Raw genomic sequence first — 57,671 nt, 5'->3', positions numbered from 1 at the left:
CGTTATTATCCATTTTGCCAAAAATTTGCCCAAGGATTTAAATGAAACTTTTAAAGCCGTTGTAGATGCCAAACAGCGTTACAGAACCGAGTGCAATCATACGGCTACACACTTATTGCACCAAGCTTTAAGAGAGGTTTTGGGCGAGCATGTCGAGCAAAAAGGTAGTGCTGTACATTCAAAGTATTTGCGATTCGATTTTTCTCATTTTTCAAAGTTGAGCGTGGAGCAATTACGCGATGTCGAAAATTTTGTGAATAGCCGAATTGAAGGGAAATTGCCGCTAATTGAAAAGCGAAATATCGCTAAGGAAGAAGCCCTTGCGGAAGGAGCGATGAGTTTGTTTGGCGAAAAATATGGCGATACCGTGCGTTCCGTTCGATTTGGGCAATCCATTGAGCTTTGTGGCGGAACACATGTAAAAAACACAGCGGATATATGGCATTTTAAAATCATATCGGAAGGTGCTGTGGCGGCCGGAATACGACGTATTGAAGCCATTACCAACGATGCCGTTAAAGATTATTATTCTGAAAATAATCGGGCTTATTTTGAAATGAAAGATTTGCTTAACAATGCCAAAGAACCCGTAAAAGCACTGCAGAATTTACAAGATGAAAATGCGAGCCTTAAAAAGCAAATTGAAGGGTTGTTAAAAGATAAGGCGAAAAATATAAAGGGCGAACTTAAAAACGAATTACAAGAAATAAATGGTATTCGGTTTTTAGCTAAAAAGCTGGATTTGGATGCAGCCGGTTTAAAAGATGTGGCTTTCGAGTTGGGGAGTCAGTTTGATAATCTGTTCTTATTGTTTGCCACCGAACAAAACGGAAAAGCATTATTATCCTGTTATATTTCAAAGGAATTGGTAGCCAGTAAAGGTTTAAATGCAGGACAAGTAGTAAGGGAATTGGGTAAATTTATTCAAGGCGGCGGCGGCGGTCAACCGTTTTTCGCTACAGCTGGTGGAAAGAAACCAGATGGCATTGATGAGTCTTTAGCTGAAGCTAAGAAGTTTATAGAATAAAAGTTATAACGCAGAGCTTCACAGAGTAAAAAAAACACAGAGATTCTCAGAGAATTTTAAAGATAAAGTTTCTCTGTGAGTCTTTGTGATACTCTGCGAACCTCCGTGTAATAGTTGCGAGTTTATGAAACTACAAACCAAAATAACACTTCAACCACAGCAACATAATCAAATAGATTATAAATCTAATGTCTTGTTATTGGGTTCGTGTTTTGTTGAGAATATTGGTAACAAATTAAACTATTTTAAGTTTCAGAACCTTCAAAATCCCTTTGGTATTTTATTTCAACCTTTGGCCATTGAGAAGTTAATAACCAATGCTATAAATGAAAAAGAATATTCAGGAAACGACATTTTTTTTCACAACGAGCAATGGTATTGTTTTGATGCACACTCTAAGTTAAGTAACGCTTCAAAAGAAGACTTGTTAACTGATTTAAACAAAAGAATCAAATACACAAATCAACAAATTAACGAATCCACACACATCATAATTACGTTGGGAACCGCTTGGGTTTACAGATATGTTGAAACAGATACTATCGTAGCCAATTGCCATAAAGTACCACAGAAAAAATTTTTAAAAGAATTGCTTTCGGTTGATGAAATTTCAAAATCTTTGCAGTCCATTGAGGAGCTAATTAGAAGCGTTAACAAAAAGGCATCTATTCTATTTACCGTATCTCCAGTGCGTCATTTAAAAGATGGTTTTATTGAAAACACGCAAAGCAAAGCACATTTAATTACAGCAATTCACCAAGTGGTTGGGCCAAGAAACAATCTACACTACTTTCCTTCTTTCGAAATCATGATGGACGAGCTGCGCGATTATCGTTTTTATAATGAAGATATGTTGCATCCCAACCAAACGGCCATCAATTATATTTGGGAGAAATTTCAAAGTGTTTGGATATCTAATGAAGCTTCAAAAACCATGGAAGCGGTTGATGGTATTCAAAAAGGTTTGCAACATAAACCCTTCAACCCTAATTCAGAAGCACATCTTCAGTTTCTTCAAAATTTGGAACTAAAAATAAAAGAGATTCAATCTGCACACCCAAAAATTTCATTTTAATTTAAATTCTTTTTTCAGTATTGATTCTTGTTTCTAAAAGCGAAGCGATCTAACCTCTTTTTATAAAATATACGCAATTCATCGTATTGACTTCACACTCATTTAATTGCAATTTTGGTCGTACAATTTTAAACAAACTAACCAATGAAAAACTTAAAACAATACATTCTATTATTAACAAAACCATTTGTACTTGCAATCATAATAAATACATATTGTTGTCGAGATTTAGTGATTATATGTAATGGATTACATTATTGCGCTTAATCTTTTTTTATAACATTTGGTCGAAAAATTAACTAACATATCACTTTAAGTTGTAGATTTAAACTGCTATTAATCAGTTCATATCAAAAAACATCGATTGCTATAATCATTTTAAATGGTTTGCAGTTGATGTTTTTTTTGTAAATGAGTTTCTCGGTTAACGAAGCAATATAGATTGAAAGAGTCGTTGTCGCAAAGTCGGGAACCTTAATCCAATAATGTGTTTGCTTTTAGTTAAAGTTTCTTTCCTCTTAAAAAATATTTCTAAATTAGTGCATGCGAAAAATTCTATTTGGTGTCATCATTACATTGGTCGTTTTATTCACTTTTAAATATTGTGATAAAAAAAAGGAGGACAAAATCGTGCTTCACGAAAGTTCGGCACTCATTCAAAAGCAAATCAAAAATGTGGGTAAATTAATTGTTACCGAAGGCCATTTTAGCGAAGTTTTCAACTATAAAAATTCCAAAGAGATTTTTGGCGAGTACTTTACTTCGGACAAAAAAGCATTGGTTGTTGTTAATGCCGAAGTAACCATTGCATACGATTTAAGTAAAATTGAATTTAAAATTGACGAAGCCACCAAAACACTTCAAATAATAAGTATCCCAAAAGAAGAAGTGAAAATAAATCCAGATTTGGAATATTACGATATGCAATCCGATTTTTTAAATCCGTTTGAAGCCAAAGATTATAACGCTATTAAAAATACCGTTAAAGCATCGTTGACTAAAAAAATAGAAGCATCTGATTTAAAAGCAAATGCTAAAAATAGACTGATTAGCGAGTTGTCAAAATTCTATATTTTAACCAATTCCCTGGGTTGGACATTAACGTACAATGACACGCCAATGGAATCGTTGGACAACTTTCAAAACTTAAAACTGTAATTGCCCGTTATGGATAAAGCGACTTTACAAAACGTCCACAATCGTATAAAACCGTACATTCATAAAACGCCGGTGCTAACCTCAAAATTAATAGATGACATATGTGGTGCCCATGTATTTTTTAAATGTGAAAACTTCCAAAAAATGGGTGCCTTTAAAATGCGAGGAGCCGCTAATGCTATTTTAAATTTAACCGAAGCACAGAAAATTAAAGGCGTTGTAACCCATTCGTCGGGTAATTTTGCGCAGGCCTTATCCTTGACAGCAAAACAAATAGGTGTTAAGGCTTATATTGTCATGCCCAAAAATGCACCGCAAGTAAAAAAAGATGCGGTAAAAACCTATGAAGGGATTATTTTAGAATGCGATTCAAACATCAAAGCGCGAGAAGATGAAGCTCATAGGGTTGTAATTGAAAAAGGCGCAACTTTTATTCATCCATCAAATAATGATGATGTGATTTACGGCCAAGGTACTGCGGCCATGGAATTGCTTGAAGATTACCCCGATTTGGATTATATGTTTACACCCGTTGGCGGGGGTGGTTTATTGGCAGGCACGCTTTTGGCAGCAACATATTTTTCTAAAAATTGCAAAGTAATTGCTGGCGAACCTAAAAACGTTGATGATGCTTACAGATCGTTAATATCTGGAAATATTGAAAAAAACGATACCACAAATACCATTGCAGATGGATTGAGAACCCATTTGGGCGATAGGAATTTCCCAATCATTAAAAAACATGTTGAAAAAATAATACGTGTTGAAGAAGATGAGATTATTCACTCCATGAAACTCATTTGGGAACGCATGAAAATAGTTATCGAACCATCAAGCGCCGTAGCTTTTGCCGCCGTTTTAAAACAAAAAGATGCGTTTAGAAACAAGAAAATAGGCGTTATACTTTCAGGTGGAAACGTAGATTTAAACAACCTTTCTTTTGCGCTACAGCGCTAATTTGCTATTCAGACTATACCAGCCACCGCCATTTATCGCTTCAATACCGTTGCTTTTTAAAATGGTTGCAGCACTCGCCGAACGCATACCACTTGCACAACAAGTTATTACTGGTTTATTTTGTTTTTTTATCTCTTTAATTTTAGAATTGATGCTTTGTAACGGTATGTTTTTAGACCCAGGAATAGCGCCTTGAATATACTCGCCATGTGTTCTAACATCAATAACAATAGCGCCTCTAGTTTTGAAGTCTTCAATTTTTTTCTGTTTTTTGTTGCCAAAAAGAAAGCTAAATAATCCCATGTTGTAATTTTTATTTGTACAAATATCCAATTAATTTTAAAGAAGAATGTAACATGTGTTACCAATAATTTTATATATTCAGCCAAAAGAATTTAATAATGCAACCATACGTTACTTTAACTGTAGAAGGCCAAATTGGAGTGATTGAGTTTTTCCATCCAGAACACAATGCCATGCCTAGCGATAATCTTAAAAAACTGCAAAACACTATTGTTAAAGCTGGTAACAACGATGCCGTTAAAGTTATTGTTTTAAAAAGTGGTGGCGACCGAACTTTTTGTGCCGGTGCCAGTTTTAAAGAGCTAATTGCCATTGATGATGCCAAATCCGGAAAGCAGTTTTTTTTAGGTTTTGCCAATGTTATTAACGCTATGCGAAAATGCCCAAAGTTAATTATTGGTCGTGTGCAAGGTAAAGCAGTTGGCGGCGGCGTTGGTTTGGCGGCAGCAACCGATTATTGTTTGGCAACCCAATATGCCGCCATAAAACTCAGCGAATTGAGCATTGGCATTGGGCCTTTTGTTATCGAACCAGCGGTGTCTCGAAAAATGGGGCAGACAGCTATGTCTCAAATGACGATTAATGCAGAGCAATTTTATACTGCAGAATTTGCAAAAGAAAAAGGCTTGTACGCCGATGTTTTTGATAGTGTTGAAACTTTAGACGAAGCTGTAAAAACCTTGGCCGAAAAATTGGTAGGCTATAACCCCGAAGCTTTAAAAGCAATGAAAGACGTGTTTTGGAAAGACACATCGCATTGGGACAACCTTTTGGAAGAACGTGCCAAAATGAGCGGAACACTGGTGTTAAGCGCCTTTACTAAAGAAACTTTGAAACGGTTTAAGTAAGTTGAGCATTGTTGTGTCATTCTGAACTTGTTTCAGGATCACATTAAGTTTTTAGGATATTTTTTAATTATGCGACCCTGAAATAAATTCAGGGTGACGATAAAAGTTTATCTTTTCGTCATTCCGAGGAGCACCAAAAAGTGCGACGTGGGAATCTGTTTGTCCAATAAATTGTTTTGTTGAAATCGTATTTTTAATCTAAGATATTGTTACGCCCTTCCTCCTCATAATGACCTAGGTTTTCAACAATCCCCAACCCGTCATCAATCAAATGCCCGATTTCGGGCTTGTTTTGTTTAATGGTTTCTAAATGATTTATAATGCTTTTGCACAATTTACTTTCATTTCCTATAAAAGCAAGTTCGTAAAGTTCAACAGGCAATAACCAATCGTTTGGATGGTTTTCAATAAGTTCCTCCAAAACCTTGGTTCTGGAAATGGTTTTGTTTGTGCCATTTCGGTAATCTCTCACTTGGTGATAAAGTGCTTCGAGATTGAGTAATTCTTTAGACTTTTTTACACGAATGGTTTGTGAAGAAGGCACATGGGTAATTAAATCGAAACTGTTATTATCCGCTGGTCCCGAAAATGCCGAAACAATGTCTTTGCCAACAGCCATATCGTAAATGCCCCATTCCGGTTTAAACAAAATCGTGTCGTTATGTGTAACCGTGCAGTTATTAAAACTAATCAATATGATTTTGCCTTGAAGGTTTCGTTTTCCGGTAATAATTTCACCAGAAACTTTAATGCCGCCTTCAAATTCCAGCGTAACAAGCTGTTCTTCATAAATATTGTAAGCGCTTAAATCGCGCGGACTCATATCTTCAATAGCGAGATTAATGCCTTTCAGTTTCCCAATGGGTGATCCAAAGCCTTTTAAATGTGTTTCCGTACCATGGCCAACCAACTCTTTTTCCCTGTAAGCCAAAGCGGTTTTGCCCGTGGTTTGTATGTAAATGGGCTTGCCATCGTGAGCAATAACATTACTAAACACGCCAGAAATTTGTATGCCCGTGCTCAATTCGATGGTACCCAGTGCTTGGGAATGAATGAGTTTATTAACCCCAGAAAGCCCGCCTTTACGCAGCGACATTGTGTTGGCGAATTCTTCTAAAATTAAACTTAAATGCGCAAAATCCGGTGTAACAAAAAGTTGGGGTTGCGGTTTTGTAATGTCGAAATCCTTAAAGGTGGCATCAATATTATAGGGTAGTTTTTTGACTTCATCAGTCATGCACCACGCGCTTTCGCCAATAGACGATAACAAGCCTGCACCGTAAATTTTTGGGTTTTCCAAGGTGCCGATTAAACCATATTCAACCGTCCACCAATGCAGGTTTCGTATCAGAGCCATTTCACTGGGTTCACCCATGTTTTTTTGTAAATCTTCTACTTTTTTTTCCGCGGAAGCGATATCGGATTCTTTAGAATTTGGTGCTTCTTTGATGATAGAAAGATGTCTTACGGCTTCGTACAATTCATAATCCTTTGCCGACGAAATGGCTTTACAACCAATCTCTCCAAAGCGTCGTAAATATTCGGCATATTCTGGGTTGGCGATAATGGGAGCGTGTCCTGCTCCCTCGTGAATAATATCGGGAGCCGGTGTGTATTCAATATGTTCCAATTGCCTAATATCACTGGCAATAACCAGCACGTTGTAGGCTTGAAATTCCATAAAGGCATTGGGTGGGATAAAGCCATCAACCGCTACGGCTGCCCAACCAATATCTTTTAAAATGCGGTTCATCCCGTACATATTGGGGATGCTATCAATAGAAATCCCCGTTTGTTTTAAACCGTCTAAATACGATTTGTGCGCCACTTGAGTTAAAAAATCGACATTCTTTCGCATCACATAACGCCAAACCGCTTGATTGATAGCCGAATAATCATCGTAGTTTTGCGGTTTTATAAACTGTTTTAAATGCTCCGGCAAACGATTTAAAATAGGATTTGATGTATATGAATTGGACATGGTTTCGAATTAGGTAACTTTATGTAAAAATACGAACTCTTAATAAATGGGACGCTTCTTGGTTATTAAATTTAAGGATTCTTATAGTTTTAATGGTTTAAAATGGGTTTTAGGATGAACCGTTATTAAAATGAATTTGTATCTTTCAATAAAATAAGAAAATATGTATACATACAGAGCGAAAATAATTGATGTTTACGATGGCGATACCGTAACGGCCGTGGTGGATTTGGGGTTTCTTCATTCTCAAGAAATGAAATTACGGCTTTATGGCATAGATACTCCCGAAATGAGAGGGCCGGAAAAAATTGAAGGTAAAAAGGTGCGGGATATTGTACGTGAGATGATTCTTGATAAAGAAGTTACCATCCGTACCTACAAAGATAAACAGGGTAAATACGGGCGCTATTTGGCTAATATTGTTTTGGAAGACGGGCTGGAAGTTAACCAATGGTTGGTTGATAACGGACATGCAAAACCTTATTTGCCGTAAATAAAAAAGCAACCCGTTAAAGTTGCTTTTTATTGGAATTTGGAATTTTATTTTTTTTGTCCTGATAGTTATCGGGATTAATACCTCGTGCATTTGCTCCGAAGTAGTTTATTGTTGCATTCCCGGAGGATATTTTTCCAGAATTTTAGCAACAAACTCTTTTATACGGTCGTCTTTTTTCTCCATGTTTTGCGATAAATAGCCGGTTCCCATACCTTGCCATACCAATTCTTTTTTATTGGCATCAATTAAATCTACATATAAAACACCTTCTGTTGAACGCGAAACCGAACTGGTATTATAAGTATTCCAATACCAAGGATGCCATCCCCAACCGTAGCCGTAAGGGCCAAAACCGTTATTGTAAATGTTTATTTTTTCGCGGGATTTTGTAAACAGACTCACCAATAAATCTGGGTTTTCAGATTTAGTAAAGCCTTTTGCCAAAAGTTCGGTTTCAATAGCACGAAGGATTCGGCGCTTGTCTAAATCGCTAATTTCAGCCTTATCGATACCGGTTTTGTAAAAAGCAAAGGTTTTGTAAGCGTTAAAGTTTGCATTTTTATCGTAATCGGTTGCCACTCTCACCGAGCTGCAAGAGGATACTAAAAGTAACAATGCTAAAAGTGGTAATGTTTTAAAAAGTTTTTTCATAGCCTTAATATTTAGTTTTCTTTTTTATTTCTAAAATACAAAAATTCATTTACAAATTTTGATTTTTAGGTAATATTAACATCAATAATCGTACCAAGGAAATTAAAACAAAACTGTTATGTCCATTGTTTTTTTTCTGTTTTTTAATGGCGTTTTTTTATTTCCCTGTTCTGTGCTCAGTTGATGGATTGTAACCGTATGGGCAATGTCTGCAACCGCTTTCGCAACAATAGCCACGTTTTAAATGGTATTGCTCGGTAAAACAGCGGTAGCCTTCTGGCGTTAAGTAGTAATCGCCTTCTTCAATGGGGATGATTTTCTTCATTATATGGCAAATATAGCATATATTGGAAAACCATTCCTTGAATATTCAATCAAGGTTTTTATTTATTGGTCATGTTCACGAAAGTGGAAATTGGATTGATTTTTGAGTGTAGTTGTTTATGATTTTTATTTCGAAATACTTAGTGCCAAAAGGATACACGGGATTAACCATTTTTCCTTTTGTATTTTTAAAATCGATTCGGTTTAAAACGGATTATGTTTTAATTAACCACGAGAAAATTCATTTAAAACAGCAATTGGAAATGCTTTTGATTCCGTTTTATTTGGTTTATGGATTGGAATTTTTGTTTCGATTAATTCAATATAAAAATTGGAATGTTGCTTACCGTAATATTTCTTTTGAACGCGAAGCTTACACCAACGAATTGGATTTAGATTACCTAAAACAACGTCCGTTTTGGGGATTTTTAAAGTATCTTCGCGTCAATGATTTTTAAGCTTGAACATAGTGTCAATCAACCCGTGATTTTACCACAAAACAAAGGTGTTGCGTTGTTTGTAAAACGCGAGGACAGCATACATCCTTTCGTTTCGGGCAATAAATACAGAAAGCTAAAATACAATTTTATTGAAGCCAAAAACAGAGGCCTTAAAACACTGCTCACTTTTGGTGGCGCGTATTCAAATCATATTGCCGCGGTCGCCGCAGCTGGACAAAATCAAGGCTTTAAAACTATAGGCGTTATTAGAGGCGATGAGTTGTTTAATAACATCGAAAACAACCCAACCCTAAGTTTTGCAAAACAATGCGGCATGCGGTTTAAGTTTGTATCGCGTGAAGATTATCGCAATAAAACCTCTCAAGCGTTTATCGATAATTTAAAAAAAGAATTTTCGGCGTTTTATTTAATTCCGGAAGGTGGCACCAATCCTTTGGCCATTAAAGGTTGCGAAGAAATATTAACTAAAGATGACGCAAATTTCGATTTTATATGCACATCGGTTGGAACGGGGGGCACGATTTCAGGGCTTATAAATAGTTCGGCAGCCAATCAGCAAGTTTTGGGTTTTTCGGCTTTAAAAGGTGATTTTTTAAAAGAAGATATTAGTAAATTTGTAACCAAAACCAATTGGAAACTCGTAACCGATTATCATTTTGGAGGCTATGCTAAAATAAATGAGGCGTTAATCAGTTTTATTAATGATTTTAAAAAAGATTATCAAATACCCTTAGACCCTGTTTATACAGGGAAAATGATGTTTGGAATTTACGATTTAATCGAAAAAGGGTATTTTCCAAAAGGGTCAAAAATATTAGCCATCCACACAGGGGGTTTGCAGGGCATTGCTGGAATAAATGCGATTTTAAAAAAGAAGAATTTACAAATTATTGAATAAAAAATGAAGCGGATAGTATTAATATGTTGTTTAGTAACTGTGGTTTTTAGCTGTCGTTCTAAAAAAGCGATTGTAACCAAAAAAGAAAAAAACAAAACTGAGCAGGTTGAAACTAAAGTTGAAACCACCGAAACCGAAGGTAGAGTTACGGTTACACCGCCAAAGGTTTACACCAGTAAGGTTGAAAAATATATTGATACTTATAAGGCCATTGCGCAAACCGAGATGCAATTGTACCATATTCCGGCAAGTATTACCTTGGCCCAGGGCATTTTGGAATCGGGTTCTGGTTACGGGCGACTTTCGGTGGAAGCCAACAATCATTTTGGAATAAAATGCCATGAATGGACCGGGAAAAAGATCTATCACGATGACGATAAAGAACAAGAATGTTTCCGAAAATATAAAGACGCCAAATACTCGTTTAGAGACCATTCGCTGTTTTTAACCGAGCGTAAACGCTACGCAAAACTCTTCAATCTTAAAAAAGAAGATTACAAAGGTTGGGCCAAAGGCTTAAGAGCTGCGGGTTACGCTACCGATAAAAAATATCCACAGAAATTAATCAGTTTAATTGAGCGTTACAAGTTGTACGAATACGATAAAGAAGTGTTGGGTGATGCCTATGTAAAACACGAAGAACCCATATTGAGCGATGTTGTAACCTATACCGTAACTAAAGGCGATACCCTGTATTCAATCTCAAGAAAGTATAATATTAGTGTAAAAGAACTTCAAAATATAAATGGTTTAAACGATAACACCATCAGTATTGGACAGGCATTGATTGTTAAACCATCATCAAAAAATTAATAAAACACATGAATTACAAACGTAGTAGCGCTTTGTTTGCGCAAGCTGAAACCGTTATCCCTGGAGGTGTAAATTCGCCCGTACGTGCTTTTAAAGCCGTTGGAGGAACACCCATTTTTGTAAAAGAAGCCAAAGGCGCGTATTTGTACGACGAAGACGGCAACAAGTTAATCGATTATATAAATTCGTGGGGTCCCATGATTTTAGGTCACGCCCACAAACCGGTTGTAAATGCGGTAATTGATAAAGCCAAAAAAGGAACCTCGTTTGGCATGCCAACCGAAATTGAAACCAAAATCGCCCAATTAGCGGTTTCCATGGTGCCAAATATCGATAAAATCAGGTTTGTAAATTCGGGTACCGAAGCCTGTATGAGTGCGGTGCGTTTGGCACGAGGTTATACGGGAAAAGATAAAATCATAAAATTTGCGGGCTGCTACCATGGGCATTCCGATTCGTTTTTAATCCAAGCGGGTAGTGGTGCGGTAACTTTTGGGTCGCCAAATAGTCCGGGAGTAACACAAGGCACAGCAAAAGACACGTTGTTGGCTCGTTATAACGATATTGAAAATGTAACTGAATTAATTGAAGCCAACAACAACGAAATAGCCTGTATTATTATTGAGCCCGTTGCAGGTAATATGGGCTGTATTCCACCAAAAGAAGGTTTTTTACAAGCGTTGCGTGATGTATGCGATGCTCATAATATCCTTTTGATTTTTGATGAAGTGATGACGGGTTTCCGATTGGCAAAAGGTGGCGCCCAAGAACTGTTTAATATCAATGCCGATATTGTTTGCTTCGGAAAAGTAATTGGTGGCGGATTACCCGTTGGTGCTTTTGCGGCACGAAACGAGATTATGAATCATTTGGCACCATTGGGTCCCGTGTATCAAGCGGGGACTTTAAGTGGTAACCCGTTGGCTATGGCTGCAGGATTAGCGATGTTAAATGAATTGGATAATGACGCTGAAATTTTTAACCGTTTAGCTGAAAAAACAGCGTATTTGCACGAAGGCATAGCCAAAGTTTTAAATGAAAATAACATTGTGCATACCATAAATAGAGTGGGTTCGATGATTTCGGTACACTTTGATGAGGGTGAGGTTGTAGATTTTGAAACTGCTGCGAAAGGCAATAACGATACCTTTAAAAAGTTTTTCCACGGTTTGCTTAACGAAGGGGTTTACATTGCGCCAAGTGCTTTTGAAACCTGGTTTATTACCGATGCTTTAACTTATGAGGATTTGGATTTTACTATTGCTGCGGTTAATACGGTTGCGGAAACACTGTAATTCAAATCGAGATTTAATTGGTGTTCAAAAAAACAAAACGCATTTCTGAATTCAGAAATGCGTTTTTCATCAACCAAACTATAATCAACTAACCAACCAAAAAAGTTATTGTTGTTTTTTCTTGCCGTGTCCTTTTTTACGGTATTTGTTTTTGTGCATTTTTTTTGCTTGCCCTTTTTCCCATTTAGCGTATTGCTCGTTATTTAAAATGTCTTTCATTTTTGCTTTCATCGCTATTTGATGGTCCAATTTTGCATTCATCATCGCATAACGCTCCTCTTTTGTTGGCTTTTCGGCATTACCACTTTCCTTTTTTGCTTTACGCGCTTCCATCATCGCTTTTCTTTTTGTAGCGTTCTCCAAATTAATTTTCTGGATTTTGGCTTGCTGCGATTCGTTTAAATCTAAATGCAAGGTCATTTTTTTGGTTTGCAGTGTCGCTATTTCTTCGGGAGAAAGCATTATCATTTTATCGCCTCTTTCTTTGTTGGCGTGCTCTCTTTTTTGTTCTTGCGCTGTGGCTTGCAATGCTAATAAAGCGACGGCGATTATTGCTATTTTTTTCATTTTTATTATGTTTTGAGTTATTTGTAGTTAGGACTAAAACAAAACAAAAAGGTTTAATAGGCTTCTTTTAATTAACGTGATGTTAACATATTTTGGTTGTTGATTACTTGGCTTGAGCAAAGGTTTTGGCGTATAGGCCCCGCGTTAGGGATTGTTGTCCTTCGACAAGCTCAGGATAAACTCATCCTTTTTTTGAGGGAAACAAGACGTATTTTGCTGTAAACTGGAATTTAACAGATTGCCATACTTCGACTACGCTCAGCACAGGCTAACTCGCTCCTCGCAATGACACAAAAAAAGATATAGCGGAAAGCCCGACCCGCAGTGGAACGCCCAAATAAAAAAGAATATATTATTTAAAAACAGGAATGCTTAAGCTAATGCCTGTTTGTAAATCGGGAGCATTATTTACTAAAAAGTCTTCTTTAAAAAACAATGATAATTTAAAGGTTGGGCGGCCGTAAACATAAATAAACGACCAATTGGATTGTGCTCTGTAAAGTGTAGAAATACCATGCTGCCAACCCCCGTTTATCTCTTCCCATTTGCCTAAAAGCTTGTAATAATCGGCTTCTTTTTGCTTGTTATATCGGGATTGGATTTGATAATTTACGCCAAAAGCGTGGTAGTTTCCTTTTTCGGTGTATTTTGTAAATTCGATGTGGGATTCAATGGTTGCCAGAAATTTGTTGTTTCCCAAATCCATAACGTCGTCAAAATTAATAATATTTTTACGAAGCAAATTCATTCCAACGCCCACATTAAATTCATTGTTACTTTTAAGCGTCAATTTTTTAATGGCACTTGCCGATACACCGACATCTATGGACCGATTGAATGGCGACGTATTAATCCCTAAATGATGCCCTAGGCTTATAAAAATATTTTTGGTGCTGTTTATTTTTAATGATGGATAAAAGTAGTGGCTAAACTCAATACCGGCCAAAAAGAAGTCATTATCGTGTAACTCTAGAGTCCTTCCGTTTCTATCGGTGTATTTAAAATTCACTTGATTTAATCCGTAATAACGTCTTCCGTAAGGGTCTTCGCCACCAGAAATATGGCTGTGAAACCACTCAATAGTTTCATCGCTGGTAAAAAAAGAAAAAAACGGTTTGCCTTTGGTAATTAAATAAGACCGCAATGAAATTCCTAGCTCGTGGTGTTTGTCTAAAGGGATATTAATGCCAAGTCTAAATTCTTTAATAACGGCATCAATAACAATATTCATGTAATCGGCCGGTGTTGTTTGCTGATCGATAAAATTAAAACTCCGGTCGTGCCAAATAACTTGACTGAGTCTTCTTCGGACTTCGGGGTTTTTGGGCAAGTAAGCTTCAACAAAAGGATGGAAATTGTTGCCACTTGAGGCATTTACGCGAATGGTTGTGGTTTTTGGTGGAGCTATTTTGAAGTTTTGATGAATGCGCGAACTGAATATTCCAAAATGATGTGTCGACAAAATATTGGGGTTATCAACACCATTTTTAAGTGATAAACTATCTTTTTGCTGCCCAGATAAACCAGACATGCTTAAAAATAGCGTTAAAACATAGAATAATCTTGCCATCAATACATGTATGAAAGTTTATTGTTAAATCGGTTTCACATTTTCAATTAAGGTTAAGGTCGTGTTATATAAGGGTTTGTTTTCCATTTTGCTTTTTAACCAAGCGTAGAAACTCATTACAAAAATGTCTTCGCGCTGGTTGTCAATCCACTCAAAAGATTTTTCAACTTTATCTTTAAAAGCTTTTGAAGTTATCTTTTCCGGATTTTTATAGCAATCTTCAACAAGACTTAAATAAGTTAGTACGCGTTGTTGGTTAATTCCTTTCAAATAATTGCGGTGGCTTCTTTTAAAACTCAACAACCGCGATTCAACTAAATCAATGTTTTTAAGTTCAATATGAAGCAATATTTCTATCAAATGCTTTTTGATAACCCAGTCTTTTCCGGCTTTTTCAGTGTACCAATTATCGGTATGATAAAATTTAGAAAAAAGTGTGTATGCTTTTTTCAACTCGTTTTTTTGAAAATAAAACATAATTAAACTTAACCTCATATCCAATAAAGTTTCAATGTCTGCATGTTTAATGGTTGCCAACGGTGTTAATACATCTACGGCTTCATCGGGTTTGTTGGTATAGTTTAAATTAAGGCTTAAAAGCAAATGGTATTTAAGTTTAAAGGTGTTGTAGTGCTTTTTTTGTTTCTCCTTCATGTGTTCGTGCATTAATTCCAAATACTGCATAGATGCGTTGAATTTTTTATTTCGGAACAAGGTGTTGGCTATAAAATAAAGAATTTGAATGTGGTAATACAACTGTTTTTCACGGTCTTTATGTGCAATTATAGATTGATATGTGTTGATTAAAAAAGGTTCTATTTTTAAATAATCGTTGGTAACAAATGCCGAATAACTGTTAATGGCGACCAATTGATACAACGATTTAAACGACATGGAATCGGTTAAACTAATGCGGTGCTCCTTTAATGTGTTGTTTAAAATGGTTTCAAAATCCACCACATCGCCTTTAAAAGTCATGTTATGAAGCGTTTGTCGGATTTTTGCATAAACGATATTGAGTTGGTCTTCGAGTTGATGGTTTTTTTGATTGCTTTTGAATTTTGAAATAAGCTGATTCATATCTACCGAGGGATTCGCATAAGCATATTGGATTTTGGTATGGTAAATTTCGTTTAACAACGGAAACAAATGATGCTCGTTGGCCAATATTTCGGCTTTGTCTAAAATTTTATAAGCCACTTTGTATTGTTTGTGTTGTAAACAGGTACGCGACGCCAATATGTATTTAATAATTTGCATGTCCACCGCTTTTTCATCTTGCAAGCTCGCATTGGCAATAAAATCGATGATGGATTGATACAAACGTTTTCTCAAAGCGTGATACGCCCCTTTTTTATGGTTGCCATAAAGTTTAAAACACAGGTCTTCCGAGTTTAAATCGTCATTTACCAAATACTTAAATAGCTGAACGTTTTTAGTATCGTTGCGTTTGTTCTTTTTTTCTAAATAGCTTACAAAACGCTGTTGGTCTTCATTGGAAAAGGTAGAGATAATGGTGTTTAAATCATTCATTTAATCGTCATTAAAATATTTTAGATATCAATAAATATAGTTGTTTTATAATTAATTTTAAAAAATATATCGTTAGTTTTATTCAAAAGTAGTGTTTCATACCATCTTAAAGTTTAGCAGTTTTGTACGGTAATCATTAAAACAATAATTATGAATTATGAAACAACGGTGTCTTTGGATGAGAAATCTAAAAAATCAGACACTAAAAAAGAGATTAAAATTTACGACCAGAAACCAACAGCGGCATTTATTGGTGCCTCATGGACAGCATTGTTAATAGGAATGACCTCGTATTGCATTGGCCTTTGGAATGCCGAAATGCAACTAAACGAAAAAGGCTATTATTTTACTATATTGTTGTTTGGGTTGTTCTCGGTAATTTCAGTTCAAAAAGCGGTGCGCGATAAGTTGGAGGACATTCCCGTAACCGATATTTATTACAGTATCAGTTGGTTTACAACGGTAACTTCCATCGTGTTGTTGGTTATCGGACTTTGGAATGCCGATTTGCTTTTAAGCGAAAAAGGCTTTTACGGCATGTCTTTTCTGTTGAGTTTATTTGCAGCCATTGCGGTGCAAAAAAACACACGGGATGTGCAGTATCTTGATAGAGGTTGCATTGAGGAAAAATAGACGTTGAAACAAAAAATCAAAACAAAAACACAAAGGCTTGTTTTGATGGTTGGTTAGTTAACCCAAAACCCCGTGGTTTATGGCTGCGGGGTTTTAAAACAGTTTACCATGAAAAAAAAATATAATATCGATAAAGTAATCTTTTGCGTGAGTGTAATTACTTCAGCATTTTTACTTTTTATTTATCTTAATTCAACGGTTTTTAAATTAAACTTTGTGTTAATAGGTGTTTTTCAAGAATTGCTTACAATTCCAAGTATTTTGGCTCAGCCCATACTTTTGTTTTTATCTTTAAGACGATTAATCAGAATAAAATTCAAAGTGAAATCGTATGTGTTTTGTGCATCAATTGTATCTTTAATAACCACGATATTAACTTTTGGAAGTTTCATTATAGCTAAATTACCATCAGTTTTTTAAATGAATAATTATGAATTCAAAAATCCAAAACGATATAAACGAACTTGTTGAAGCCCGGGTTATTTCAACCGAAGTGGCTGCCAACATCGAAACCTATTATAAATCCAAAAAGGGCGATACACCAAACCGGTTATTTACGGTGTTTGCGGTATTGGGCTCCACATTGGTTGGTCTCGGAATTATTTTAATTTTGGCGCATAATTGGGATCATTTTTCCAGAGGCATAAAAACCATGTTTGCCTTTGCGCCATTGCTTATCGGACAGTTTTTTGTGGGCTATTCCATTTTAAAAAAGAAAAGTGCTACATGGAAAGAGGCTTCGGGCGTATTCTTGTTTTTTGCGGTTGGGGCTAGTATGGCATTGGTAAGCCAGATTTACAACATTCCGGGGAATTTTAGCAGTTATATGCTAACTTGGATTTTGCTTTGCTCACCTCTAATTTATCTGTTAAAATCTCATGCCTTAGCTGTTTTGCATGTAGTTTTCGCAACCAATTACGCCTGTGCTTTTGGGTATTTTGATGGTAACCAAACGCCATGGATTTACCTAATATTAGTCGCTGTAGTCATGCCACATTATTATAAATTACTTAATGAAAAGAAAACGCACAATATCACTTCCATTTTTAATTGGCTTTTACCTTTAAGTGCTGTTATTGTATTGGGAGCTTTTGTTGATGGAAGCGGAGAATTCGGGTTTTTAATGTATGTTATTTTATTCGGATTGCTGTATAATATCGGGAAATTGCCATATTTCGATAATCAAATATTAAGACCAAACGGCTATCTGATTTTAGGTTCCTTGGGCACCATATACATGTTATTATTAACCAGTTTTGAGTGGTTATGGCAGGATATTTTAAGGGACGATATGGAATTGGGCACTCAAGGGTTTTATGTGTCCGTTGTCCTTTTCTTGATAACCTTGGGCGTTTTAATCTATTCATATTCAAAAAAATGGATTCAAAATTTCAATCTATTTCAATATGTATTTATCATGTTTACGGTCATCTTTTTTATGGGAATGTCCGGTAATTTCATTTCAATACTATTAATCAACCTGCTCATTCTAGCTTTAGGAATTATCGCCATAAAAATTGGCGCCGATAAACTTCATTTTGGTATTTTAAATTACGGCTTACTAATCATCACAGCGCTTATTGTATGTCGTTTTTTCGATACGAACATGAGTTTTGTTATTCGCGGCTTGCTATTTGTAAGCGTTGGCGTTGGTTTCTTTTTAACCAATTATTTGATGCTTAAAAGACAGAAATCGAAGCAAATTAAATGATGAGGTTATTGAAAAAAATATTGAAATTTATTTTATGGGTTTTGGCAATTCCTGTAATGTATCTTTTGATTTCATTGGTGTTAACTTTAATTACCGCGAATAAAAATAACGTTAGTTTAATTACAGAAAAGACGATATATTTAAGTACAAACGGTGTGCATTTGGATATTGTAATTCCTGTAAGTGATGTTGACGATGCCTTAAAAAAAGGGCTTAAAATGAAATCTGAAACATACTTGTCTTTTGGTTGGGGCGACGAAAATTTTTATTTGAATACACCAACATGGAATGATTTGACCTTTAAAACGGCTTTTAGTGCCATGTTTTTAAAAGGTAACGCATTGATGCATGTAACGCGATATTCGGGGAAGAACCCAAAATGGACGATTGTTAATTTGAACGAAAAACAATTATCTAAACTTAACAGCTATATTTTAAACGCTTTTCAATTTGATACAGATGGAAATAAAATCATTTTAGAAAATAAAGGCTATGCTTTTAACGACGATTTCTATAAAGCCAAGGGCAGTTATTCAATTATAAAAACCTGTAATACTTGGGCGAATTCGGCCCTTAAAACAAGTGGTTTAAAAAGTTGTTTTTGGACGCCGTTTGATTTTGGAATTATCAATAAATATAAAAACTAAAAACATGAAAACCATATACATTTTCATACTATTTGTAGTTGTAGCAGTGGCACAATTATTCGTTCCGGCACAAATGATTTTTAACCAAGAATCGATTATTAAAACCGGTACTGCCTATAAATTTAAAACACAGCCTGTCGACCCCAGCGACCCGTATAGGGGCAAATACATTACCCTCAATTACGAGCAAAATACATTTATAACAACCGATTCGCTTTGGGATAGACAAGATAAAGTTTATGTGTATCTCGATACCGATAGCTTGGGTTTTGCAAAAGTGGACACGGTTAGTAAAACGCCTTTAATTTCAGATAGAGATTTTATTGTGGGCGACGTCTGGTGGTACAATAAAAGAGAACAAAAACTAAATTTCAACCTGCCATTTAATAGGTATTACATGAAAGAAACCAAAGCTTATGATGCCGAGGTTGCCGTAAGAAACAATCAGCGCGATACTATTCAAAATACAACCTATGCGTTGGTGTATATTAAAAATGGCGAAGCGGTGTTAAACGATGTGGTTATCAACGATATTTCTATTAAAGATTATGTTGAAAAAGAGGACGATAAACAATAGACCGATTTATTGTATATTAGTAATCTAACGTGTTTTAAACGGATTTTTTAAATGCCATATTGGTTACATACGCTTATAATTGTCTTGGTAATTTATATTGCAATAAGTATCGCTTTGTACTATTTGCAGGATTATATGCTGTTTAAACCAGAAAAACTTCCGAAAGATTTTCAGTTTAATTACGAAAACCAGGATTTTGAAGAACACAATCTTGAAACCCGCGATGGTGCCGTAATAAATGGGATTCTTTTTAAGCCCAAAGGTAAACCCAAAGGCATTGTTTTGTACCTAAAAGGAAACTCGAAAAGTATAAAAGGTTGGGGCAAATTCGCCGTCGATTTTACACGGCATGATTACAATGTTTTAATGGTCGATTATCGCGGTTTCGGAAAGAGTACGGGCAGACGCTCACAAAAAGCCATTAAACGCGATTTACAGGAAGTGTACAATAAAATAAAGGAGCGCACAACCGAAGATAGAATTATACTTTATGGGCGTTCGTTGGGCTCGGGTTTTGCAGCAAAATTAGCCTCAATGAACAATCCTAAAATGCTCATTTTAGACGCGCCATATTACAGTTTAACCAAGGTTACGGCACGCTATGCGCCATTTATGCCCTTGAGTGTTTTAATAAAATACCCGTTGCCAACCTATAAATGGTTAAAATATGTGCAATGTCCCATTCACATAATCCATGGGACAAACGATACGTTGATTCCGTTTAAAACCAGTATAAAATTATCAAAGGTCAACCCTAAATTAACCAAGCTGCATTCGGTAATTGGCGGCGGTCATAAAAATTTAAACACTTTTGAATCGTACCATAAAATGATTCATAATATACTTAACCAAAAACCACTCGACATCGATTTATCAACCACAAGCATTCATGTTAAACACAGCTCGAAACCCACGAAAACAAAAGTTTAAAAAAGCAATTTTAATCCTACTAAGTATCTATATTATGGTTGGTTCTCTATTATATTTTTTACAAGAAAAAATGTTGTTTTTTCCAACCGTTTTAGAACAGGATTACGTGTTTGAGTTTTCGAAACCTTTTGAAGAGTTGTTTTTAAAAACGGATAACGATGTAGTTATAAACGCCATTCATTTTAAAACTGAAAACCCAAAAGGTGTTATTTTGTATTTCCATGGAAACGCAGGCGATTTATCGCGTTGGGGATGGATTGCTGAATATTTTGTTGAAAGGCAATACGATGTGTTGATAATGGATTACCGAACCTACGGAAAAAGCACCGGAAAGTTAAGCGAACCAGCATTGTACAACGATGCACGGTATTGTTATGATTATTTAAAAGCACGCTATGCGGAAAAAGACATAACACTTTACGGTAGGTCCTTAGGCACGGGAATAGCAGCGTATTTGGCATCGCAGAGCGAACCCAATCAGCTTATTTTGGAAACCCCGTATTACAGCATTACCGATGTGGCAAAAACCAGATTCCCGGTGTTGCCCGTTGAAACCTTGTTAAAATACAAGTTGCCTACACATCAATACCTTGAGGAAGTTAGTTGCCCCATTACCATATTGCACGGAACAGATGATGTAGTAGTGCCCATTTCTTCAGCTGAAAAGCTTTTAAAATTGCATAAAGAAAATTTGAATTTTATTTCGATTGACGGTGGTGAACATAATAATTTAATTGAGTTTGAGGCTTATCATCGGACCATAAACAAAGTGCTTCCTTAGTTTAATTGTTGCTAAAATAAAAGTGTAAAAGCTTGTAGATGTTTTCTTTTTTAAAGGGTTTGGATATGTAGTTATTCATGCCATTTTCCAAAGCTCTATCTATGGCTTCTTTGGTAACATTGGCCGATAATCCAAAAATGATAACATCCTTACTAAGTTTTCTTATTTCCTTGGTGGCTTCCCATCCATCCATTACGGGCATGTGAATGTCCATGAAAATAAGTTGGTATGTTTTTGTTTTAAATTTTTCCAAAGCCATTTTTCCATTTTTTGCAGCATCTGAATTTATGCCCAAATCTTCAAGGAATTTTTTTAGCACTATAATATTTAGATTATTATCGTCAACGATTAAAACATTTAAATCTGTAAAAGCTACATTTTTTAAATCGGCCGAAGTTAATTGGTAGGTTTCTTTTTGCGCGATAGGAAATGTGACATCAAATTCAAAATTGGTCCCCACATCTGGAATGCTGCTTACAGATATTTCGCCACCCATCATTGAAATAAAAATTTTGCTAATGGCCAACCCAAGGCCACTGCCTTCGAACTGTTTTTTTATGCTGTTTTCAACCTGGGTAAATCGTTCAAAAATGGTATTTATTTTGTTTTTTGGTATGCCGATGCCGGTATCTTTGATGGAAATGTTTATTTTCAGTTGGTTTGTATTAACTATGGTTTCGCTGTATGTTAGGGTTACGCCACCGGAGTTTGTAAACTTTAGTCCATTTTTAATAATATTGCCTACGGCTTGAAGTAATTTGCTTTCGTCGCCAATAACGCTGATGTTATGGGGGTTATTGAAATTTCCTTTTAGATATAATTCCTTTTTAATGAAAAGAAACTGATTTACTTCCAACAATTCTTTTATTTTTTCCGAAGGGTTAAAACATACCTTTGCCAACTCTATTTGTCCGGCTTCAATTTTTTCGAAGTCCAAAATATCATTCACGATGCTTAACAAATTGTTAGAAGACTTACCCATTAAATCGAGATATTCCTTGTCGGTTTCGTTTAATTTACTGCCCTTTAAAAGCTCAATAAAACCCAAAATAGCATGAAGCGGCGTGCGTATTTCATGGCTCATATTAGATAAAAACTCCGATTTTGCTCGTGACGCTTTTTCCGCTGTTTTCCGTGATTTAATTAGTTTTTTATTGGTTTGTGAAAGCTTAAAATTTGAGTTGAGTGCAAGTTTTGTACTTTCCCTAGCTCTTAAATAAAAATAAACGAGCAAGCTTATTAAAACACAAAATATCAAGCCAACAACAAGAGATAAATTGGTAATGAATTTTCCTTGTGCTAAAATCAGTTCTTTATTTGCCGATACATGTAAAAGCCATTTTTGGTTATCTAAAACGTCTACTAAAATGCTGTCTTTATAAGTAACGTTATCTTTGGTTTTAAAATGGTTATGCGCGTTTAGTTCATAAAAAAGCGTACTTTTATCGTCCCAAAATTTTATGGTATAGCGGTTTTCTAAATTGGCAGCCAACTTATTAAAGTTTTCTTTAAAGTCCATTCCGGCAGTAATTGTACCTTGAAAACGGTCTTGAAAATAAACTGGAATATCAACCAAAAAGGCATTGCCGCCTTGTGTTAAATTCGCCCATTGGGTTATATTAATTGAGCCGTCTAAACTATGATTAATCCATTCATCTCTGCGGTATTCAACTTTTGAAATGTCTAAATTAATCACGTTCTCATTGCCTTTTAAAGGATTGATTTTCCTTATTACCATACTGCTATCAATCCATTCCAGAAATTTATAGGATGGATTTTGCTCTATCAGCATGTTGGCGTCCTTTTCCCAGTGCTCTAGATAAGCACCGTTTGTGAATTCAATTCTGTTTTTTAGATTTTCAAGATGAACAATATCGGCTTTTACAATGCTTTTGAATTCTTTAGAAACAAGGTTTCCGGTTTGGAGTACATTTTCCTTAACTAATTTGTCATCATTTTTTTGAGCCCGATTCCATACGGCAAAAACCATTAAAGCTGTTAGTGTAAATGATGCTATGGTAAGTAGAACATTTCTGTTTTTTAGGTTTTTAAGCATTGCTTTATTAGTTTGGGGCTAATGTGAGAGCAGTTTTTAAGCCAATTTTGATGATTGTAAAAATAGAATTTTTAAAATGATTGTAACGGTTAATTTAAGGGGGCAAAACTATAAATAATATTTAAAACTATCAATTAAAGTTTTAGATTTATAAACTGTTGGAGCCGGCAATATAAGTGTTTAATGTTTTTATGGCTATTGAATGTAGAAATAATGGACATTTAATTCGCTATGAACGGATTGCTTACAAATAAAAAAAACTTCAACAAATATTTTATTGTTTAAAAACCTTGCCGTCTTTCATTACAAAAGTAACATGCATTAGAGTAGAAATATTTGTTAATGGATTTTCATCAACAGCAATAATATCTGCTATTTTTCCGGAAGAAATCGTTCCCAGTTTATCAGACATTCCCAATAATTCTGAAGCCGTAATGGTTGCCGATTTTATGGCCTCATTTTCATCCATTCCGTATTTAACCATAAGTTCAAATTCTCTGGCATTGGTTCCGTGAACACTAACGCCGGAATCTGTTCCAAAAGCAATTTTTACGTTTCCTTTTAAAGCTCTTTTAAAGGACGCCTCGACAACGGGACCGACTTGACGAATTTTATCTGCAATGGCAGGTGGGATATTTTTGTTAACCTTTAACTCTTCGGAAACCGAAACACCTGCCAACAAAGTGGGCACTAAATACGCACCTGTTTTATTGAATAATGCTACGGATTCATCATTTAAATAAGAGCCGTGTTCAATAGAGTTTACACCAGCCCTTAAAGCGGCATTAATGCCATTTGCTTCATGGGCGTGTGCTGCTACTTTTCTGCCTAAACCATTGGCGGTTTCTACAATGGCGACCAATTCCTCATCGGTAAGTTGCTGTCCAACACCAGCTGCAGTATTGCTTAAAACGCCTCCTGTAGCCGTAATTTTAATAACATCGGCACCTTGTTTTACAAGCTCTCTAACGGCTCTTCGGCAATCGTCGGCACCATCGCAAACACCAACCCGTTTTTCAAAAGCATTTAAAATTTCAGGTCTGTAACCATGCGCATCGCCGTGTCCGCCCGTAGCGGAAACCGCGCCAGTTGCAGCAATAATTCTTGGGCCATGAATGTCTCCCTTGGCTATCGACCTTTTAATGGAGTTTATAAGCTGATAATCGGCACCTAAATTTCTAACGGTTGTAAAACCGGCCATAAGCGTTTTGTTAAGAAAAGGAATAGACCGAAAGGCAAAATCCTCATCATTAAGCGTTGTCCATTCATGTGGATTGCTGTTGGGGTTTCGCTCTTGAGTAATGTGCGTATGTAAATCGATAAAACCAGGTAATACGAACTTGTTTTTTAAATCGATAATGCTCACGGTTGAATCGGGTAACTTTAAATCCGATGCGCCGATAAAACCATCTCTAACGTTTTTAATGATACCGTTTTCAACAATAATGCTTTTATTGGTTTCGGCCTTGCTTCCAGGGTTTGCCAATAGGGTACCGGCATGAATAATGGTTGTGTTTTGTGCATGGGTCAATAAAGAAAAACACAGCGATAGAGTTAAGCATAGTATGAGCTTTTTCATTGAAGTTTTATATTAGTTTCGATGGCTATTAAAAAACGAATAATTCCCCTAAAGATAGTTTTTTTATTGTTTTCACCAAAAGTTAACGACACCGCAGCTCTTAAAATTTTAACAAGTTATTTCCCAGTTCTTAAAGAAAGCATAAAACTGAAGTTTTAAGCGTTAAACATTTCTAAATAAGCATGATTTTTTAAGTTATTTGTCGTCAATTTGTGCCGAGGTTAGTTAGTAATACTTCATATTAAAAAGGTTAGTTAAGTTTAGTTAGTTAAAAAGCCCGTAATTGAAAAATCACGGGCTTTTTTTATTTTATAAAATCTTGTAAAAAGGAACGTTAAACGAGCTCAACAAACAAACCATCATCTGTTTTTTCAACTTTAGCCAGCTTGTTTTTAGTCAATTCCTTAATGGTTTTGTCCCATTTTTTATTCGATAAACCCGACTGTGTTTTTAAATCGTTTAAATCCAAAGTCTCTGCTTTTTTAAGTATTTCTAAAACAGCTTTCCCATCATCGCTCAGGGCAACCGCTTTTTTCTCCGGTCGCATTTGCGGAAAGAATAAAACCTCTTGTATCGATTGGTTATTGGTTAAAAACATAATCAGTCTATCCATGCCAATGCCCATGCCCGATGTTGGAGGCATGCCATATTCTAAAGCACGTAAAAAGTCGTGATCTATAAATTCGGTGGCTTCGTCATCGCCTTTTGCGGCAAGTTTTAATTGGTGCTCAAAGCGCTCGCGTTGGTCTATAGGGTCGTTCAGTTCTGAATAAGCATTGGCAATTTCCTTACCGCAAACCATCAGTTCAAAACGCTCTGTTAATTCAGGATTGTCGCGGTGCTCCTTACACAACGGACTCATTTCTTTTGGATAATCCGTAATAAAGGTAGGCTGTATATAATTGCCTTCGCATTTTTCGCCAAATATCTCATCAATAAGCTTGCCTTTGCCCATGGTGTCGTCAACTTCAACACCTAGGTCTTTTGCAGCTTGCCTTATCTCGCTTTCCGTTTTTCCGGTAATATCATACCCTGTGAAATGTTTTATGGAATCGGCCATCGTTACTCTGGCATACGGAGCCTTAAAATCTATTTCGTGGTTGCCAAAAGTGGCTTTTGTAGTACCGTTTACGGCAACGGCACAGTGTTCCAACAAACGCTCGCAAAAGGCCATCATCCAATTGTAGTCTTTATAAGCCACATAAATTTCCATGGCAGTAAACTCAGGGTTGTGGGTTCTGTCCATGCCTTCGTTTCTAAAGTTTTTAGAAAACTCGTAAACCCCATCAAAACCACCAACAATCAAACGTTTTAAATATAATTCGTTCGCAATTCGCATATACAAAGGCACATCCAAAGCGTTGTGGTGAGTTACAAACGGACGTGCCGCAGCACCACCGGGAATAGGCTGTAAAATAGGCGTTTCCACCTCAAAATAGCCAGCGTCGTTAAAAAAGTTACGCATGGCATTAAATAGTTTGGTGCGTTTTACAAATACGTTTTTTACATGCGGGTTCACCACTAAATCGGCATAGCGCTGTCTGTAACGTTGCTCCGGGTCGGTAAAGGCATCGTAAATTTTTCCATCTTTTTCTTTGGGTAACGGCAGGGGTTTTAAAGCTTTACTTAATAGCATAAAATCTTTAACTTTCACCGTTTTTTCGCCAACTTGTGTGGTAAACAATTCACCTTCAATGCCAACAAAATCGCCAAAATCCAAAAGCTTTTTAAACACCTCGTTGTATTTTGTTTTGTCTTCGCCTGGGCAAATTTCGTCCCTGTTAAAATACACTTGTATCTTGCCTTCAGCATCTTGTAACTGCGCAAAACTCGCTTTTCCCTGTACTTTTATAAGCATCAATCTTCCGGCAATAATTACTTTTTTGCCTTCCTCAAATTCAGCCTTTACCTGTTTTGAGGTATGGTTTACGGGATACAAATCCGCTGGAAACGGATTAATGCCCATTTCACGTAATTTTGCTAACTTTTCTCTTCGTACAAGTTCTTGCTCTGATAATTGCGACATATTATAATTGCTGTGTGTAAATTTTTAATGCGCAAAGATACTATTAAAACCGCTCTTTTAAAATTAATTTTTTGGGCGTTACCACAACCCTTCGGCTGCGCTCAGGGCAAGTGGTCGGGCTATCCGCTACAATCTTTTTGCTCGTGCCTCGCAAAAAGGATTTTCACTACTATCCCTAACGCAGAAAGCCTGCACTGAACGCAGTCGAAGTGTAACAAAAAACATATTTTTGCGTCAAATAAGTAAATCATCAATTAAAAAAAATCAAATGAGTTTCTGGAGAGTTTTACTGTCTATTATTTGTCCGCCTTTAGCCGTTTTAGATAAAGGTTGTGGCTCTATTTTAATCACTTTTTTACTATGGCTTTGTGGCTGGGTTCCGGGTGTTATTGCTGCACTGGTAATTATTAATAATCCTAAAAATTAGTATCAAGTCTGTCGTATTCAGTTTGTAATTTGTTTTCTGCTTCCGTCATCGGTCTTCTGTCGTTTTTCACATAAATTATTGTAATTTTGCAGTCTATGAACAAAACTATAGAACTGCAGGATTTAGGCCATAAAGATTATAAGCAAACTTGGGATTATCAAGAGCAATTGTTTAAAGGTATTGTAGACACGAAAATTAAAAATAGGCGCGAAGAAGCGGGTTTAAATACCCAAAACTATTTCCTTTTTGTTGAGCATCCGCATGTTTATACTTTGGGCAAAAGCGGCGATTTGTCAAATTTGCTATTAAGCGAAGCGCAACTTTCCGAAAAAGGCGCAACATTTTATAAAATTAATCGCGGTGGCGATATTACCTATCACGGCCCAGGACAAGTGGTTGGCTATCCTATTTTAGATTTGGAAAACTTTTTTACAGACATTCATAAATACCTGCGTTTTTTAGAAGAAATGATAATTTTAACCTTAGCGGAATACGGTTTAAAGGCAGAACGTAGCCCTGGCGAAACAGGTGTTTGGCTTGATGTTGGCACACCCTTTGCTCGTAAAATTTGTGCCATGGGCGTTCGGGCGAGCCGTTGGGTAACCATGCACGGGTTTGCATTGAACGTAAACGCTAATTTGGGGTATTTCGATAATATCATACCCTGTGGTATTCGCGGAAAAGCAGTAACCTCCTTAAACGTGGAGTTGGCTCAAAAAACAGTTGATGAAACCGAGGTTAAAGAAAAACTTTTAAAACATTTTTCCAATCTTTTTGAGGCTGAGTTTTATAACAAAATTTAAAGCTTAATGCTCTATGTTTTTTATTTTTTCAGCAATAAGGTGGTAGGTTTCCATTTCCTGTTCCAATTGTAATTTGCTGTCATTTTTCTTTTTAAAATCGTAATCCGTTAAAATAACATGTTCGGTTGGCTCAACATTTATACCCTTTAGGCAATGTTTGGCACATTGTAAAACACAGCCGTCTATGGCAATAATAGGTCTGTTGGATTGTGCTTTTTTAACCAAAGGCTTAACCTTTCCGCCTATGCCTGCGATACAGGACATTTCGGCTATACCATCAGCATTGGCTTTCAATGCTATGTCGTTTGCTAATTGGGCCACATTGCTACAACCTGAGCAAGAATAAATTAAGGGCTGTATTTTTTTTTGATCACTTTTTGTCATAAACCATAACCATTTATCGCGGTACTGAACTTTTTCGGCGAAATTTCACGATACAAAAATGATTATAACAAGAGTGATATAAAATGATAAATGTCATAATATAAACCTGTAAACGATTAAATTGAAGTTGCGTAAAGCTTTAGGGTTAAGTTGGTTAATTGCTGTAGTTTATTAATGTCTTTTTAGAACAAACAACGATTTTTTTATAATTTCGATTTTGGACTAAATGTAATTTCTATTTTAGGTTATTTCGATTCTAATACGCTCTGTGGTTTCGAGGAAAAGTAGTAACTTTCTTGAATGTAGAGTTGGCTCAAAAAACAGTTGATGAAATTGAGGCTAAAGAAGAGTTCCTAAAATTTTTTTTGAGGCAGAGTTTTTAAACAATGAAAATAAAACGCTTTTTTAAAATACTATTATTGATTTGTTGTTTGTTGCTTACTTCAATGTCAATTGCTTTAATGTATTCAGTTATAATTGTTGAAAAAGGTTCTTTTGAATATAGCATGTTAATTCCTTTGTTAATGGTTCCTACAGGTGCTTTAAGTGTAATTTATCATTTTAAAACTTTTAAATATTATAATTTCACTTTTAATACAAGTATTATAAAAGATGTTGTTTTATGGGTTGGTAATGTGCTATTTGCCATATCCACTTTTTTAATGGCTTTCTTTATGTTGTATTCAATTTATAGCTTAAATAAAACAAAACTAAGCTCAGAATTATATTCTATAATTATATTTTGTGGTATTATTTTTTTAATAGTTGTATTTCTAATTATTGAAGAAATATGGCTTTATAAAAGAATTATTAATACCAAAGAGCAATCTAGATTATCTAATATTGATGGTATTAAAGGTAATATTGATGACAAAATTTAGTTTGCGATTATTGAATATTATCTAATAAGTAAGTTTTAATCGTTAGAATATACAATACCCAAATCGTTAGTTCTAATAGCTTTTAATTTCTTGGCAAGTTTCTTTTTAAATTGAGCGACAACCTTGGCATATTCCGGGTTTTCGGCTAAATTGGTATATTGTTTGGGGTCTGTTTCCATATCAAAAAGCTCAATGCCCGCTGAGGCATCTTCGTTATATTGAATATAAGCCCATTTATCATTCCGCAATAAAAAACTTTTTCCGCCTTGCGATACACTAAAGGCCATATCCCGAACTTTCTTTTTGGGGTTGTCAATCGTTTTTACCAAACTTTTTCCTTGTAAATGTTTTGATGGTTTTAAACCCGCTAATTCGGCAATGGTAGGGTACAAATCCAATAATTCAACAAAAGAATGACAAACAGCGGCTTTTTTACCGGGAACTTTAATGATTAACGGTACGCGAACAGACTCTTCGTGCAAACTCACTTTCATCCAGAAGTCATGCTCGCCTAAATGGAAGCCGTGATCGGAAGTGAAAATAACAATGGTGTTGTCTTCCAACCCTTCATCTTTAAGCGTTTTAAGCACTTTCCCAACTTGTGCATCCATATAGGAAACCGATGCGTAATATGCAGCCACAGCCTTTTTTTCTTGCTCTAAACTCATTTTTGCATTAAGGCTCGTTATGTAGTTTATGCCTCGTTTTGGTATATCGTCCCAATCGTCATCAACTTTTTTGGGTAAAATGACTTCGTTAAAAGGATATGGTTCAAAATACGATTTTGGCGCCACAAATGGCACATGTGGCCTTACAAAACCCACCGCTAAAAAAAAGGGTTTGTCTTTGTGTTTTTTAATAAGTTCTGAGGCTTTTTTGGCCGTTTTTCCATCGGAATGCACTAAATCGTCACCATCAGCTTTTACAATCGTCATGACGTTTCCGCCCTTTCTTTCAATTTTGCCATCAGGATTTCCTTGAACCAATTCGGCACCGCCATCGGCTTTCCATTCGGGGCCAAGGCTGTTAAAACGTTCGGTCCACGAGGCTTCATCATCTTGCCCGTTCGAGCCGGTTTCGATATCAATAGGAACACCCATGTGGTAAATTTTGCTTACCCGTGCGGTATAATAGCCGTTTTCCTTAAATAGCTGTGACCATGTTTTTCGGTCGTGACCTATATTTTTTCTACCGCTAACATAGCCAAAAGTAGTGGTGGCATTGGGGTAATAACCAGACATAAAAGAGGCTCGGGACGGACCGCAAACCGGGTATTGCGTATAGGCTTTGGTGTACCTAACGCCTTCTGAGGCTAATTGATCAATGTTTGGTGTGTAGCATGCTTTGTTTTCGTACGATGACACTGCTGTTGCCGTTAAATCGTCTGAAATAATAAACAATATATTGGGCTTTTTTTCTTGGGAAAAGACACAGAAACTTAGCAGAAAAAACACGGAATAAATAAATGGTTTCATAGTTTATTTCTTATAAGTTAAAGTCATTTTAGAGCTTTGTTTGAAACTTAAATACAGTAAAAACTACAGCTCGACCGCATTGTTATTTACAAAGAAAATGGCGTTTGCAAAAAACAGTTTTCCGTTTTCCCAAAAACTTCTAAACATTACATCGTCAACCATATAAATCATGCTGCCTTTGCCAATTCGTTCTTCTCCAAAAATTAAAGTGTTGTTTAGTTTTTTTAAGGCATTGCTTCCTGCAAACCCCGAGACTTTAGTTGGATTGTTATCTAGATAGGCCACATTAAAATGGTTTTTGCCCAATAGTTTGTAGGCGCTACTGCTAACTTTAAGTGACAGGTAATTGGTATCGTAACCAAAAGCCAGGGGATGTGTGTTATCGACTTTTGTTTTAAAAATAGCCCCGGAAATCAGGTTTTTTATAGCTTCGCGTTCTCTATCGGCGTAGGGTATTAAGTTGTTGCTATCCTCGTCTTTTTTGTCGGTTTCACTCTTTTTTATATTAAAACCATTTTTGCCCGTAAAAGCATTTAGGGCGTTGCCTATGGCGATTACTTTTCCGCCACTGGCAACCCACGATTTTAATTTTTCTAAACCTTTGTCGTTCAAAATACTTGAATAATATCCGTTGGGAATAATAAGAACATCAAATTTATTTAGGTTCAAACCAGCAAAATTTTCTGTGTTTATGGAAGTAACCGGGTAATGTAATTGCCTTTCAAAAAAGTACCAAAGTGCGCCGTAATTTAAAGATGAGGTGCTTTTACCGGAGAGCATTGCAATTTTTTGTTTGTTAACCAATTTAATCTCGGGCGAACCAAAATCGGGACCATCTGTTGAAAAACCGGATTGCGCAGTGGTTAGTTTTCGGTTGTGTTTGTTTGCTGTGTTTACAACAATATTATCGAAATCATCCACTTTTTTGTTATCGCCCCTAACAATAATCAAAGAGCCGCTGTTAAAAGTTTCTCCTTCGGTTTTTAATGGCTTTTCGGTAAATCTTACTTTTATATTTTGATTTAATAAATCGGCTAAAAATTTAGCGTCTTTTAAATGGTTCCACGTTACCAAATAACCCGTTGCGGTTTTGCTGATTGTATTATTTATTGCGGCTTGCAGTATTGTTTTTGTGGGTACTATGTTTTTACTTGCCACGGCATTTAGCCCGTAAGCATAAGGTAAACTCCAAGCTGTAATATCGTAAGTGATGGAATCGCTTAATTTGGTGTTTGGCTCAAAAAGTACTTTTACCATTTTGCCTTTTGGTTGATTGGTGCTCACCACCAAATCTTTTGATGTGGTGTTTATTTGCCCTTGGGAAGATGTATTATAATGGTAACCGCTAACTTTTCCGCCTTGAGCGAAACCATAAGAAATCTCGTGTTTGTCCAATAGATTTTTTAACGATTCAATGTTATCGGTATCGCCCTGCATTACATAGCTTTTATATGTTAAGTTTGAATTATCGAAGAATTTTTTAAACTCGGTATTTAATTTTTCAGCATGTTTGGAAGCTATTTCAACGGTTGATAAACCCGCTGTGGTGTGATGAGCAATTCTATCGATAAGCGTTAAAATAGCGCCTTCATCATTTAAAACACCCAATCCTGCACGCCCATGTCCAGCTTGCTCGTATGTCATGCCAATGGCGCCCATGTATGTAGGATACGTGTCGCCATAGCTGGGATAGAGTAAGTCGAAACGTTCTTTGGTAAAATAAAGCCAACCCGCTTTATCGAAATATGTCGCATGGTTTTTACCAATTTGTGTTTGGAAATCGCGTTGCCAATTGGTAATTATTTCATGAAAAGGTTCGGCAGCCGGCGCAAAATAGTAAGGCTCGTTAATGCCTTGTTCATGAAAATCCACATGAATATGGGGCAACCACTTGTTGTAAATTTTTAATCTAGAGGCCGACTCGATTTGGGTTGCCCACGCCCAATCTCTGTTTAAATCGAACAGATAATGGTTTGGTCTTCCACCGGGCCAAGGTTCATTATGTTCGCTGGCTTGTTGGTTTATATCGTATGGTGTACTTGCTGTTGTGTTGTACCAATTAACATAGCGGTCGCGGCCATCTGGATTTAAGCACGGATCGATAATAACTACGGTATTTTGCAACCAGTCTTGTTTTTCGGTTAAAAGTTGGTAAAGCGTTTTCATGGCCGCTTCGCTACTCGACGCTTCGTTACCGTGTACGTTGTAGCTTAACCATACAATGGCAATATCGGTTTTGGTTGGAGTACCGGCATTCACACCGGTGTTTTTTAAGTTGTTTTGCCGAATGGTTTCAAGGTTTTGCAAATTTTCTTCAGATGAAACGTAAGCAACCATTAGCGGTCTGCGTTCGTAAGTTTCGCCATACTTTTCAAGTTTAACTTGGTTTGGAAGTTGGTTGGAAACCTGTTTAAAGTAATTCACCACTTGATGGTGTCTGGAAAACTGAGTGCCTAAATCGTAGCCTAAAAACTCTGAAGGTGATTGAATGTTTTGAGAATTGAGGTTAAGGGTAAATACCAAGAAAGTTAAAAACAGAAAACGACTTAAAAAATGTATCATAAAAAATGACTGTATAAATGAGCCGCTAATTTACTCAATTTATAAATGCTTGCCTAACGTAAAAATCTTGATAATATTTAATGTTTAATAGACAATTTGATTTAGAAAATCAATTCACCTGAGATGTTTTTTTTTTGAATAAATTATTTTTTCAAAGAAATAACGGTTTGATAGAATCAGGCAAACCATGGACAAAATGAATGATCCACATATTTGTCTATTAGTGTTTTTAGTAGTTTTACAAACGGCCAATCATCGTTACCAAAATTTAAAAACCTAATATTTTTAAGTTTATGGTCTGTTTAAGCTAATTCCAAACATGATTAACCAACCAATCAGCGGCATCTTGTAAATAGGATGCGTATTCGCAAGGTTCGTTATGGGTTAAGCCTGGGGCAATTACCATGGTAATATCGCTACCGGAATCAATGCTGGCGTTTACCCAATTTTCGACATTCTCCACAGGAAATAAAGCATCATCCTCACCATGAATCACATACACCGGAATAGGTATTTTTCTGCCCACACCGTTGTTTGTTGTGTTATATTGACTGGCCATGGGAATAGATGCAGAGAAAATACCGGATTGGGTTTCGGCAAAAAACCAACTTCCGTTGCCACCATCGCTATAGCCGTGTATCACCACTTTATTAGTATCTACCGGCAGGTATGTTGATGCTAAATCCACTAAGGCTAAAACCTGTTCGTTGTTATCAATTGTTGGCCATAATATGGCATTGCTATTCGGACTGATTATAATGGCATTAAGCGATTCAAAGCCCGTTTCAGCTAAACACTCCGTAAATTTATGGGCATTTGGTGAGTCGCCACAAGCAGCACAACCGTGTAAGGTAATAATTAGCGGTCTTTTGTTGTTTGTAAAATCCACATCCGGCATAATTACCCTAAAGTTCCAAGTACCGTTTTTAAGATTTTCTAATGAAATATCATTGTTTCCAGTATTAAAATCGATGTTGCTAAAATCGTCTTGAATATCTTCATAGGTCCGCGGTCCAGCATCACCAATATCGGGTTCATCGAAAATACCGGATTTATTACAACTCAAAAAAGAAAAGAGGATTAATGAACAGATTAAAACGAATTTGAGGTTTTTCATGATTGATTTATTTTGATGATGCCATGTGAAATTAATAAAATTTGAATGAATCAGCTTCAAATTATTGTTAAAAATACATTGAATGACGTATATTGATAGGGAAACCGAATTCTTGAAATAGAATTAATGCCAAATGCTTTAACGTATTTTTTAGAATGATAAAATTGGAATAACTGTATATTTACATAATTTTTTAATTAAACATGCATCAAAATTATATTCCGTTTCGCGATACTGGTTACTTTTCATCATTAATTTGTGATTATTTAGATGAAAAAAGCGAGTTAAATCCGTTTTACAATCGTTTTCCAAATCTTGAAAATTTTAAGGCCCAAATAGAGGAGAAGCGTCATTCGGAGCTTGTTTCAGAAGCCCATCGCAACGTTTTGGTTTCCGTTTTAAATCAACAATACCAAAATATTGAAGCATCAAAGCAAACCCTTCAAAATATTGAATTGTTAAAAGCCGAAAACACGTTTACCATTACCACGGGGCACCAACTTAATTTGTTCACCGGTCCTTTATATTTTCTGTATAAAATCATTTCAACCATAAATCTTTCAAAACAATTAAAAGAGGCCTATCCAAAAAATAATTTTGTGCCTGTGTATTGGATGGCGACCGAAGACCACGATTTTGAAGAAATCAATTGTTTTAATTTTAAAGGAAAGAAAATACAGTGGAACCACCTGTCAAACGGAGCGGTTGGTGAATTGCAAACTGATGGATTAGATAAGGTTTTCGAGTTGTTTTCAAAAGAATTGGGGCATGGTAAAAACGCCGATTATTTGAAGCAGTTATTTGAAGACGCTTATATAAAACACAGTAATCTAACAGATGCCACACGTTTTTTGGCTAACGCGTTGTTTACAGATTACGGATTGGTAATTATTGATGCCAATGAAGCCGACTTAAAAAGACAATTTATTCCTTTTTTGGAAGATGAATTGCTAAATCAAACATCGCATAAATCGGTTTCAAAAACAAATGAAGCGATTTCAAAAGATTATGGAATTCAAGTTAATCCACGGGAAATCAACCTGTTTTATTTAAAAGAAAATTTACGCGAACGTATTGTTTTTGAAGACGACATTTACAAAGTCTTAAATACTGATATTTCATGGCGTAAGAATGAGGTACAAAAAGAACTTTTAGAACACCCAGAGCGCTTTTCGCCAAACGTGATTATGCGCCCCTTGTATCAAGAAGTCATATTGCCCAATCTGTGCTACATTGGCGGCGGTGGCGAATTGGCATACTGGTTTCAATTAAAACAGTTTTTTAATACTGTTAAAGTACCATTTCCAATACTTTTGCTTCGTAATTCGGTTTTAATCCAAACGGAAAAGCAACAGGAAAAACTTGATAAGCTCCATATTTCAAAAGCCGATATCTTTCTGAAACCCGATGCGTTTATAAATAAAAAAGTAAGACAGATTTCGGATATTGATATCGATTTTTCGCCTCAAAAAGCACAGCTTAAAACACAGTTTGAAGCCTTGTACCAAATGGCCGAACAAACCGATAAGTCCTTTTTAGGCGCAGTAAAAGCCCAAGAGGTAAAGCAGTTAAAAGGGCTTGATAATTTGGAGAAACGCTTATTAAAAGCACAAAAACGACAACTGGCAGATCAAGTTTCTAGAATGCGCGACCTACAAAGAGTACTATTCCCAAACGGCAGTTTGCAAGAGCGAAACACCAATTTCTCAGAGTTTTATCTGGAATATGGCGAATCGCTTATTGTTAAATTGATAGAAAATTTAAAGCCATTAAAAGGGGATTTCTCAATCTTAACCTTTTAATCATTGTTATTTTAGGGATATACAGGAACTACCTTTAAAAGTAGTGCTTTCAATAACATTGTTTTTATTGGCCGTGAATGATGTTTGGCAATAATTTTGAGTTGTTGATTGGTAAGTTACATCGGCAAATTGGCTGTGTCGGGTCGTTACCAAGGAATTATTAACATACAAATACGTATACATTTTGCTGCCGTTTGGCAATTCGTAAATGTCGCTTGGTGGTCCCCAGCTGTTAATTAAGTCATTTACATCGGCTCCACGCCATGTATTAATTCTATTGGCGTAATTTTTTGAGGAAACACATGAGCTTACTAATAGGCCTATTACTATTATTTGAATTGTTTTTATAAGAGTTTTCATTTTTGTGGATGTTTATGATTTATCAATTAATTTGGATTTTAATTAATTTCTACCTAAGTCTAAGTCAGGAAATGTGGTTACATTTTCCTCGCAATTAGAAATCTCAAGTTCAGAGATGGTTTCGTTATGAATCTTATCTTGACAACGAGAGCATCTTCCTCTTTCATAAACAAAAGAGTAAAGCTTGTATTTTCCAGGTGTTAAAATGATGATTTGTGATTGTTTGGAAGGGATGATATAATTTGGAGGTAAATCGTTTTCATTTATATCATAAATGTCAGATTCATCTTCAATAAAGTATACATGTCTTGGGTACAAACTTTCATTGTTTTTAAGGGTTAATGTGGCTGGAGTATCACATATTTCGTCTTTGCTGCAAGAAACCAACATGGTCGTTGTGCTTATAACTATCAAACACAATGTGTTCAATCTATGGCTGTATTTTTTAAATAAAGAATTCATAATTTTTAAGTTATATGGCGATTAATTAGAATATTTTAGAAATTCTTCTTGACAACTGTATATGTCCATTTCCAAACTATTATCTACTACAATCCATTTATCATTGTTGGTTTTATATCTCAAATAGATTGTATAAGGACCTTCAGGTAATGTAATAGTTTCTTTGCCTTGAGTATTTATAACATGGTCACCGTCTCTGTCGGAGCGGTCTACACTAGAAGCGTTTTCGTAAACGTGTAGGTTATAAGAGCGATTGTTGTTGGTAATGGTAAGCCAACCATTGCCATCGCATGTTTCTTGGTCTTCTGCCGAACAGGAAGTTAAGCATGCAACTAAGGAAATTTGCAATATTAACGTGCAAAGAGTAAATATTTTTTGTTGTAATGGAGTTTTCATAATTCATTGTTTTGCGGATTTATGATTAGTTTTTGGAGTTTCTTGCAACCGGTTTAGTCTGCAGCCATAACCAGTGCAAGACTCCACAAAACTTGTTTGTCAACTTAATGACATTACAAACTTAGAAGAGTGGTTCCAAGATTAAAAATATGGATGGGGTACAAAGGGGGTACACCTTTTTAGCCTAGAGGTTATAAGGGTTTTGAAAGGGGAGGAGAAATGAGTTAAATGGCTAAAACGGCGTTTTCTAGCGAATCTTGAGGGGTTAAATCCATTTTTTTACGGAGACGATGTCTTGCTTTTTTCACGCCACCGGTAGATATATTTAATATGGTTGCAATTTCTTTTGAAGACATATTCATTTTTAAAAGAGCCATAAAACGCAGTTCGTTTTTAGTTACTTCAGGGTATTTAGTTTTAACGTTAAAACTAAAATCTTTGTGAACCTGCTCAAAATATTGTGTAAAGTTTTCCCAGTTTTTATCATCCTTCTGGTCGAAATTTATAGTTTTAATAAGCTCTTGATAGCCTTTGCTTTCTTTTGAGGCAACCTTAAGCGCTTTTGCTTGTTGCTTTAAATTTTCTAAAACTTCGTTCTTTTTGGCTAAGTGCAAAGCATGAGTGGTAAGTTCTTTCTTTTTGAATGCCAATTCTGCTTTAACACGTTCTTTTTCTAAATGGTTACGCTTCATTTTTTGACGAATGGCATAAAAGCCTAGACCAAAAAATAAAAGTGATAGTACAAGCCCTCCACCTAAAAGCAATTTTTGTAAGTTATTTATTCGGGCTTCCTGCTCCAAAAGTGAAATGGCAGTTTCTTGTTGCGCAATCTGTAATTCCTTCTTTTCCGTTTCATAGATAGTTTTAAGCTTTTCTATTTCCTTTGTTTTTTCAATTTGGAATAAACTATCTTGTATAAACTTAAACTTAGTAAAATCTTCCACAGCAGGTTTAAAAGCACTTCTTTTTTTATAAATGTTCGATCGCAATTCGTACGTATGCATGCGCATAACATGGAGTCCTACAGAATCTGCTAGGTTAATGGCATTGTTAGCATATTTTAATGCCATATCAGTATTGTTTTCTTCATAATAAAACTCACTGATTTGATAGGCAGACTTAATTACATCCATAATACGGTTGTTCTTTTTACCAAAATCCATAGCGGTTTTTAAATAATTTAGCGCTTTATGGGGTTGGTTTAATCGTATATAAGTTTTACCCAATTCAAAAAGTGCTAAGCACTCAACAGTAGGTGATGGGACCTTACGAGCCAATTGTAGTGCTTGGGTAAGTGTTTTTTCTGCTTTGTTGTAGGCCTTGAGGTGATAATAATTACCACCAATATTCATAAGGCTTTGGGCTAAAAAATCTTGGTCATTTTCTTGTTCGTAAATGGCTTTGGCTTCATATAAGTAGGTATTGGCATTTTCAAAATTTCCTAATTCAGTCTCTATGCGACCAATTTCAGATAAGGTATCCGCTCTTTCCAATCTGTCGTAAGGTTTCGTTAAGAGTTTTAACGCTTTATAACAATACGCTAGCGCATTTTCAAAATCTCCTTTTTCTCTAAATATTAACCCCATGAATTTATATGCCAAACCTTCGCCCCTTAGATTATTGTTTGCTTGAGCGATAGTTACATTTTTTTGAGTAAGCTCAAAGGCAAGTTTATGGTCTCCCTTTTCGAGGGCCAAAGTAGCAAAGGCATTGTTTACCAAAGTTTCTCCTTCGGCATACCCATTAGTTTTAAAAATGGACTGGGCTTTTTTAAAGAAAATTGTGGCAGAATCTTTTTGACCTATTTGTCTAAAACTAGTACCTATATTGAAATTTGCAAATCCAATTTCCTCTGTTTCATTTAATTTAGTAGCCAAATCAAGCATGTTGAAAGCATATTTTTTAGCTAATCCAACATCATTGTATAATGTTGCATAGTGTAGTCTGTCAAGTATGTAAACCTTATCTGCATTGTCTGGTAAGCTGTTATAGATTTTTAATAAACTATCAACCTTTTTATTGTTTTGGGTAACTAATGCTAAAGGTATTAAGGAAAGTAAAAAAAAGGTCTTTATCATGTAATAGAAGGTTGGTGTTTGATAAAAATACCTTTTTATTCTTCGCGAAACAAATTGCTAAATAAGAATCAAGTTTATCAAGAGTTTGTAGACCAATAAATCCAACCATAAGTATTAAATTTACATCCTCTAAATAAAGAATTTTAATCTTAGAATTTAAATACATGCATAAAATAGACATGGATTTGATTGAAATGACCATGGATGTTATGAAATATACCATCGATAGAATTTCGTCAACACAACATAAAATTGGAAAACCCAAAAAGGCTGAAGAACTTAAAGGTTTGGTGGGCGATACCATCACACCAAAAGGTGTTGGCGGTGAATATGCCTTTAAAATGTGGAAAAAACACTTGGCCAAAGCCAATGTGCCTATCGATCACCCTAGGCATTTAGCCTTTGTTCCCGCTTCGCCAACACGTGCCGCCATTATGTTCGATTTAATTACATCGGCATCCAGCATTCACGGTGCTTATTGGATGGAAGGCGCCGGCGGTATTTTTTGTGAAAACGAAGCCATGGAGTGGATTGTATCCTTAACCGGTTTGCCCAAGGGTGCATTCGGTGTTTTTACAAGCGGCGGTACGGCAGCCAACCTTTCGGCTATTGTAACTGCGAGAGAGTATTGGCGCAGTTTAAACGAGCAGAACAAAGTTGAAAAAGGCCTGGTGATTACATCGGTTGGGGCGCATTCTTCAATAAAAGCGATGGCTAAGGTTGCCGATGTGGATATTCTTTTAGTCGATACAGAAGATGTTATGTATGGCACAGCCTTGCAAGAGACTATCAATAATTTAACAGCGCATCAACGCAGACGTTTGTTTGCCATTGTGGCAACAGGCGGAACAACAAATGCGGGCATTATTGACGATTTAGAGGGCATTGCCAGAGTTTGCGAAGCAGAGAATTTATGGTTCCACGTAGATGCTGCTTATGGCGGTGGCGCTTTGGTTGCCGATTCTGTAAGACCGTTGTTTAAAGGTATTGAGCGCGCCGATAGCATTACTATCGACCCGCATAAATGGATGTTTTCGCCTTACGATTGTGGTGCCGTAATTTATAAAGAACCCGAATTGGCAAAACGAGCACACTCGCAAGAAGGCTCGTATTTGGATATTTTTAAAGATGAGGGAGCGCACGGTTTCAATCCAACCGATTATCAAATCCAGTTGACACGTCGTGTTAGGGGCTTGCCGTTGTGGTTTTCGCTGGCTACCCATGGCACAGACCGGTATAAAGAAGCGGTTGAGCGTGGATTGGAATTAGCTCAAATTGCAGGTGACATTATTGAGAAAATGCCGCATGTGGAGTTGGTTCGAGCACCTAGTTTATCTTGTGTGTTATACCGAAGAATAGGATGGAAACCCGAAGATTACACGCATTGGACTTACGAAAACCACAAAAAGGGATTCGCTTTGGTTACTCCAACAAAATGGAAAACGGGTGATACCTTTGAAACCGTTTCGCGTTTTTGTTTTATCAACCCGGATACCACAGAAGGCGATATTAAGGCTATTCTAAACTCAATGAAATAAATATTTCTATGGTTTAATTATACACAAGAAGCGAGCTTTTAAGCTCGTTTCTTGTGTTTTAAAGCTGACTAACTGTGGTCTATTTGTTTTTAGCCTCGCTAATTAATTTTGAAAGTGCTCCTTCCGGATTGCATGTGGTTGTTTTTACACGTGCCCTTTCTACCATTTCACTGCCACTAAAAACATCAAATTCTTTCACTTCTTTTTCTTCACCATTAATAATTATAAATGGTGTAAACGCTTTAGTATTGTGGTTATATGTAAAACCAGATGATTGTAAACCACTCGTTAATTCATTAATACATCCTTCAACACTATCTTTCAAATTTTCTAAATCTTCAATGGTCGGTAATTGGTCAAGAATTATTTGAGCGTCAAATTTAATGCCTTCAGCTTCAGTAATATATTGTACATTGTCGGCGGCCTCTAATAATTGCGATACTTGCTCCGTGGTTAGTATTGTGGCAGAAACGGTTCGGTTTCTTGTAGTACTACTAGACCAAACACTACATTTGCTAATATCGGGGATGGGACTTGGGTTGTTAACAGCTTTATTGCCATAGGTAATGGTTACTTTAACTGTTTTATCTATTTTGTTTAAAGAGGCTAAATGGCGTAATGCCGCTTCTAATTCTGTTCTAGTTTGCGTATTGTCATTTGAGTCGTCAACGGCATCTTTAAGTCTGTCAAGCGCGTCTCTATAAGGGTCTACTATGCCATTGACTTTTGAAGAAATATTTGTACTACATAAGGCAGCGCCATTTTCGCTAACTATGTCGCTTGCTTGCTTATTGGCACTCTCAATAGCTGAGGAAACGGCATCGTCAATTTCTTCCTGAGCTCTATCAATAATACCAGGTAGCGCTGCTCTTAAACCTCTTAAACTCAATTCGAGTTCATATTGTTCGTTGGCTGCTTCTAAGTCTGCAATAGCTTGTTCGGTAGTTGCAATGGCGTCATCAATTTGCCCTGTAACGGTTTCAGAAATACCCTCTGTAAAATTTACTGGTGGGGTTGCAATCATTTTGGTTTCATCAGTAGTAAATGTTGCTTGGGCCTCCCAAACTTCATCATCCACTATTACTTGGCCTTCCATGGTAAAAGCTTCAGGTGTTGCGCGCATACCACCACCTACTGATTGTGTGCCTGTTGGTGTTTCTAAACTTAACTCTCCAGATAAACCAATATCGAAATACCCGGTTTGTTCAACAAAACCGTAGGCGTTTAAATTGCCACTTGGAGCCACGGGTATAATTTCTGGCCACCATGACAGGTCTGGTTCTACCAACCCGTTAATAAATGCTTTTGAAATAATACCGTTATTAGTACTGGCTTCGGCTACAATTGCAGCGCTCCCAGAACCTATGGGGAATCCAAAGGAAATAAAGGAAGCAATATCAAATGAAAAATCTAGCTTTCCATTGATACCGGCTTTATAATGTGCTCCGAAATCAGATTCCATGGGTTCATCAAAATTGGCGCTAATATCAAATCCTCTGTTTTGATAATACATCCCTGAGGCCTCGAATACTTTATAAAACGATACGGTGCCACCAGTAACCTGGTTTGCTTCAAACGACACCACGTTACCTTCAACGGGGTTAGTGGGAACAAACATAAAATTAGAACCAAAAGAAGCACCAAAACTTACACTGCCAAGCTTAGAACTGGAATCGTTACTACTTCCGCCACTATTACCCCCATTGTTGCTTCCATCGTTTCCGCCCAAAGCATCACCTCCTAAAGAGAAGAAAAACATGGGGTCTGTGTAGTCTGCAATATAAGTTATGTGCCCGCCAACAGGTGCTTTTATGGAAATAGGTTTCTGTGCATCGGGGTCATCATTTGCACCTACTTTTAATTCGATGTTAACTGAAACGTGGAAAACAAAATAATAGCGCTCGTCTACCAATTGTATTTCAAAATCCCTGTTTTCGTTTAAAAACTTTCCTAAAAAATAGCCTACATCGGCTTGTACAGGGTTTTCGAATTCAAAATAATTGCTGTTTGACGGAATATCAGAAGTGCCCGTTACCCCTACTAAATTGCCATTATTGTCAAATTCTACATCTAAATCTGCATTATCAAACACAACATCGCCCGAGGTTTCAGTATCAATGGTTAAACTACCTTCTACATTATAGCCGTTTTCGGTTTGGGTAACATTGCCATTAGTCGTGATGTTGAGATTTGAAATTTTACCATTAGCGGCAGCTGGAATATCTACTGGTTCGGTATTTGTTGAACAGTTTGTGAGTATAAATAAAATTAGTAAAAGGGAGCAAAACGTTTGAAGTTTGGTGTGTGGTTTCATAATGGTTTGTTTTGTGATTGTTAACTTAGTTTTGTGTGCCCTTGCGCTGTAAAGGTCTGCAGCCCAAGCTAGCGCAAGATACCACAAAACGGTATGCCAAATTAATGACATTCCAAACTTATTGTAAGAAATTTAAAATGAATAATTTTTGGGGTGGACAATAGGTGGACAACCCAAAAATTAATAAAAGACAAAGAGTAGACAGCTGATTAACGCCCCGTTTTATAGGTTTAAAACCAGGTCTTGTAGCGAATCTTCGGTTGAAATTCCTAATTTTTTTCGAAGACGGTAACGTGCTTTTTTAATGCCTTCTGGAGAAATATTAAGAATGTTTGCAATTTCTTTTGAAGATAAATTCATTTTTAGAAGAGACATTAAACGCAATTCGTTTGAGGTAACTTCAGGAAATTTTTGTTTCACATTACTGTTAAAGTCTTTGTGCACCTCTTGAAAATATTTACTGAAATTCTCCCAATTATTGTCGTCTTTCAGATCAAAATTAATGGTTTGAATAAGTTGCTGGTAACCGTTAAGGTCGTTTTCAGAGGTTTTAAATTTCTGGGCTTTTTGTTTTAAGCTTTCCAATACTTCATTTTTTTTTGCCAAATGTAGGGCGTGGGTGGTGAGTTCTTTCTTTTTAAAGGCTAATTCGGCTTTTATTTTTTCTTTTTCCAATTTGTTGCGTTTAAGTTTTTGTCTAACAGCATAAAAACCTATAAGCGATAAAAGGAAGCCTATGCCTAAAAGTAATCGTTGTAAATTGTTGTTTTTTTCTTGTTGCTTTAGTAAATCTATTTCTTTATTTTGAAGCAGAATTTCTTGTTCTTTTTTCTCGGTTTCGTATTGGGTTTTTAATTCATCAATTTGCTGTGCTTTTTTACTATTAAATACCGAATCATTCAAAACGATGTGGTTTTTATAATCTGAAACGGCGTTTTCATAGCTGCCAATTTCCTCATAGGCTTCGGCTCGTTCTTTGTAATTATCAGATAAGTTATCAATAGAACCAATAGAGTCTGCTAAGTGGATAGCCTCGGAAAAATAATTTATGGCTTTTTGGTATTCTTTTTTGCCAAGGTATGCAGAGGCCACATCATTAAAATGAATAATTTGATTGTTTACAGAGCCATGCTTTTTAGAAATTTTATTGGAATTAAAAAAATGCTCTAAAGCTTTATCATATTCATTTTTGTCTAAATAAATAGCGCCTATGTTGGCCAAATATGGCGCAATAAAATCATTCCATTTTTTCTCCCTACTTATCTTTAAGCCTTTATTATAGTTTAAAAGGGCTTCATCGTAATTTTTTAAATGATAAAACGTATTTCCAAGTTCCATATATGTGATGGCCAGCCATTTGTGGTGATTCAAATCAATAAAAATAGCCAATCCATCTTCAAGGTATGGAATAGCTGCCTTGTAATTGTTCCTTAAGGTTTCTGTACGCCCAAGACCGGTTTTTATAATGGCTTCGCGTAATGGCTTTTTGTTAGCTAGTGTATCATGAACTTTAGATGCAAGGATTAAATTTTCAATAGCACTTTTAAAGTCCCCTTTATCTAAATGAATGTTAGCTTGTTGCTGGTAGGCATCACTTAACATTAACCCATGTTGTAAATTCTCTGCAATTTGAATGGATTGGTTTGATAACTCTAAAGCTGGTTTAAAATTACCCTCTAGGTTTTCCGTACGGTTCCAGGCATGCAATACCTTAAACAAGGATTTATGATCATTTAATTTTTTGTAAGCACTTTCGGCTTTAGCAAAATAATATCTTAAAGAATCTAGGTTATGATGTTTTACATAGTAATGACCTAAGTTTTTATAATTTATAGCCACACCTTCAGGGTAGTTTATATTTTTCGATATGGTTAATCCTTTGTGCAGATACTCTAGTGCTAGAGCAGGATTAGAAACTCTACTTTCAATAAAAATTAAATCAGCGGTTTTTACTTTTTCTGTATTTTGAGATTGCTGCTGGAACACAGAGCGTAAACTATCTAGTTTTTTGTTGTTTTGGGAAATAAGAAAAAAAGGAACAAGGAAGGTTATAAAAAAGACTTTTTTCATATATCGGTTGGTTGGTTTTTGCTAAAAATAACTAATTATTCGTTGTAAGTCAAATAGTTCTGCCTTGGTTGTGTATTTGGAAGAGCTTAGAGTTATTCACATGTTAATGTTTTAAAAAATTATGTAAAAAAGTAGCGTGCCCAATTCGCTATTATAAAATCAATTATTACTTTTGCGCATGCAACACGATAAGGTATTAATTTTAGATTTCGGATCGCAATACACACAGCTTATTGCGCGTAGAGTTAGAGAGCTTAACATCTATTCCGAAATACATCCATTTAACAAAATTCCAACAAACATTGACGATTACAAAGCCGTAATTCTTTCTGGTAGCCCATTTTCGGTACGGGGCGAATCTGCTTTACATCCAGATTTATCTGAGATACGAGCAAAAAAACCACTTCTCGCCGTGTGTTATGGCGCGCAATATTTGGCCCATTTTTCGGGAGGTGAAGTGGCACCATCAAACACTAGGGAATACGGGCGTGCAAACTTGTCGTTCATTAAAAACGATGAGCCTTTCTTTAAACATATAAACGAAGGCAGTCAAGTTTGGATGAGCCATAGCGATACCATTAAACAATTACCTACAAAAGCTGTTTTATTGGCCAGCACAAACGATGTTGAAAATGCCGCTTATAAAATTGAAGGCGAACAAACTTATGCCATTCAGTTTCATCCGGAAGTATATCACACAACCGATGGCAAACAACTTTTGGAAAACTTTTTAGTGGGTATTGCGGGACTTAATCAAGATTGGACACCCGATTCCTTTGTTGAAGAAACCGTTGAGGCGATTCGAGAAAAAGTAGGAAACGGCAAGGTGGTTTTAGGGCTTTCGGGTGGCGTAGATTCTACCGTGGCGGCAGTGTTGTTAAACAAAGCCATTGGAGAAAACCTGTATTGCATTTTTGTAAATAACGGTTTGCTCAGAAAGAACGAGTTCGAAAACGTATTAAACCAATACAAAGGCATGGGCCTTAACGTTAAAGGTGTTGATGCCTCTAAGCGATTTCTTGAGGCTTTAAAAGGCATTGAAGACCCAGAGCTGAAACGCAAAGCCATTGGGAATTCGTTTATCGAGGTTTTTGATGACGAAGCCAACAAATTGGAAGACGTAAAATGGTTGGCACAAGGCACGATTTATCCTGATGTTATCGAGAGTGTATCGGCTACTGGCGGCCCATCGGCAACCATAAAATCGCATCACAACGTTGGTGGATTGCCGGATTTTATGAAGCTTAAAATCGTGGAACCGCTTCGCGCTATTTTTAAAGATGAGGTAAGACGCGTTGGTGCGACTTTGGGTATCGATCCGGAATTGTTAGGGCGTCACCCATTTCCGGGACCCGGTTTGGGCATTCGTATTTTGGGCGATATTACGGCTGAAAAAGTACGTATGCTTCAAGAGGTTGATGCTATTTTTATTAATGGTTTGAAAGCTTGGGGACTTTACGATAAGGTTTGGCAAGCCGGCGCGATGTTATTGCCCGTTAACAGTGTTGGCGTTATGGGCGATGAGCGTACCTACGAAAAATGTGTGGCGCTTAGAGCCGTAGAAAGTACCGATGGCATGACGGCCGATTGGGTAAACTTGCCATACGAATTTCTTCAAAAAACATCCAACGATATAATAAATAAAGTAAAAGGCGTTAATAGAGTAGTGTACGACATTAGCAGTAAACCACCGGCAACCATTGAGTGGGAGTGATTAGGTTTTGAGGCTAGAAGCTTGAAGCTAGAAGTTGGAAGACATAAAAGTAAATAAGTTGAATTTATATTGAGCATTTAATTTTAACTACCAAATCAGTGCCCCTCCTTGGAGGGGTTAGGGGTGGGTTTTTAGAGCAAGAGTTTCGCGTTAGGGATTGAACGGCATGTTTGAGCTCGCCGACGAAGGAGGAAGCGAGTAGTGAAAGCCCGACCACTTGCCCTGAGCGCAGCCGAAGGGTTATGGTAACGCCCAAATAAAAAATTTGAACGCTTTAAAAATGTAGTTTTGGCACACTATGTGCTCTTGTTAAACGAAAAGGAAGCCTGTGGCATCTATTAGGCAAAATAGCAACGTATATACATAGATTGCCCGCGTTTTATTATATTTATATCGATTAGACATTAACAGCATGAATAGATTTTTATTAGTATTTATTTTGGTTTTGGCATTTGGTTTTACTTCGGTAAATGCCCAAAACTTTAGCACCCACCAAGTTAAAAAAGGCGAAACCATTGAAGAGGTCGCCAAACGATATTTTGTAACGCCATCGGATATTTATGAGTTAAATCCGGATGCCAAAAAGGAATTGAAGCCCAATACGATTTTAATCATTCCGTTGTCCAAAGCCCAAAAGCCCAAAATGGTTACGGTTAAGGAGTTGCAAGGTTTTGAAAAGCATAAAACCCGAAGAAAGGAGACTTTGTACAGTTTGGCCAAAAAGTATAATGTTACTGAAGACGATATAAAGAAATACAATAAATTTTTATATGCCGATCCGCTTAGGAAAGGGGATAAGCTGCAAATTCCGATTTTTAAAATTACCGAGGAAATTGAAGCAGAACCTACAAAAACTTACATAGTACAGCCTAAAGAAGGAAAATGGCGCATTGCCTATAAATTTGGGATTTCGGTTAAGGAACTGGAAGAGCTCAACCCGGAAATGGACGAGGTCTTAAAAGATGGCCAAGAAATTATTGTACCAAATATTGAGGATGGCGAAGAACGGGAAGTTGACGATAAATACAGCTATTACAAAGTATTGCCAAAAGAAGGCTTTTATCGATTAAAGCTTAAATTAGGTTTGGAAAAAGAAGCGTTGGAAGCTTTAAACCCCGGTTTAGCAGAAAGCGGTTTAAAAGTGGGCATGATTTTAAAAATACCGTTTAACGATGCGCTTTCCATTGAATTATCAAACAGCATTAATTTAACAGACAGTATTAGGGATTTTAACACAAAACATATTGCGGTGATGCTGCCTTTTAGATTAAATAGAGTTGATTTTCAATCCAAGGAAGATACTAAAAACAGCATTGTTAAAGACCGATATTTAGACACGTCGCTCGATTTTTACTCGGGTGTTTTAATGGCCATTGACTCGTTAAAAACCTTGGGCATTTCGCTAAAAGTAGATGTGTACGATACTAAAAATGAAATAGGCGAAGTTTCAAAAATAATCAATGAAAACGATTTTGAAACGGTGGATGCCGTAATTGGGCCATTAACGTCGAATACGTTTGATAAAGCGGCATTAGAACTAAGGCGTTATAACGTGCCCGTAGTTTCGCCTATTGGACTGAATTTAAAACTATACGACAATGTGTTTCAATCAAGGCCACCAAACGACAAACTAAAAAGCACTTTGGTAAACTACGTTAAAACAGATACTTTACCGAGCAACATTATTGTTATTTCAGACTCTAAACACACGCAAATCTCAAATGATTTAAAACGCGATTTTAATCACGCCAAACAAATACATTCAAGAAAAAACAAAAAGAGCGGCGATGATGATTTTTTTGTTACCAAAGAAGATATTGAAGAAGCGTTGAAACCCGGTAAAAATTTGGTGTTTTTAGAAACTAAAAACGAAGGTTTTGTGTCTAACGTTACCAGTATTTTAGCTTCATTAATTAAAGCAGAAGACTTAATCACAAAAACAGAAGCGGTTGAAATTGTATTGGCGACTACCAATATGAATGCGGCTTTTACGGCCGATGGTGTATCTAACGAACATCTGTCTAAATTGCAATTTCTTTATGCGGCTACCTCTAAATCGTATAACGAATCTGATAATAATGCTTTTGTAAAACGCTATAAAAATCTTTACAATACCACACCAAATAGTGCAGCGGTTAAAGGCTTCGATTTAACGATGGATGTTGTGCTGCGCATTGTGAGTTCGGAAGACTTATACATGTCGGTTAACAATGCGCCACTAACGGAATATGTAGAAAACAAGTTTGCTTACAAAAAGAAACTTTTTGGTGGTTATTATAACGACACGGTTTACCTGGTTAATTACCAAGATTTAACCGTTGTTGAGGTTAAACAATAAGCTTTAAAGCAAAACGTTTTAAATACGTTAATACGAAGTAGTCGCGATGTTTATCGGGATGACTGGCTCTCTGTAAGAAAACAAACAGAACGCGTATTGGCAAAGTTTAAACGGTTGTTTTTTATCTAATTTTTGTGGCAAAAGTATTCCTTATTTTATGTGTCTTTTTATGTGTTCAGGATGAGCCAACGCTATCTTGGAACGAATCTTACAAACTATCGTGGGCAGATTTTAAAGGAGCGCCAAACCCTAAGGTGAGTGCTGTGGCCATAACTGCTTCGGGAATTTCGTTTGGGTTTTCGGTGCGAGAAACGGATGGTGAAGTTGTTGGTTTTTCAGCCGAAGTGTTTAGTCATTTTTATCCAGAACAATCGTGGTACAAATCCAACCTTGCCGATAATCATGTATTAGGGCATGAGCAATTGCATTTTGATATTACCGAGCTGCACGTTCGTAAATTTAGGCAACGCATCAGTCTGCTTAAAGTATCAAATCATATTAAAAATGAATTGCGCCAACATAATAAAACCATTAATAATGAATTGGCCGCAATGCAGGATAAATACGATGCCGAAACGAATTATTCCAGGGATAGTGAAAATCAAGCTAAATGGAAGAGCTATATTGCAGACGAACTTAATAAGCTTTCAAAATATAAATCGGTAGAGTAGTAGCGGCATGAATCCAGATAAAGATTTCCTTATAAAATTAGCGCATACTAAAATGCCTTTTGGCAAGTATAAAGACCGCTATTTAATTGATTTGCCCGAATATTATGTGGTTTGGTACAACAATAAAGGCTTCCCGAAGGGGAAATTGGGCGATATGCTTAAACAGGTTTACGAGCTTAAATTAAACGGGCTGGAAGATTTAATACGGAATATAAAGCGGCAGTATCCTAAGTAATTTTTTTAATCTATTCTTTTACTCAACCAATCTTTAAACTCAAAAAAATTCTGTGGCGCAACGCCGTGCCCGACAGGAAATTCAGAATACACATTCTTAATATTCAACACATTTAAAAACGGGGCTGTTTGTCGCGCCCAATCTACTGGAATCACTTGGTCCACGCTTCCGTGGGAACAGTAAAAATCCAGATTGGAATAATCTTTTTGCTTTATGTCTTCAGGTAAAATATCATGGTTAATATAACCGCTTAGTGCCACAACATTCTTTATTTTTTCGGGGTAAGTTAGCGCTACGGCATAACTTAAAATAGAACCTTGGCTAAAGCCTAAAAGCGATACATTGTTTTTGTTTACAGGATAATTATTTACAGCTTCATCAATAAAATTAGCAATTAATTCGAGGGATTCCCTGGCCTGTTCGTTGTCGTTCCATTTGCCTTTATCGGCATCAAAATTAATGGCATACCACGCATTGCCATAAGGCTGTAATGGGTACGGTGCTTTTACTGAGATGATAAAAAGCTCTTCTGGCAGTTCGTTGGCGAATGAGAATAAATCGTTTTCATCGCTACCATAGCCATGCAACATAATTAATAATGGTGCGTGTTCTGTTAGAGTAGATTCCCGAATGATATGCTGTAGTGAAAGAGATGTATTTGACATTTATTGACCTAAATTTGAAAATATTTTTTGATAAAAAGCACCAACCAACGGTATTTCTTGAGATTTTCCGCTAATCGCACCTATAAAAGCATAGATAAATAATACGCTAAAAAAAATCCAAAACCCTAATGTGGCAAACCAGCTATTTACGGCACTTACCACCCAAGCTAGTATAAAATAAGTGAGCCATAAACCTAATGCTTGTCTGACATGAAAATTAGTGAACACATTTTTTTTATCATTATTCATAAAATAGGCAATAATAGTTCCTATAATAGTAATGTAACTTACAATTGCCAAGGTTTTGCCTTCTTCAATATCTTGCTGTGTCATGATTACGGGTTTATAGAAATTTTATTATTCGAAATAATGCCATAAACTTTTCCTTTTAAAGGTTCATTTTCAAAAATGGCATTTTTAGACTTCGAAATGATATCCTTTTTAGTAAATGTATATTTATGTGCAGGATTAAAAAGCGTAATATTAGCCGTATTGCCAACATTTATAGGGGTTTGCTCCAATCCAAATCGCGATTTTCCTTTAGTTAAAATATCAATTGTTTTTTTAGTTGTAAAGATATTTTGTAGCGCACCAAAAGCCGATTCGAGTCCGATAGTGCCATAATCGGCATAATCAAATTCTATCTTTTTTTGTTCAATATCAATAGGGTTGTGGTCGCTGGTTACCATATCAATCGTGCCATCTTTAAGACCTTCAATTAGTGCCTCAATATCTTCTTGGGTGCGCAATGGTGGCGATACTTTAAAATGGGTGTTGAAATCATTTAAAATGGCATCGGTAAAATATAAATTATGTATGGCGACACTGCAACTTACATCCAGTTTTTTCTGTTTTGCAGCTCTAATCAAATCCACCGATTTTGCTGTAGAAATGGTCGGTATATGTAATTTTCCGCCGGTGTATTCCAATAAAAATAAATCGCGTACTATTTGCAATTCTTCTGCTAAAGCCGGATTTCCTTTTAAACCTAAAGTGGTGCTGGTAATGTTTTCGTTCATAACACCATGCCCGGAAATTTTATTTTCCTGCGGAAAGGAGCAGACCAAACCATCAAAATTACTGGCATATTGCAAGGCGATTTTCATTAGATTCGGATTGGAAATGGACTTTTTATAATCGTAAAAAGCTACCGAACCTGCCGTTTTCATATCAAACAATTCCGCTAAATCTTCCCCTTTGCTATTTACCGTTAACGCGCCAACGGGCAATAAGGTTACGGCGTTGTTGGCCGATTTTGAGTTTACAAAGGTAACATCCGAATTTGTATCGATTACAGGATTGGTATTAGCATGCATCGCTACCGCCGTAAAACCGGATGCCGCAGCGGTTTTTAGTCCGTTTAAAATGGTTTCGCGTTCCTCAAAACCTGGTTCGCCAAAACATACGCCGCTATCAAACCAACCTTGTGAGATGTGCAGATTGTCAAGTTCAATTTCGGCGTAATTATTGGGGTTTTTAAGCGATTTTCCAATTTTTGAAATCACACCTTTTTCAATTAATATATCTTGAGTGGAATTGTGAAACTCACTTTTAGAATCAATAATTGTGGCAGACTTTATAAGTATGTTCATTTAAAATATTTTAAGATGAGCATTTCAACAAGCAATAATAGTAGTGCAAAAATAACAAACCATTTCCACAGCGCATTAATTTTTGAGTCACTTTTTATGGTATCGAAAATTTCAGTAATGGAATGGCTTACGGTGGCATCTTTTACATTCGAAAGATTGCTGTAAATTAAATCGCTCTCATTTCTGTTGTAATTATAGCTCACCTTTGCAATGGTTTCAGCTTTGTTTTTTATGGCGTATGTACTGGCAACCGTTGGATTATCGGATGTATTAATCACCACTTTGTTGTTGAAGGATTGCTGTTTTGGTATCAAATTGATATCATTATTTACCAGTGCTAAAATATCGTCTTGCTGCAATTGCGTATCCACATCAAACCGGTTTTCTTCGCCTATGGTGTAATATAATTGCGGGATTTTAAAGCTGAATTTTGCGATATTATAAAGCGTGGGAACAATTAAAGGTGAACTCTTGAAATTTGAATTATCGTTATTTAAAGCCGAAGTAAATATAAACGCATTCTGGTTTTGGTATAAAAAAGCCTTGTTATCCTCAAAACTCAAAACTTTTGAAGCACCATTTGAAACCACATTGTAAAAGCTATTTACTTTGGGGTATTGAAAGTTACGCACCTGTTTTTCAAACACACCATTGCTGTATAAAGGATGCGAATAGTTTATGGTGGTCATGCGTTTTTCATTGGCATTTAAATCGCTAAACGAGGTTGCGTAGTTTAAAAGCAGTGCGTTGTAAGCTGATTTTGTAATGTCTTTTGAAGGTATAACAACCAGCGAGCCACCTTGATTTGTAAAGGCTTTTATGGCCGAAACTAAGGCATTCGGAATGGTTTTCAATTCATTTAAAACAATGAGATGCTGATTATCAAAAAGATTATAATTTAATTGATTGGTTGAAGTTGATGTATAATTGAATTCAGTTGAATTGTAAATACGTTTTAAAAACGAATCGTCACTTTCATTTATTGATAAAACATTAATTTTTGAAGCGGTATTTATATTGAAAAACAAGCTGTTGTCGAATTGTAAATGGGCATCGTTAATGGTGAGCTTTCCATCTATAACTTCATTTATGGGAAGCGAAAAAGTAGTGCTGGCTTTATCATTGATTTCCACCGAGGTTTTAGCAATTAAGTTCTCGTTGTTAAATAACGAAATGGGTACGTTTTCTGTGCCGTTCCCAGTTTGTTTTAATTGTACGGTAAGCTCAATATGTGTTGGAGAGGTTCCGGAAACATAGGCGCTATCAACCGAAATATTACGCGCATTTACTGGCTGTAGTTTAACAAAATGCAAATTGGTTAACGAGTCTTTTTTAACGGTTATTTCGCTGTTGTCTTCTTGGAAATCCGATATTAAAACGATGTTTTTAACAGCATTCGATGTTGCGTTGAAAAGCGTCTGGCTTTTTAATAATGCCGCTGTAGTTGTTAAATTGTTCGCTGTATAATCCAGTTGTAACAAATCATTTTTTATAGCCTTTATTGTCGTATTTTTATAAACCGTGTTGTTTGTAAATAATGCTATATTTTCGTTTTCGGGCACATTATTTATAAGGTCGTGTACGGCACGTTTTAAAAGCTCGCCGTTATTGCCTTTGGCTTGCATGCTAAACGAATTATCTAAATAAATAACCGTTTCTTTTTTGGTATTTAAGGCGTCGATTTTTGAAGTAAACGGTTGCGCAAATGCCAATACAATAGCCGCTAACAATAACAATCTGGTACACAGAATCAGCCATTTTTTTATTTGCGAACTCTTACGTGTTTTCAGTGTGGCCTCTTTTAAAAAAGCCACATTGGTGAACGCTGTTTTTTTAAATTTCCGGAGTTGAAATAAATGAACAATAATAGGTATTAGCAGTAAAAATAAGGCGTAAAGAAGTTCGGGGTGTTTAAACTGCATTCCTTTTTAGATTTGTCAAACCATAATTTTTTAATAAAAGTAAAACACAACGGTATAAGGTTTTAAGCTTTAAAGTTCTTTCAGATTTAATTTTCTCCATTTAATTAAAATACCGCCACCACTATGTATTTGCAAGGCAATGCTACCACTGCCAGCACCAATTTTCTCATCGTCAATGGTAACCATTTGCACGCCGTTTAACCACGAGGTTATTTTACCGTCAATAGCTCTTATTTTTAGTTTATTCCATTTTCCCGATTTTAAAACCGCTTCTTTTTCAGGAGCAGGTTTAATAAGCCAACCACGACCGTAAGATTCATAAATGCCACCAGTGTGTAAATTTGGTGGAGCAACTTCAACTTGCCAACCGCTAACTTTTGTGCCTTCAATAGTAGAGCGAATAAAAACACCGCTATTGCCATTATCGGTTTCCTGTTTAAATTCTAAGGTGAGCTCGAAATTTTTATAATGTTTGTCGGTTGCTAAATAACCATATTCCTTATCCGGACCACTTTCAGAGATTAAAAATCCATCTTCTACATACCATTTTTCGGTGCCGTAAATGGTCCAACCGCTCAAATCTTTTCCGTTAAAAAGAGAGACTTTTTTTTGGGCTGTTACGAATTGATTGGAAAAAAATAAAGTAAAAAGTAATACTACTGCTATTGATTTTAGATTCATAATAATGATTTTTTAAGTGAGTGAATATAAGCATTTGTTAGCAAAAGAAGAAGTAATCTTTTTTATTAACCATGTGTATTGATTTTAAATAAGTGTTTATTTCTTTTTGAGCGGATTTGTTGGCTACCGTAATGATGCTTTGTGGGTTTTCGATACCTTCCAAATACCGAAAAGGATGTAATGTTTCGCCATAAATATCACGACCGATTTTTTTGGGGTTGTCGCAAATCCACTCAAAAGGAACCTTCTTCTTTATCAGCTTTTTTGCAATCGTTTTACCCTTGTTTCCCGCACCCCAAACCACCAGTGTTTTATTGGGATTGTAATCCAACTCTAAAAAATAATGGAGCTTTAAATCGATAAAATGATTTTCGGCATAATGCACATGCGTTCGTGATGTTCGCGACCTGTAATCGCGCCAATTGTGTATTACTTCATCACATGGGATGCATTTATAGTTGTGCTTGTAGAATCTGAAAGCCAAATCGTAATCCTCAGGATAGCTATTCGGGTTAAAGGCATCGCAAGCCATTAAATCGCTTCGGTAAACCATCCAACAAGGCGAGGGAATAACGCATTCTTTGTAAATTTCAGAATAATTTTCACCGCTTTTGGTCAAGTTGTTCAACCAGATTTCATAACTTTTATAACCGTCTTTTATGCCGTCTTCAGAAAAATAATTCACCAATCCTATGGCAACATGCTGTTTGCCATACGTTAAAAGCTTGTTTGCCAATACCTCTAGTTTGTTGGGCTGCATCACATCGTCGCTATCCATTCTGGTAATCAATTCGCCTTTACTGTTGCCAAATGCCAGTTTTAAGGCATCAATAATACCGTCGCCGGAATTTTTTAAAAGTTTAATCCTGCTATCTTTATCGGCATAAGCTTTAACGATGTTAGGGCTCGAATCCGTAGAAGCGTCATCAACAATCAATAATTCCCAATTTGTGTAGGTTTGATTTACTATAGAATTTAAACAAGCTTCTATATAGGCTTCGGTATTTTTAAAAGGCGTCAATATACTTATTAAGGGCTTTTCCATATTGCGAAAATAACGATAATTCGGCTTATTTTTAACAGAACCTTAAGAACAGTCATCGTAACATAGTAGTATTTTCGGCGTCTATAAGTAACCTATAATTACAGACATGAAAACGAGAACTTTAATCGCATTATTTGCAGGGATTTTACTTGCCAGTTGTAGCACCACCAAAACCACAGCTAACGATTTAGCCATTAATTTACCTATTGAAACGGCCATACATTTAGACAAAGTTGTAGACGATAAAGCGCCGGTTACCATTAACCCAGGGCGTTTTACGGTTGAAACGGTTACATACCGAATGCCCAAAGTGGTTCAAGGCACGTACGCTGTTAGCAATTTTGGAAGTTACATTGACGATTTTAAAGCTTTTGATTACCAAGGAAATGAAATGCCCGTAACCAAAGCGGATACCAATTCTTGGACGATTGCAAACGCAACACAGCTTGATAAAATCACCTATTGGGTTAACGATACTTTTGATATTGAAACCGAAGGAGGCATTGGAAAAGAAGTGCCGTTTTCGCCAGCAGGAACCAATATTGAGCCCGAAAATTATGTGTTGAATTTACACGGGTTTATCGGGTATTTTGATGTTTTAAAGAACAACCAATACAAACTGGATGTGACGGCTTCAAGCGATTTTGTTCGTACTTCGGCATTGCAAAAAATGGGTTCTCAATTAAGTGAAGACGGTAAAAACAAAACAAGCAGCTATTTTGCACCACGATATTTTGACATTACCGATAACCCCATGATGTACGGCAATTTGGATGTTGAGGAATTTATGGTGGGCGATATTAAAATTGTTTTGAGTGTGTATTCGCCAAATAAAGTGCATTCGGCCAAATCGTTAAAAGAAACGATTTATAACATGATGAAAGCACAAATAGCTTTTTTGGGCGATATAGATACCACACCTCGTTACGACATTTACTTGTATTTATCTGATGGCGAAGAAACCTCGCCAAAAGGTTTTGGGGCTTTAGAGCATCATACGTCTACCGTGGCTGTTATGCCTGAAGCTATGCCAAAAGAAGCCCTTGAAGAAGGCATGATTGATTTGGTATCGCACGAGTTTTTTCATATTGTAACGCCGTTGAGCGTGCATTCTGAAGATGTGCATTATTTTGATTATAACAATCCAACATTTTCAAAACATTTATGGATGTACGAAGGGGTTACCGAATATTTCGCATCGCTGTTTCAAGTGAGTGAAGGTTTGGTTGATGAAGCTGCTTT

At 36.3% G+C, this 57,671-nt stretch carries 52 protein-coding genes (2 of these 52 running past the window's edge); 26 read left to right on the top strand and 26 right to left on the bottom strand.

The window, feature by feature from the left end; translation table 11 throughout:
• The 4 genes from alaS to ACN5J7_RS07970 form a co-directional block, all read left to right on the top strand.
• Window positions 1-1,027, top strand: the 3' end of a protein-coding gene (gene alaS, locus ACN5J7_RS07985; protein ID WP_418603480.1) for an alanine--tRNA ligase. 1,589 nt of this gene lie to the left of the window's left edge; only the last 1,027 of its 2,616 coding nucleotides appear in the window; the start codon falls outside the window, past its left edge; it ends in the stop codon at window positions 1,025-1,027.
• 124 nt (window positions 1,028-1,151) lie between these two features.
• Window positions 1,152-2,102 (top strand): GSCFA domain-containing protein, encoded by a 951-nt coding sequence (locus ACN5J7_RS07980; protein ID WP_311939859.1) that lies wholly within the window; start codon window positions 1,152-1,154, stop codon window positions 2,100-2,102.
• Window positions 2,103-2,645: 543 nt separating this feature from the next.
• Entirely contained in the window at window positions 2,646-3,260 is a 615-nt protein-coding gene (locus ACN5J7_RS07975; protein WP_311939861.1) for a DUF4230 domain-containing protein, read from the top strand.
• A 9-nt stretch (window positions 3,261-3,269) separates the two neighbouring features.
• Entirely contained in the window at window positions 3,270-4,217 is a 948-nt protein-coding gene (locus ACN5J7_RS07970; RefSeq protein ID WP_311939863.1) for a pyridoxal-phosphate dependent enzyme, read from the top strand.
• On the opposite strand, the gene ACN5J7_RS07965 is transcribed toward ACN5J7_RS07970, so the two are convergent.
• Window positions 4,206-4,520 (bottom strand): rhodanese-like domain-containing protein, encoded by a 315-nt coding sequence (locus tag ACN5J7_RS07965; RefSeq protein ID WP_311939865.1) that lies wholly within the window; start codon window positions 4,518-4,520, stop codon window positions 4,206-4,208. The two genes, ACN5J7_RS07970 and ACN5J7_RS07965, sit on opposite strands and share 12 nt — an antisense overlap.
• Before the next feature lie 95 nt (window positions 4,521-4,615).
• On the opposite strand from ACN5J7_RS07965, the gene ACN5J7_RS07960 reads away from it, so the two are divergent.
• Window positions 4,616-5,368 carry an enoyl-CoA hydratase/isomerase family protein gene (locus ACN5J7_RS07960; protein ID WP_376717824.1) on the top strand — a complete coding sequence of 251 codons (753 nt, stop codon included), beginning with the start codon at window positions 4,616-4,618 and terminating at the stop codon, window positions 5,366-5,368.
• A 193-nt stretch (window positions 5,369-5,561) separates the two neighbouring features.
• On the opposite strand, the gene ACN5J7_RS07955 is transcribed toward ACN5J7_RS07960, so the two are convergent.
• Entirely contained in the window at window positions 5,562-7,349 is a 1,788-nt protein-coding gene (locus ACN5J7_RS07955; RefSeq protein WP_418603479.1) for an aromatic amino acid hydroxylase, read from the bottom strand.
• A 163-nt stretch (window positions 7,350-7,512) separates the two neighbouring features.
• Between ACN5J7_RS07955 and ACN5J7_RS07950 the strand changes: the two genes are divergently transcribed.
• Entirely contained in the window at window positions 7,513-7,842 is a 330-nt protein-coding gene (locus ACN5J7_RS07950; RefSeq protein ID WP_311939871.1) for a thermonuclease family protein, read from the top strand.
• Between the two features lie 108 nt (window positions 7,843-7,950).
• Here ACN5J7_RS07950 and ACN5J7_RS07945 read toward each other — a convergent pair whose 3' ends face one another.
• Complete coding sequence (locus tag ACN5J7_RS07945) at window positions 7,951-8,496, bottom strand: DUF4136 domain-containing protein (RefSeq protein ID WP_311939874.1); 546 nt, start codon at window positions 8,494-8,496, stop codon at window positions 7,951-7,953.
• A 157-nt stretch (window positions 8,497-8,653) separates the two neighbouring features.
• Window positions 8,654-8,821, bottom strand: a complete 168-nt coding sequence (locus ACN5J7_RS07940) for a DUF5522 domain-containing protein (RefSeq protein WP_311939875.1) — start codon at window positions 8,819-8,821, stop codon at window positions 8,654-8,656.
• A gap of 118 nt (window positions 8,822-8,939) precedes the next feature.
• On the opposite strand from ACN5J7_RS07940, the gene ACN5J7_RS07935 reads away from it, so the two are divergent.
• Genes ACN5J7_RS07935 through hemL form a run of 4 tightly spaced genes read left to right on the top strand, consistent with a single transcriptional unit; the run spans window position 8,940 to window position 12,287 of the window.
• The gene (locus ACN5J7_RS07935) at window positions 8,940-9,278 is read left to right on the top strand and encodes a hypothetical protein (protein ID WP_311939876.1); all 339 of its coding nucleotides are present in this window, start codon (window positions 8,940-8,942) and stop codon (window positions 9,276-9,278) included.
• A complete protein-coding gene (locus ACN5J7_RS07930) occupies window positions 9,268-10,179 on the top strand; it encodes a 1-aminocyclopropane-1-carboxylate deaminase/D-cysteine desulfhydrase (RefSeq protein ID WP_311939878.1) in 912 nt (303 codons plus the stop codon). Before ACN5J7_RS07935 ends, ACN5J7_RS07930 begins: the two co-directional genes overlap by 11 nt.
• Window positions 10,180-10,182: 3 nt before the next feature.
• Window positions 10,183-10,992: a glucosaminidase domain-containing protein gene (locus ACN5J7_RS07925; RefSeq protein WP_311939880.1), complete on the top strand. Its 810-nt coding sequence runs from the start codon at window positions 10,183-10,185 to the stop codon at window positions 10,990-10,992.
• Between the two features lie 8 nt (window positions 10,993-11,000).
• Window positions 11,001-12,287, top strand: coding sequence for a glutamate-1-semialdehyde 2,1-aminomutase (gene hemL, locus ACN5J7_RS07920; protein ID WP_311939882.1), 1,287 nt, complete (start codon window positions 11,001-11,003; stop codon window positions 12,285-12,287).
• Window positions 12,288-12,392: 105 nt separating this feature from the next.
• Here the strand turns inward: hemL and ACN5J7_RS07915 are convergent, their stop codons facing one another.
• From ACN5J7_RS07915 to ACN5J7_RS07905, 3 genes are all read right to left on the bottom strand, one after another.
• Entirely contained in the window at window positions 12,393-12,854 is a 462-nt protein-coding gene (locus ACN5J7_RS07915; RefSeq protein ID WP_311939885.1) for a Spy/CpxP family protein refolding chaperone, read from the bottom strand.
• Between the two features lie 352 nt (window positions 12,855-13,206).
• A complete protein-coding gene (locus ACN5J7_RS07910; RefSeq protein ID WP_418603478.1) occupies window positions 13,207-14,424 on the bottom strand; it encodes a hypothetical protein in 1,218 nt (405 codons plus the stop codon).
• A 24-nt stretch (window positions 14,425-14,448) separates the two neighbouring features.
• A complete protein-coding gene (locus tag ACN5J7_RS07905) occupies window positions 14,449-15,957 on the bottom strand; it encodes a hypothetical protein (RefSeq protein ID WP_418603477.1) in 1,509 nt (502 codons plus the stop codon).
• Between the two features lie 150 nt (window positions 15,958-16,107).
• Here ACN5J7_RS07905 and yiaA point away from each other — a divergent pair, with 150 nt between their 5' ends.
• The 6 genes from yiaA (at window position 16,108) to ACN5J7_RS07875 (ending at window position 21,236) form a co-directional block, all read left to right on the top strand.
• Complete coding sequence (gene yiaA, locus ACN5J7_RS07900; protein WP_418603476.1) at window positions 16,108-16,590, top strand: inner membrane protein YiaA; 483 nt, start codon at window positions 16,108-16,110, stop codon at window positions 16,588-16,590.
• Window positions 16,591-17,020: 430 nt separating this feature from the next.
• Window positions 17,021-18,301 (top strand): DUF2157 domain-containing protein, encoded by a 1,281-nt coding sequence (locus ACN5J7_RS07895; RefSeq protein WP_418603475.1) that lies wholly within the window; start codon window positions 17,021-17,023, stop codon window positions 18,299-18,301.
• 20 nt (window positions 18,302-18,321) lie between these two features.
• Entirely contained in the window at window positions 18,322-18,948 is a 627-nt protein-coding gene (locus tag ACN5J7_RS07890; RefSeq protein WP_311939898.1) for a DUF2459 domain-containing protein, read from the top strand.
• Window positions 18,949-18,952: 4 nt separating this feature from the next.
• Window positions 18,953-19,525: a GDYXXLXY domain-containing protein gene (locus tag ACN5J7_RS07885; RefSeq protein ID WP_311939900.1), complete on the top strand. Its 573-nt coding sequence runs from the start codon at window positions 18,953-18,955 to the stop codon at window positions 19,523-19,525.
• 51 nt (window positions 19,526-19,576) lie between these two features.
• The gene (locus ACN5J7_RS07880; protein ID WP_311939902.1) at window positions 19,577-20,455 is read left to right on the top strand and encodes an alpha/beta hydrolase; all 879 of its coding nucleotides are present in this window, start codon (window positions 19,577-19,579) and stop codon (window positions 20,453-20,455) included.
• A 70-nt stretch (window positions 20,456-20,525) separates the two neighbouring features.
• Window positions 20,526-21,236 carry an alpha/beta hydrolase gene (locus ACN5J7_RS07875; RefSeq protein ID WP_418603473.1) on the top strand — a complete coding sequence of 237 codons (711 nt, stop codon included), beginning with the start codon at window positions 20,526-20,528 and terminating at the stop codon, window positions 21,234-21,236.
• 1 nt (window position 21,237) lies between these two features.
• Here ACN5J7_RS07875 and ACN5J7_RS07870 read toward each other — a convergent pair whose 3' ends face one another.
• The 3 genes from ACN5J7_RS07870 to lysS all read right to left on the bottom strand — a co-directional run bounded on the left by ACN5J7_RS07870 (window position 21,238) and on the right by lysS (window position 26,897).
• Window positions 21,238-23,292, bottom strand: a complete 2,055-nt coding sequence (locus tag ACN5J7_RS07870) for a response regulator (RefSeq protein ID WP_311939906.1) — start codon at window positions 23,290-23,292, stop codon at window positions 21,238-21,240.
• Between the two features lie 274 nt (window positions 23,293-23,566).
• Window positions 23,567-24,871 carry an amidohydrolase family protein gene (locus tag ACN5J7_RS07865; protein WP_418603471.1) on the bottom strand — a complete coding sequence of 435 codons (1,305 nt, stop codon included), beginning with the start codon at window positions 24,869-24,871 and terminating at the stop codon, window positions 23,567-23,569.
• A gap of 334 nt (window positions 24,872-25,205) precedes the next feature.
• The gene (lysS, locus tag ACN5J7_RS07860) at window positions 25,206-26,897 is read right to left on the bottom strand and encodes a lysine--tRNA ligase (RefSeq protein ID WP_418603470.1); all 1,692 of its coding nucleotides are present in this window, start codon (window positions 26,895-26,897) and stop codon (window positions 25,206-25,208) included.
• Between the two features lie 268 nt (window positions 26,898-27,165).
• Here lysS and ACN5J7_RS07855 point away from each other — a divergent pair, with 268 nt between their 5' ends.
• Together ACN5J7_RS07855 and lipB are read left to right on the top strand one after the other, a co-directional pair.
• Window positions 27,166-27,324, top strand: coding sequence for a YqaE/Pmp3 family membrane protein (locus tag ACN5J7_RS07855; protein ID WP_081997675.1), 159 nt, complete (start codon window positions 27,166-27,168; stop codon window positions 27,322-27,324).
• 95 nt (window positions 27,325-27,419) lie between these two features.
• Window positions 27,420-28,127, top strand: coding sequence for a lipoyl(octanoyl) transferase LipB (lipB, locus tag ACN5J7_RS07850; RefSeq protein WP_418603469.1), 708 nt, complete (start codon window positions 27,420-27,422; stop codon window positions 28,125-28,127).
• A gap of 3 nt (window positions 28,128-28,130) precedes the next feature.
• On the opposite strand, the gene ACN5J7_RS07845 is transcribed toward lipB, so the two are convergent.
• On the bottom strand, window positions 28,131-28,511 hold the full coding sequence (locus ACN5J7_RS07845) for a putative zinc-binding protein (RefSeq protein WP_311939917.1): 381 nt from the start codon (window positions 28,509-28,511) through the stop codon (window positions 28,131-28,133).
• 386 nt (window positions 28,512-28,897) lie between these two features.
• Between ACN5J7_RS07845 and ACN5J7_RS07840 the strand changes: the two genes are divergently transcribed.
• The gene (locus tag ACN5J7_RS07840) at window positions 28,898-29,392 is read left to right on the top strand and encodes a hypothetical protein (protein WP_418603468.1); all 495 of its coding nucleotides are present in this window, start codon (window positions 28,898-28,900) and stop codon (window positions 29,390-29,392) included.
• Between the two features lie 35 nt (window positions 29,393-29,427).
• Here the strand turns inward: ACN5J7_RS07840 and ACN5J7_RS07835 are convergent, their stop codons facing one another.
• The 3 genes from ACN5J7_RS07835 to ACN5J7_RS07825 all read right to left on the bottom strand — a co-directional run bounded on the left by ACN5J7_RS07835 (window position 29,428) and on the right by ACN5J7_RS07825 (window position 34,495).
• On the bottom strand, window positions 29,428-30,867 hold the full coding sequence (locus ACN5J7_RS07835; protein WP_418603467.1) for a sulfatase: 1,440 nt from the start codon (window positions 30,865-30,867) through the stop codon (window positions 29,428-29,430).
• Between the two features lie 63 nt (window positions 30,868-30,930).
• Entirely contained in the window at window positions 30,931-33,429 is a 2,499-nt protein-coding gene (locus ACN5J7_RS07830) for a M14 family metallopeptidase (protein WP_418603466.1), read from the bottom strand.
• A gap of 307 nt (window positions 33,430-33,736) precedes the next feature.
• On the bottom strand, window positions 33,737-34,495 hold the full coding sequence (locus ACN5J7_RS07825; RefSeq protein ID WP_418603465.1) for a dienelactone hydrolase family protein: 759 nt from the start codon (window positions 34,493-34,495) through the stop codon (window positions 33,737-33,739).
• 254 nt (window positions 34,496-34,749) lie between these two features.
• Here ACN5J7_RS07825 and bshC point away from each other — a divergent pair, with 254 nt between their 5' ends.
• Complete coding sequence (gene bshC / locus ACN5J7_RS07820; protein ID WP_418603464.1) at window positions 34,750-36,348, top strand: bacillithiol biosynthesis cysteine-adding enzyme BshC; 1,599 nt, start codon at window positions 34,750-34,752, stop codon at window positions 36,346-36,348.
• A gap of 6 nt (window positions 36,349-36,354) precedes the next feature.
• On the opposite strand, the gene ACN5J7_RS07815 is transcribed toward bshC, so the two are convergent.
• The 4 genes from ACN5J7_RS07815 to ACN5J7_RS07800 form a co-directional block, all read right to left on the bottom strand.
• On the bottom strand, window positions 36,355-36,708 hold the full coding sequence (locus ACN5J7_RS07815) for a hypothetical protein (protein WP_311939928.1): 354 nt from the start codon (window positions 36,706-36,708) through the stop codon (window positions 36,355-36,357).
• A 42-nt stretch (window positions 36,709-36,750) separates the two neighbouring features.
• Window positions 36,751-37,170, bottom strand: coding sequence for a hypothetical protein (locus ACN5J7_RS07810; protein ID WP_311939930.1), 420 nt, complete (start codon window positions 37,168-37,170; stop codon window positions 36,751-36,753).
• 21 nt (window positions 37,171-37,191) lie between these two features.
• The gene (locus tag ACN5J7_RS07805; protein WP_418603463.1) at window positions 37,192-37,566 is read right to left on the bottom strand and encodes a hypothetical protein; all 375 of its coding nucleotides are present in this window, start codon (window positions 37,564-37,566) and stop codon (window positions 37,192-37,194) included.
• Window positions 37,567-37,790: 224 nt separating this feature from the next.
• A complete protein-coding gene (locus ACN5J7_RS07800; protein WP_311939934.1) occupies window positions 37,791-39,644 on the bottom strand; it encodes a tetratricopeptide repeat protein in 1,854 nt (617 codons plus the stop codon).
• A 164-nt stretch (window positions 39,645-39,808) separates the two neighbouring features.
• Between ACN5J7_RS07800 and ACN5J7_RS07795 the strand changes: the two genes are divergently transcribed.
• Window positions 39,809-41,182, top strand: a complete 1,374-nt coding sequence (locus tag ACN5J7_RS07795; protein WP_418603462.1) for a pyridoxal phosphate-dependent decarboxylase family protein — start codon at window positions 39,809-39,811, stop codon at window positions 41,180-41,182.
• A 79-nt stretch (window positions 41,183-41,261) separates the two neighbouring features.
• On the opposite strand, the gene ACN5J7_RS07790 is transcribed toward ACN5J7_RS07795, so the two are convergent.
• On the bottom strand, window positions 41,262-43,496 hold the full coding sequence (locus tag ACN5J7_RS07790) for a hypothetical protein (protein ID WP_418603461.1): 2,235 nt from the start codon (window positions 43,494-43,496) through the stop codon (window positions 41,262-41,264).
• 222 nt (window positions 43,497-43,718) lie between these two features.
• Window positions 43,719-45,566, bottom strand: coding sequence for a tetratricopeptide repeat protein (locus tag ACN5J7_RS07785; protein ID WP_418603460.1), 1,848 nt, complete (start codon window positions 45,564-45,566; stop codon window positions 43,719-43,721).
• A 178-nt stretch (window positions 45,567-45,744) separates the two neighbouring features.
• Here ACN5J7_RS07785 and guaA point away from each other — a divergent pair, with 178 nt between their 5' ends.
• From guaA to ACN5J7_RS07765, 4 genes are all read left to right on the top strand, one after another.
• Window positions 45,745-47,280, top strand: coding sequence for a glutamine-hydrolyzing GMP synthase (gene guaA / locus ACN5J7_RS07780; protein ID WP_418603459.1), 1,536 nt, complete (start codon window positions 45,745-45,747; stop codon window positions 47,278-47,280).
• A 412-nt stretch (window positions 47,281-47,692) separates the two neighbouring features.
• The gene (locus ACN5J7_RS07775; RefSeq protein ID WP_418603458.1) at window positions 47,693-49,618 is read left to right on the top strand and encodes a LysM peptidoglycan-binding domain-containing protein; all 1,926 of its coding nucleotides are present in this window, start codon (window positions 47,693-47,695) and stop codon (window positions 49,616-49,618) included.
• Between the two features lie 134 nt (window positions 49,619-49,752).
• Entirely contained in the window at window positions 49,753-50,289 is a 537-nt protein-coding gene (locus tag ACN5J7_RS07770; RefSeq protein WP_311939946.1) for a DUF922 domain-containing protein, read from the top strand.
• Window positions 50,290-50,296: 7 nt separating this feature from the next.
• Window positions 50,297-50,524, top strand: coding sequence for a DUF3820 family protein (locus ACN5J7_RS07765; RefSeq protein WP_311939948.1), 228 nt, complete (start codon window positions 50,297-50,299; stop codon window positions 50,522-50,524).
• Window positions 50,525-50,529: 5 nt separating this feature from the next.
• On the opposite strand, the gene ACN5J7_RS07760 is transcribed toward ACN5J7_RS07765, so the two are convergent.
• The 6 genes from ACN5J7_RS07760 to ACN5J7_RS07735 all read right to left on the bottom strand — a co-directional run bounded on the left by ACN5J7_RS07760 (window position 50,530) and on the right by ACN5J7_RS07735 (window position 56,429).
• Window positions 50,530-51,189 (bottom strand): alpha/beta hydrolase, encoded by a 660-nt coding sequence (locus ACN5J7_RS07760; RefSeq protein WP_311939950.1) that lies wholly within the window; start codon window positions 51,187-51,189, stop codon window positions 50,530-50,532.
• Window positions 51,190-51,522 carry a hypothetical protein gene (locus ACN5J7_RS07755; RefSeq protein WP_311939952.1) on the bottom strand — a complete coding sequence of 111 codons (333 nt, stop codon included), beginning with the start codon at window positions 51,520-51,522 and terminating at the stop codon, window positions 51,190-51,192.
• A gap of 2 nt (window positions 51,523-51,524) precedes the next feature.
• Entirely contained in the window at window positions 51,525-52,781 is a 1,257-nt protein-coding gene (locus ACN5J7_RS07750; protein ID WP_418603457.1) for a dihydroorotase, read from the bottom strand.
• Window positions 52,778-54,703: a BatA domain-containing protein gene (locus tag ACN5J7_RS07745; protein ID WP_311939957.1), complete on the bottom strand. Its 1,926-nt coding sequence runs from the start codon at window positions 54,701-54,703 to the stop codon at window positions 52,778-52,780. Before ACN5J7_RS07745 ends, ACN5J7_RS07750 begins: the two co-directional genes overlap by 4 nt.
• A gap of 69 nt (window positions 54,704-54,772) precedes the next feature.
• Window positions 54,773-55,384, bottom strand: coding sequence for a 3-keto-disaccharide hydrolase (locus tag ACN5J7_RS07740; protein ID WP_418603456.1), 612 nt, complete (start codon window positions 55,382-55,384; stop codon window positions 54,773-54,775).
• 37 nt (window positions 55,385-55,421) lie between these two features.
• Window positions 55,422-56,429: a glycosyltransferase family 2 protein gene (locus ACN5J7_RS07735; protein WP_311939960.1), complete on the bottom strand. Its 1,008-nt coding sequence runs from the start codon at window positions 56,427-56,429 to the stop codon at window positions 55,422-55,424.
• Window positions 56,430-56,535: 106 nt separating this feature from the next.
• On the opposite strand from ACN5J7_RS07735, the gene ACN5J7_RS07730 reads away from it, so the two are divergent.
• Window positions 56,536-57,671: the 5' portion of a peptidase M61 gene (locus tag ACN5J7_RS07730; RefSeq protein WP_418603455.1), read on the top strand. The gene runs 757 nt beyond the window's last position; only the first 1,136 of its 1,893 coding nucleotides appear in the window; the start codon lies at window positions 56,536-56,538; its stop codon lies beyond the right edge, outside the window.

The sequence above is a fragment of the Hwangdonia sp. genome, assembly GCF_048381975.1.
Classification (GTDB): domain Bacteria; phylum Bacteroidota; class Bacteroidia; order Flavobacteriales; family Flavobacteriaceae; genus Hwangdonia; species Hwangdonia seohaensis.
The sequence above is the reverse complement of the archived record's forward strand: the minus strand, read 5'-3'. Positions and strand labels throughout refer to the sequence as shown.

Coding starts and splice junctions, on each gene's coding strand:
- ACN5J7_RS07980 (WP_311939859.1), top strand. CDS start 1,152: ATGAAACTACAAACCAAAATAACACTTCAACCACAGCAACATAATCAA.
- ACN5J7_RS07975 (WP_311939861.1), top strand. CDS start 2,646: ATGCGAAAAATTCTATTTGGTGTCATCATTACATTGGTCGTTTTATTC.
- ACN5J7_RS07970 (WP_311939863.1), top strand. CDS start 3,270: ATGGATAAAGCGACTTTACAAAACGTCCACAATCGTATAAAACCGTAC.
- ACN5J7_RS07965 (WP_311939865.1), bottom strand. CDS start 4,520: ATGGGATTATTTAGCTTTCTTTTTGGCAACAAAAAACAGAAAAAAATT.
- ACN5J7_RS07955 (WP_418603479.1), bottom strand. CDS start 7,349: ATGTCCAATTCATATACATCAAATCCTATTTTAAATCGTTTGCCGGAG.
- ACN5J7_RS07950 (WP_311939871.1), top strand. CDS start 7,513: ATGTATACATACAGAGCGAAAATAATTGATGTTTACGATGGCGATACC.
- ACN5J7_RS07945 (WP_311939874.1), bottom strand. CDS start 8,496: ATGAAAAAACTTTTTAAAACATTACCACTTTTAGCATTGTTACTTTTA.
- ACN5J7_RS07940 (WP_311939875.1), bottom strand. CDS start 8,821: ATGAAGAAAATCATCCCCATTGAAGAAGGCGATTACTACTTAACGCCA.
- ACN5J7_RS07935 (WP_311939876.1), top strand. CDS start 8,940: ATGATTTTTATTTCGAAATACTTAGTGCCAAAAGGATACACGGGATTA.
- ACN5J7_RS07930 (WP_311939878.1), top strand. CDS start 9,268: ATGATTTTTAAGCTTGAACATAGTGTCAATCAACCCGTGATTTTACCA.
- ACN5J7_RS07925 (WP_311939880.1), top strand. CDS start 10,183: ATGAAGCGGATAGTATTAATATGTTGTTTAGTAACTGTGGTTTTTAGC.
- hemL (WP_311939882.1), top strand. CDS start 11,001: ATGAATTACAAACGTAGTAGCGCTTTGTTTGCGCAAGCTGAAACCGTT.
- ACN5J7_RS07915 (WP_311939885.1), bottom strand. CDS start 12,854: ATGAAAAAAATAGCAATAATCGCCGTCGCTTTATTAGCATTGCAAGCC.
- ACN5J7_RS07910 (WP_418603478.1), bottom strand. CDS start 14,424: ATGGCAAGATTATTCTATGTTTTAACGCTATTTTTAAGCATGTCTGGT.
- ACN5J7_RS07905 (WP_418603477.1), bottom strand. CDS start 15,957: ATGAATGATTTAAACACCATTATCTCTACCTTTTCCAATGAAGACCAA.
- yiaA (WP_418603476.1), top strand. CDS start 16,108: ATGAATTATGAAACAACGGTGTCTTTGGATGAGAAATCTAAAAAATCA.
- ACN5J7_RS07895 (WP_418603475.1), top strand. CDS start 17,021: ATGAATTCAAAAATCCAAAACGATATAAACGAACTTGTTGAAGCCCGG.
- ACN5J7_RS07885 (WP_311939900.1), top strand. CDS start 18,953: ATGAAAACCATATACATTTTCATACTATTTGTAGTTGTAGCAGTGGCA.
- ACN5J7_RS07880 (WP_311939902.1), top strand. CDS start 19,577: ATGCCATATTGGTTACATACGCTTATAATTGTCTTGGTAATTTATATT.
- ACN5J7_RS07875 (WP_418603473.1), top strand. CDS start 20,526: ATGTTGTTTTTTCCAACCGTTTTAGAACAGGATTACGTGTTTGAGTTT.
- ACN5J7_RS07870 (WP_311939906.1), bottom strand. CDS start 23,292: ATGCTTAAAAACCTAAAAAACAGAAATGTTCTACTTACCATAGCATCA.
- ACN5J7_RS07865 (WP_418603471.1), bottom strand. CDS start 24,871: ATGAAAAAGCTCATACTATGCTTAACTCTATCGCTGTGTTTTTCTTTA.
- lysS (WP_418603470.1), bottom strand. CDS start 26,897: ATGTCGCAATTATCAGAGCAAGAACTTGTACGAAGAGAAAAGTTAGCA.
- ACN5J7_RS07855 (WP_081997675.1), top strand. CDS start 27,166: ATGAGTTTCTGGAGAGTTTTACTGTCTATTATTTGTCCGCCTTTAGCC.
- lipB (WP_418603469.1), top strand. CDS start 27,420: ATGAACAAAACTATAGAACTGCAGGATTTAGGCCATAAAGATTATAAG.
- ACN5J7_RS07845 (WP_311939917.1), bottom strand. CDS start 28,511: ATGACAAAAAGTGATCAAAAAAAAATACAGCCCTTAATTTATTCTTGC.
- ACN5J7_RS07840 (WP_418603468.1), top strand. CDS start 28,898: ATGAAAATAAAACGCTTTTTTAAAATACTATTATTGATTTGTTGTTTG.
- ACN5J7_RS07835 (WP_418603467.1), bottom strand. CDS start 30,867: ATGAAACCATTTATTTATTCCGTGTTTTTTCTGCTAAGTTTCTGTGTC.
- ACN5J7_RS07830 (WP_418603466.1), bottom strand. CDS start 33,429: ATGATACATTTTTTAAGTCGTTTTCTGTTTTTAACTTTCTTGGTATTT.
- bshC (WP_418603464.1), top strand. CDS start 34,750: ATGCATCAAAATTATATTCCGTTTCGCGATACTGGTTACTTTTCATCA.
- ACN5J7_RS07815 (WP_311939928.1), bottom strand. CDS start 36,708: ATGAAAACTCTTATAAAAACAATTCAAATAATAGTAATAGGCCTATTA.
- ACN5J7_RS07810 (WP_311939930.1), bottom strand. CDS start 37,170: ATGAATTCTTTATTTAAAAAATACAGCCATAGATTGAACACATTGTGT.
- ACN5J7_RS07805 (WP_418603463.1), bottom strand. CDS start 37,566: ATGAAAACTCCATTACAACAAAAAATATTTACTCTTTGCACGTTAATA.
- ACN5J7_RS07800 (WP_311939934.1), bottom strand. CDS start 39,644: ATGATAAAGACCTTTTTTTTACTTTCCTTAATACCTTTAGCATTAGTT.
- ACN5J7_RS07795 (WP_418603462.1), top strand. CDS start 39,809: ATGCATAAAATAGACATGGATTTGATTGAAATGACCATGGATGTTATG.
- ACN5J7_RS07790 (WP_418603461.1), bottom strand. CDS start 43,496: ATGAAACCACACACCAAACTTCAAACGTTTTGCTCCCTTTTACTAATT.
- ACN5J7_RS07785 (WP_418603460.1), bottom strand. CDS start 45,566: ATGAAAAAAGTCTTTTTTATAACCTTCCTTGTTCCTTTTTTTCTTATT.
- guaA (WP_418603459.1), top strand. CDS start 45,745: ATGCAACACGATAAGGTATTAATTTTAGATTTCGGATCGCAATACACA.
- ACN5J7_RS07775 (WP_418603458.1), top strand. CDS start 47,693: ATGAATAGATTTTTATTAGTATTTATTTTGGTTTTGGCATTTGGTTTT.
- ACN5J7_RS07765 (WP_311939948.1), top strand. CDS start 50,297: ATGAATCCAGATAAAGATTTCCTTATAAAATTAGCGCATACTAAAATG.
- ACN5J7_RS07760 (WP_311939950.1), bottom strand. CDS start 51,189: ATGTCAAATACATCTCTTTCACTACAGCATATCATTCGGGAATCTACT.
- ACN5J7_RS07755 (WP_311939952.1), bottom strand. CDS start 51,522: ATGACACAGCAAGATATTGAAGAAGGCAAAACCTTGGCAATTGTAAGT.
- ACN5J7_RS07750 (WP_418603457.1), bottom strand. CDS start 52,781: ATGAACATACTTATAAAGTCTGCCACAATTATTGATTCTAAAAGTGAG.
- ACN5J7_RS07745 (WP_311939957.1), bottom strand. CDS start 54,703: ATGCAGTTTAAACACCCCGAACTTCTTTACGCCTTATTTTTACTGCTA.
- ACN5J7_RS07740 (WP_418603456.1), bottom strand. CDS start 55,384: ATGAATCTAAAATCAATAGCAGTAGTATTACTTTTTACTTTATTTTTT.
- ACN5J7_RS07735 (WP_311939960.1), bottom strand. CDS start 56,429: ATGGAAAAGCCCTTAATAAGTATATTGACGCCTTTTAAAAATACCGAA.